The sequence below is a fragment of the Anaerolineales bacterium genome (assembly GCA_016928575.1).
Classification (GTDB): Bacteria; Chloroflexota; Anaerolineae; order Anaerolineales; family RBG-16-64-43; genus JAFGKK01.
The window spans coordinates 1-49,510 of sequence record JAFGKK010000061.1; the positions used below are offsets into that span (position 1 = coordinate 1).

General features: G+C 65.3%; 48 protein-coding genes and 1 tRNA gene. 23 read left to right on the forward strand and 26 right to left on the reverse strand.

What is annotated here, in order from left to right:
• Positions 1-42 precede the first annotated feature (42 nt).
• The 7 genes from JW929_07890 to rplS all read right to left on the reverse strand — a co-directional run bounded on the left by JW929_07890 (position 43) and on the right by rplS (position 4,860).
• Positions 43-1,038, reverse strand: a complete 996-nt coding sequence (locus JW929_07890) for a site-specific DNA-methyltransferase (protein MBN1439313.1) — start codon at positions 1,036-1,038, stop codon at positions 43-45.
• Positions 1,039-1,271: 233 nt separating this feature from the next.
• Positions 1,272-1,631, reverse strand: a complete 360-nt coding sequence (locus JW929_07895; protein ID MBN1439314.1) for a site-specific integrase — start codon at positions 1,629-1,631, stop codon at positions 1,272-1,274.
• 84 nt (positions 1,632-1,715) lie between these two features.
• The gene (locus JW929_07900; protein ID MBN1439315.1) at positions 1,716-2,393 is read right to left on the reverse strand and encodes a hypothetical protein; all 678 of its coding nucleotides are present in this window, start codon (positions 2,391-2,393) and stop codon (positions 1,716-1,718) included.
• Between the two features lie 225 nt (positions 2,394-2,618).
• Positions 2,619-2,690, reverse strand: a tRNA-Met gene (locus JW929_07905).
• 125 nt (positions 2,691-2,815) lie between these two features.
• Positions 2,816-3,277: a GNAT family N-acetyltransferase gene (locus tag JW929_07910; protein ID MBN1439316.1), complete on the reverse strand. Its 462-nt coding sequence runs from the start codon at positions 3,275-3,277 to the stop codon at positions 2,816-2,818.
• A 142-nt stretch (positions 3,278-3,419) separates the two neighbouring features.
• Positions 3,420-4,244 (reverse strand): glutamate racemase, encoded by an 825-nt coding sequence (gene murI, locus JW929_07915; protein ID MBN1439317.1) that lies wholly within the window; start codon positions 4,242-4,244, stop codon positions 3,420-3,422.
• Between the two features lie 262 nt (positions 4,245-4,506).
• Complete coding sequence (gene rplS / locus JW929_07920; GenBank protein ID MBN1439318.1) at positions 4,507-4,860, reverse strand: 50S ribosomal protein L19; 354 nt, start codon at positions 4,858-4,860, stop codon at positions 4,507-4,509.
• A gap of 274 nt (positions 4,861-5,134) precedes the next feature.
• Here rplS and JW929_07925 point away from each other — a divergent pair, with 274 nt between their 5' ends.
• The 4 genes from JW929_07925 (at position 5,135) to JW929_07940 (ending at position 11,186) form a co-directional block, all read left to right on the forward strand.
• Positions 5,135-6,349, forward strand: a complete 1,215-nt coding sequence (locus JW929_07925) for an LCP family protein (GenBank protein MBN1439319.1) — start codon at positions 5,135-5,137, stop codon at positions 6,347-6,349.
• 222 nt (positions 6,350-6,571) lie between these two features.
• Positions 6,572-7,609 carry a site-specific integrase gene (locus JW929_07930; protein MBN1439320.1) on the forward strand — a complete coding sequence of 346 codons (1,038 nt, stop codon included), beginning with the start codon at positions 6,572-6,574 and terminating at the stop codon, positions 7,607-7,609.
• Positions 7,606-10,239 carry a GAF domain-containing protein gene (locus JW929_07935; GenBank protein MBN1439321.1) on the forward strand — a complete coding sequence of 878 codons (2,634 nt, stop codon included), beginning with the start codon at positions 7,606-7,608 and terminating at the stop codon, positions 10,237-10,239. Before JW929_07930 ends, JW929_07935 begins: the two co-directional genes overlap by 4 nt.
• 74 nt (positions 10,240-10,313) lie before the next feature.
• A complete protein-coding gene (locus tag JW929_07940; GenBank protein ID MBN1439322.1) occupies positions 10,314-11,186 on the forward strand; it encodes a hypothetical protein in 873 nt (290 codons plus the stop codon).
• A 421-nt stretch (positions 11,187-11,607) separates the two neighbouring features.
• On the opposite strand, the gene JW929_07945 is transcribed toward JW929_07940, so the two are convergent.
• The 17 genes from JW929_07945 to JW929_08025 all read right to left on the reverse strand — a co-directional run bounded on the left by JW929_07945 (position 11,608) and on the right by JW929_08025 (position 31,594).
• Entirely contained in the window at positions 11,608-12,957 is a 1,350-nt protein-coding gene (locus tag JW929_07945) for a hypothetical protein (GenBank protein ID MBN1439323.1), read from the reverse strand.
• 358 nt (positions 12,958-13,315) lie between these two features.
• On the reverse strand, positions 13,316-14,692 hold the full coding sequence (locus JW929_07950) for a carboxypeptidase regulatory-like domain-containing protein (protein ID MBN1439324.1): 1,377 nt from the start codon (positions 14,690-14,692) through the stop codon (positions 13,316-13,318).
• A 61-nt stretch (positions 14,693-14,753) separates the two neighbouring features.
• Positions 14,754-15,818: a hypothetical protein gene (locus JW929_07955; protein MBN1439325.1), complete on the reverse strand. Its 1,065-nt coding sequence runs from the start codon at positions 15,816-15,818 to the stop codon at positions 14,754-14,756.
• Between the two features lie 302 nt (positions 15,819-16,120).
• On the reverse strand, positions 16,121-17,500 hold the full coding sequence (locus JW929_07960) for a peptidylprolyl isomerase (GenBank protein ID MBN1439326.1): 1,380 nt from the start codon (positions 17,498-17,500) through the stop codon (positions 16,121-16,123).
• An 8-nt stretch (positions 17,501-17,508) separates the two neighbouring features.
• Positions 17,509-19,074: a UDP-N-acetylmuramoyl-L-alanyl-D-glutamate--2,6-diaminopimelate ligase gene (locus JW929_07965; protein ID MBN1439327.1), complete on the reverse strand. Its 1,566-nt coding sequence runs from the start codon at positions 19,072-19,074 to the stop codon at positions 17,509-17,511.
• 275 nt (positions 19,075-19,349) lie between these two features.
• On the reverse strand, positions 19,350-20,093 hold the full coding sequence (gene atpF, locus JW929_07970; protein ID MBN1439328.1) for a F0F1 ATP synthase subunit B: 744 nt from the start codon (positions 20,091-20,093) through the stop codon (positions 19,350-19,352).
• A 261-nt stretch (positions 20,094-20,354) separates the two neighbouring features.
• Positions 20,355-20,612, reverse strand: a complete 258-nt coding sequence (locus JW929_07975) for a F0F1 ATP synthase subunit C (GenBank protein MBN1439329.1) — start codon at positions 20,610-20,612, stop codon at positions 20,355-20,357.
• 43 nt (positions 20,613-20,655) lie between these two features.
• On the reverse strand, positions 20,656-21,720 hold the full coding sequence (locus tag JW929_07980) for a F0F1 ATP synthase subunit A (GenBank protein ID MBN1439330.1): 1,065 nt from the start codon (positions 21,718-21,720) through the stop codon (positions 20,656-20,658).
• Positions 21,698-22,015, reverse strand: a complete 318-nt coding sequence (locus tag JW929_07985) for an AtpZ/AtpI family protein (GenBank protein MBN1439331.1) — start codon at positions 22,013-22,015, stop codon at positions 21,698-21,700. Before JW929_07985 ends, JW929_07980 begins: the two co-directional genes overlap by 23 nt.
• 23 nt (positions 22,016-22,038) lie before the next feature.
• Positions 22,039-23,448 (reverse strand): NADH-quinone oxidoreductase subunit N, encoded by a 1,410-nt coding sequence (locus JW929_07990; GenBank protein ID MBN1439332.1) that lies wholly within the window; start codon positions 23,446-23,448, stop codon positions 22,039-22,041.
• 97 nt (positions 23,449-23,545) lie between these two features.
• Positions 23,546-25,018: an NADH-quinone oxidoreductase subunit M gene (locus JW929_07995; protein MBN1439333.1), complete on the reverse strand. Its 1,473-nt coding sequence runs from the start codon at positions 25,016-25,018 to the stop codon at positions 23,546-23,548.
• Positions 25,019-25,099: 81 nt separating this feature from the next.
• Positions 25,100-26,605, reverse strand: a complete 1,506-nt coding sequence (locus JW929_08000) for an NADH-quinone oxidoreductase subunit M (protein ID MBN1439334.1) — start codon at positions 26,603-26,605, stop codon at positions 25,100-25,102.
• Between the two features lie 109 nt (positions 26,606-26,714).
• The gene (locus JW929_08005) at positions 26,715-28,901 is read right to left on the reverse strand and encodes an NADH-quinone oxidoreductase subunit L (protein ID MBN1439335.1); all 2,187 of its coding nucleotides are present in this window, start codon (positions 28,899-28,901) and stop codon (positions 26,715-26,717) included.
• A 105-nt stretch (positions 28,902-29,006) separates the two neighbouring features.
• Positions 29,007-29,312 (reverse strand): NADH-quinone oxidoreductase subunit NuoK, encoded by a 306-nt coding sequence (gene nuoK, locus JW929_08010; GenBank protein ID MBN1439336.1) that lies wholly within the window; start codon positions 29,310-29,312, stop codon positions 29,007-29,009.
• Between the two features lie 123 nt (positions 29,313-29,435).
• Positions 29,436-30,005: an NADH-quinone oxidoreductase subunit J gene (locus JW929_08015; GenBank protein MBN1439337.1), complete on the reverse strand. Its 570-nt coding sequence runs from the start codon at positions 30,003-30,005 to the stop codon at positions 29,436-29,438.
• Positions 30,002-31,219, reverse strand: a complete 1,218-nt coding sequence (gene nuoH, locus JW929_08020; GenBank protein MBN1439338.1) for an NADH-quinone oxidoreductase subunit NuoH — start codon at positions 31,217-31,219, stop codon at positions 30,002-30,004. The genes JW929_08015 and nuoH overlap by 4 nt, the downstream gene beginning before the upstream one ends.
• 18 nt (positions 31,220-31,237) lie before the next feature.
• Entirely contained in the window at positions 31,238-31,594 is a 357-nt protein-coding gene (locus tag JW929_08025) for an NADH-quinone oxidoreductase subunit A (protein ID MBN1439339.1), read from the reverse strand.
• A gap of 260 nt (positions 31,595-31,854) precedes the next feature.
• Between JW929_08025 and sppA the strand changes: the two genes are divergently transcribed.
• From sppA to JW929_08100, 15 genes are all read left to right on the forward strand, one after another.
• Positions 31,855-32,850: a signal peptide peptidase SppA gene (gene sppA / locus JW929_08030; GenBank protein ID MBN1439340.1), complete on the forward strand. Its 996-nt coding sequence runs from the start codon at positions 31,855-31,857 to the stop codon at positions 32,848-32,850.
• A gap of 224 nt (positions 32,851-33,074) precedes the next feature.
• Entirely contained in the window at positions 33,075-33,986 is a 912-nt protein-coding gene (locus tag JW929_08035) for a lysophospholipid acyltransferase family protein (GenBank protein ID MBN1439341.1), read from the forward strand.
• A gap of 34 nt (positions 33,987-34,020) precedes the next feature.
• A complete protein-coding gene (locus JW929_08040) occupies positions 34,021-34,704 on the forward strand; it encodes a CDP-alcohol phosphatidyltransferase family protein (protein MBN1439342.1) in 684 nt (227 codons plus the stop codon).
• 204 nt (positions 34,705-34,908) lie between these two features.
• Positions 34,909-35,193, forward strand: coding sequence for a hypothetical protein (locus tag JW929_08045; protein ID MBN1439343.1), 285 nt, complete (start codon positions 34,909-34,911; stop codon positions 35,191-35,193).
• Between the two features lie 329 nt (positions 35,194-35,522).
• Positions 35,523-35,996, forward strand: a complete 474-nt coding sequence (locus JW929_08050) for a hypothetical protein (protein MBN1439344.1) — start codon at positions 35,523-35,525, stop codon at positions 35,994-35,996.
• 211 nt (positions 35,997-36,207) lie between these two features.
• Complete coding sequence (locus tag JW929_08055) at positions 36,208-36,678, forward strand: NUDIX domain-containing protein (GenBank protein MBN1439345.1); 471 nt, start codon at positions 36,208-36,210, stop codon at positions 36,676-36,678.
• A gap of 79 nt (positions 36,679-36,757) precedes the next feature.
• Positions 36,758-37,279 carry a hypothetical protein gene (locus tag JW929_08060; protein ID MBN1439346.1) on the forward strand — a complete coding sequence of 174 codons (522 nt, stop codon included), beginning with the start codon at positions 36,758-36,760 and terminating at the stop codon, positions 37,277-37,279.
• Positions 37,276-37,443 carry a hypothetical protein gene (locus tag JW929_08065; protein MBN1439347.1) on the forward strand — a complete coding sequence of 56 codons (168 nt, stop codon included), beginning with the start codon at positions 37,276-37,278 and terminating at the stop codon, positions 37,441-37,443. Before JW929_08060 ends, JW929_08065 begins: the two co-directional genes overlap by 4 nt.
• Entirely contained in the window at positions 37,440-38,294 is an 855-nt protein-coding gene (locus JW929_08070) for a hypothetical protein (GenBank protein ID MBN1439348.1), read from the forward strand. The genes JW929_08065 and JW929_08070 overlap by 4 nt, the downstream gene beginning before the upstream one ends.
• Positions 38,295-38,943: 649 nt before the next feature.
• Positions 38,944-39,444 (forward strand): YcxB family protein, encoded by a 501-nt coding sequence (locus JW929_08075; GenBank protein MBN1439349.1) that lies wholly within the window; start codon positions 38,944-38,946, stop codon positions 39,442-39,444.
• 62 nt (positions 39,445-39,506) lie between these two features.
• A complete protein-coding gene (locus tag JW929_08080; GenBank protein ID MBN1439350.1) occupies positions 39,507-39,908 on the forward strand; it encodes a hypothetical protein in 402 nt (133 codons plus the stop codon).
• A 23-nt stretch (positions 39,909-39,931) separates the two neighbouring features.
• Entirely contained in the window at positions 39,932-40,297 is a 366-nt protein-coding gene (locus tag JW929_08085) for a hypothetical protein (protein MBN1439351.1), read from the forward strand.
• Between the two features lie 151 nt (positions 40,298-40,448).
• Complete coding sequence (locus JW929_08090) at positions 40,449-40,895, forward strand: GNAT family N-acetyltransferase (protein ID MBN1439352.1); 447 nt, start codon at positions 40,449-40,451, stop codon at positions 40,893-40,895.
• A 24-nt stretch (positions 40,896-40,919) separates the two neighbouring features.
• Entirely contained in the window at positions 40,920-41,618 is a 699-nt protein-coding gene (locus JW929_08095; GenBank protein ID MBN1439353.1) for an HAD family hydrolase, read from the forward strand.
• A gap of 358 nt (positions 41,619-41,976) precedes the next feature.
• A complete protein-coding gene (locus JW929_08100) occupies positions 41,977-42,921 on the forward strand; it encodes a PD40 domain-containing protein (protein ID MBN1439354.1) in 945 nt (314 codons plus the stop codon).
• A 203-nt stretch (positions 42,922-43,124) separates the two neighbouring features.
• Here JW929_08100 and JW929_08105 read toward each other — a convergent pair whose 3' ends face one another.
• Positions 43,125-44,462, reverse strand: coding sequence for an extracellular solute-binding protein (locus JW929_08105; protein ID MBN1439355.1), 1,338 nt, complete (start codon positions 44,460-44,462; stop codon positions 43,125-43,127).
• Positions 44,463-44,786: 324 nt separating this feature from the next.
• Positions 44,787-46,208, reverse strand: a complete 1,422-nt coding sequence (locus JW929_08110) for an extracellular solute-binding protein (GenBank protein ID MBN1439356.1) — start codon at positions 46,206-46,208, stop codon at positions 44,787-44,789.
• 20 nt (positions 46,209-46,228) lie between these two features.
• On the opposite strand from JW929_08110, the gene JW929_08115 reads away from it, so the two are divergent.
• From JW929_08115 to JW929_08130, 4 genes are all read left to right on the forward strand, one after another.
• Positions 46,229-46,537, forward strand: coding sequence for a hypothetical protein (locus JW929_08115; GenBank protein MBN1439357.1), 309 nt, complete (start codon positions 46,229-46,231; stop codon positions 46,535-46,537).
• Between the two features lie 108 nt (positions 46,538-46,645).
• Positions 46,646-47,059 (forward strand): succinate dehydrogenase, cytochrome b556 subunit, encoded by a 414-nt coding sequence (gene sdhC, locus JW929_08120; GenBank protein MBN1439358.1) that lies wholly within the window; start codon positions 46,646-46,648, stop codon positions 47,057-47,059.
• 9 nt (positions 47,060-47,068) lie between these two features.
• Positions 47,069-47,446, forward strand: a complete 378-nt coding sequence (locus JW929_08125) for a hypothetical protein (GenBank protein MBN1439359.1) — start codon at positions 47,069-47,071, stop codon at positions 47,444-47,446.
• On the forward strand, positions 47,443-49,254 hold the full coding sequence (locus JW929_08130; protein ID MBN1439360.1) for a succinate dehydrogenase flavoprotein subunit: 1,812 nt from the start codon (positions 47,443-47,445) through the stop codon (positions 49,252-49,254). The genes JW929_08125 and JW929_08130 overlap by 4 nt, the downstream gene beginning before the upstream one ends.
• Positions 49,255-49,510 lie beyond the last annotated feature (256 nt).

Sequence of the window (49,510 nt, forward strand, 5' to 3'; positions counted from 1 at the left end):
CCGCCCCTGTCCATCCATCATCCGACGAAAGGAGAATGTACCTTAATGGGGGTCTCTTTTTTGTCCGAATGATGGGGTCCACTTAAGTCCTTGAACCTGAAATACTATGTCGTTAGGTCCTGGGTTGCGTCCGTTCTTTTTCTTCCACTTATTCAAATATCGCATGAACCGGCTATCTTGAACCGGCATATTAGCTCCAGTAATGCAAAATTTCTCATCAAGATATGCATTCCATCTCTTGAAATCGATCGTATCATCAACTTCAGTATCAAAAATCTCGTGGTATGTATATTCAGAGCCCTTTCGAAACAATAATAGATTGTCATGTTTCTTTGCAAAGTAAGCATGTGTCTGCCCCTGAAAAGTTCGATAATGCCAAATTAAATCATTTACCAAATAAGGGCGACCAAATACTTCATCCATAACCAGCCGGACATATCCGTTTACCCTCCAATCACAATGTAAATAAATACTTCCGTTTTCCGCCAGCAAGTCCCGCATCAGGACCATTCGCTCGTAAATCATGGCGATGAAAGAATCCGCGCCCTGGCCCCAGGTGTCACGGTAGGCGATCTCCTCGAGGATGTTGGGCTTCTTTGTGAAGGTCTCATCGCCTATTTCAATATCCATCGAGAAATCCGCGCCCACATCGAAGGGCGGATCGATGTAAATAAGCTTCAACCCGCCTTGCTTTTCAATTTCTTCACGTAGCGGGCCGTTTTTCAGTGAGGAGAGGATTAGCTTGTTCTCGCCCCAGATGAGCTTGTTCGTCCACCCACTGAGCTGGCGGCCGCGGGTATCAAAAAGCCCCATTTGCAAAGCCGTATCCGCCGGTTTTTCAGCGCGCGGTTCGTCCACCTGCTCAATGACCTGGAAGGGTAAGACAATATTGCAGACCTCGCTAGTTTTACCGTTCCAAACCAGCTCAACTTCGCGCTTTTCATCGAACAGCAGGAAGCGGTATTTATCCGGAAGGGGCTTATCGGCTTCGAGGTAGCGGAGGATGTCCTGTCGTTCCTGTTCGGTGAGTCGTGGCATGAAGATCCCCTTCCAACTACTGAATCATCCTATTCGCAAGATGAAATGAGGAAATAAAGAATATTCTTAATCATACAGGTAAATATGTAAAAATCAAAGCATTATTGAGTGATGGATAGTCGCGCAAAGGAGGTAAACAATAATTATTCAGGTTATTGGCGCGGGCACCGACTAATTGGAATTGGACTGAATCACTACTATTACTCATAACTTGGATAATTATGACAAACAATTCACAACCTCCAATTATCCACCGGGCTCGCCCGCTTGTGCGCCGCGGCGATATCCACTTCGGCCAGACGGGCGTAATGGCGCACCATTTCCAGGCTGTGATGGCCGAGTAGATCCTGGAGGGTGAATACGTCCCCTCCATTGCGGAGGTAGTTTATCGCGAAGGTGTGGCGGAACTTGTGCGGGTGGGCCTTGATCCCCAGTTTCTTCCCGAGTTTCGTGATAAACAACCGCAGGCTGTTCCGGCAATACGGCTGCTGTTGGTTGTTCAGGAAAAGCGGCGCCTGCGGATCACGGGCGTCCGGCCTGTCCTTGAGATATTTCCATAAAGATCGCCGGATCTCATTCCCTACAAAGACGATCCGCCCACCTGCCCCGGATGCTCTGTCCGGGGTGCCCGCCCTTCGCCCCGCCCTCTTTTCCGGTGCGAATCATGACCCGGCCGGTCACCAGGCCTGCCCCGGCGCCTGTCCTCGCGAAGCATCGCCTCTCGATTCTGTTTTCTGAGAGGCGATGAATGCGCAGCGAGGGTGTACTAAGCCGGGGTCCACGTCGCCGATCCGCAAACTGGTGAATTCCGATGCGCGCAAGCCGGTATCCAGAAGAAACTTGATAACCGTCTGATCCCGGAGAGTGTATGGCCGGCGGGTTGTGAAAGCCTTGCGGTTGGAAGGCCGGCTTTCGCGTTTTTGGACACATCCCTTGACCATCGCCACGACCTCGTCCTTGGTGAAAGGCTCGATCGGTGGCGAGACGAATTTCGGGACTGGGATCCCCTTCATCGGGGTGGGAAATTCGAATTCCTCGCCGATCCACCGGAAGAAAGCTTGGAAGGTGACATAGATATTCCGTGTTGTTTTTGGTGAAAGCGGGTGTGTCTTTCCGTTCTTGCGGATGGGGACGTACTCGGTGGTTTTCCAGACCAGGTAGCGCTTCAGGTCTTGCGAGGTGATGCCGGGAACCTGGGTGTCGCCGCCGATGCGCGCCGCCCAATGCTCGAGGATATCCTTATAACTGCTGACTGTTCGCTGGCTTAACCCTTGCGCACCTGCCCCGCCGAAGGCGGGGTTCTTGTGAAGAATGAAGCCTTCGATCGCCTGGGAGACCGTTACCCCCCCTCGCATATTCGCTGCACCGGAAGAACTCCGGTTTCGCATGCTCCCCCGCTGCGGGATCGCGCAGGCTCCAAAATCAATTCGAGAGCCTGCGCCCTCCGCGGGGGCAGGCGGGGGGCAGGGGTTTTGCGGTCTGACGTTCATAGGAAAATCTCCTTCGAGAAGAAATTTTCCTATCTACAACCTCCGGGCTAATAAAAAACCACCGGCCTCGCGGTCGGTGGTTCCAAAAGGTAGCGGGGCTAGGATTCGAACCTAGGACCTCCGGGTTATGAGCCCGACGAGCTGCCACTGCTCTACCCCGCAGCGATGTCCCCCGGTCACGCGCCGGGATTGTAGCACTCCGCCGCCGTCCCGGTCAAGGTATCGGGGATTTTCCGCCAAACGGGTTTTCGAAAGGCTTATGTGTCTTTTGTGCTTTTTGTTGCCGATTACTTCCCCGTATTTCCCGGAATCTTCCGTGCTGGGATCTCCATCTCAATCGCGTACGGCGTAAACCCGATCGATTCGTAGAACGCGATCGCCGCCCGGTTCCCGCTCAACACGCCCACGGCGATCCGCTTATCCGCCGGCCAGATTTCTTCGCGCAGGATCCGCATCATCTCGCTCCCCACGCCGCGCCGCCGCATTCCCCGCTCGACGAAAATCTTCCGCAGGTGGACCGTGTCGGGATGCTCGCGGTGGATCGTGTGCAGCGCGTACCCCGCGGGCTTGCCCTCCGCCTCGAACAGCACCGTCCGGTAATCGCCCGCCAGGAACGCGCGCATCCGCTGTTCCAGCCAGGCGTCGGATTGAACGCGGTTGCGGTGCCCCTCGTCCTCCACCAGCGCGCGGTTCATCCGCGCCAGGAACGGGATATCCTCGGTGGTTGCGAAACGGTGTTGGATGATCATGAAGGATGAGAGGAAAACCTCTGGATGCCCGCTAAAAACATGCGGGTATGACGATCAAAACGTCACTCCCGCGTGCTTTACGCGGGGGTGGATGCCCGTTGCGTTTACCCCCGCTTGGCATGCGCGGGCGCCGACATGACGATCACTCGAGGTTCTGCTCCATGAGTCGATCATCGTCAGCCCATTTCACTCTCTGCACCGGAAAATCCTCCCCCAGCGCCAAACGGATGAAGCGCCGGAGAGAATCCGGATCGCCGCTGGTGAAGGCGCAGACCGACCCGGCCCCGCCGCCGCGCAATCCGCCTTCCGCCAGCAGCTGCTCCGTCTGCCGTGCGATCGCCGGCGAAGGATCCACGATGGTCACCCGCGGCCCCAGCACCTTCCGCAGGGCGCCCTCCACCAGCGGATAGTGCGTACAGCCGAGCACCAGCTCGTCGATCCCCTCATCCAGCAGCGGCTGCAGCCGCACGCGCAGGTACGTTTCGAGCTCCGGGCCTTCCGTCTCGCCGGCTTCGATCCGTTCCACCAGGCCGGGCAGGGTTTGGGGGATCACATGCACGCCCTTCCCGTAGCGGTCCACGGCGCTCGCGAACAGTTCGCCGTGGAAGGTGGCCTCCGTGGCGACCACGCCGATCACGCCGCTGTGGCTTTCCCGCGCCGCCGGCTTGACCGCCGGCTCCATCCCCACGAACGGAACTTCCGGATGCGCCGCCCGCAGCGGCTGCAGCGCCGCGGCCGAGATCGTGTTGCAGGCGACGACGATCAGCTTGGCGCCCCGCGCCAGCAGGAACGATGCGATCCCAAACCCGAGCCGGCGCACCTCCTCCATCGGGCGCGAGCCGTAGGGCGCGTGGGCTTGGTCCGCCGCGTAGAGAAAATCCTCGCCCGGCAGGCGCAGCCGCAGCTCGCGCAGGATCGTCAATCCGCCCACCCCCGTATCGAACACGCCGATGGGTGCCTTGTTCATGAAGGGGATTATACACGGGTGGTGAAAAAAAACAGACAGGCTGGACAGGTTTTTTCAGGATTTACAGGATGGGGATATAAAAATTACAGAGAGGAGATATGCAGAAATGAACGGTGAAGGGATCCTTAACCGGCTTATTTCACCAAAAGAGAAAATGAAATCCTGTCAATCCTCTTGGGTGTATCATCCTGCAAATCCTGTCCAGAAAAATAAAACGCGGCCCATCCGGACCGCGTCGTGGAAAAATCGCGATCGAACCCGCTTAGGCGTTGTCGCTCTTATCGTGCAGCCGCGCGCGCTTGCCCTTCAGGTTGCGCAGGAAGTAAAGCTGCGCCCGGCGCACTTTGGCGCCCTTCTGGACCACGATCTTATCCAGGCTGGGCGAGCGCAGCGGGAAGGTGCGCTCCACGCCGATCCCGTGCGTGGCGATGCGCCGCACGGTGATGCTCGATTGGCTTCCGCCCTTGCGCAGCCGGATGATCGTCCCGCGGAATTCCTGGATGCGTTCCTTCTCGCCTTCCTTGATCTTCACGTGGACGCTGACGGTATCGCCGGGATGCAGGTCCGGGACGTTTTTGTTGACGGGAAGTTCCAAAGCTTTTAATATTTCGCTCATTTCATCCGCCTGCCGGAACAGCAATTTGCCGCCAGAAACCTCCTGGACGGCATGCAGATTATACCACAGGCCCGGGAAGGTGCTGTCAAGCCCGATCCTCACCTCCTTCCCCCGTCCCCTTCCCTGTCTTCCGAGATGAGTCTGGAGAGGGGCAAGGGGCGCCCCGGCCGGGTGCGCTCCTCGCACGCCCGGATTCGGAGGGTTTTCGCAGATCATTCGCGCATTCCGGGAAGGCGCCGGGAGTCGTATAATTCACGGGATGTTCCAACGGACGATGGACTCGATCAACGCGCTGGTGGACCGGTTCCTGCATTGGGCCGGATCCCTGCCGGGGCGCCCGGCCGCCGGGGATACGCGGCCGGCCCGCGGACCCCGCAAATCCCTGAGGTCCCGCTACTTTCTACTGGCGGGGGCGATCGGGATCGTCTGCCTATGCTCCACCCTCGGGATCGGCGTGTGGTCGTACGCGCCGGTCGGCCCCCGGCCCGCCCTGGCCACCCTCACCCCCACCCCGTTCTATCCAGTGCGCGAAACCCTCACCCCCTTCGTCCCCGATCTCAGCGGTGGAGGCGAAATCCCCACTCCGGACGGCGCGGGCCTGCTCACGCCCACCCCCCCGATCGCCAACGTCCCTTGGGCTCCCTACGCCGGACCGATCTACCCCGCCCTGACCCAGATCCCCACCCCGCAGGAGGTCTTCGTCACCGGCGACGACATCATGAACGTGGCCGTGCTCGGCAGCGACCTGCGCCCCTCCGGCCTGGGCGGCTTCCGCACCGACACCATCATGATCCTGATCCTCAACAAAACCGCGAAGAAGGCCGCCCTGGTTTCCTTCCCGCGGGATCTCTACGTCTACATCCCGGCCTACGGCATGGAACGGATCAACATGGCCTTCCCCGGAGGATTCACCCTCAACTACCCCGGCGGCGGGTTCGGCCTGTTCCAGGATACGATGAAATACAACTTCGGCCTGACCATCCACCATTACGCGATGATGAACTTCTGGGGCTTCAAGGACCTGATCGACAAGCTGGGCGGGATCGACGTCTACTGCGCCTACGGCCTGCACGACACCCGCCAGGGCTATCCCAACGGCTACGGCGTCGCCGCCGGCTGGAACCACATGGACGGGGAAACCGCCCTGTGGTACGTCCGCTCGCGCTACACCTCCAGCGATTTCGACCGTGTCCGCCGCCAGCAGGAGGTCCTGCTCGGCATCTCACAGACCCTGCTGAACAAGAACGTCCTTTCCAACCTCCCGGGCTTCTTCGTCACCCTGGCCCAATACGTGGAAAGCGACCTGACTCTTGAGGCGATCCTGCCCTTCGCGGAAATGGCCGCTTCGGTCTCTCTCTCTTCCATCCAGCGGGCCAGCATCGTCCCCAAAGCTTATGCCACCGATTGGATCACACCCGACGGGAAGATGGTGGCGCTCCCCAATTACCCCGCCATTCACGATCTGCTGGCCGGCCTGCTGGCCGGCTGACCCTGTCCCTTCCCGTGTCATTCCGAGGCCGCGGGAGCGGCCGAGGAATCAGCCCTTCCGTCATGCGCCGCCGATTCCTCGCCGCCCTTCCAGGGCTCCTCGGAATGACACTGCGCCGGGGGTCGAAGTCCGCTTGACTCCCCGGCCCTCCCGGCATACATTGGATTCATCCGGCCGCTCCCGCCCGTGTGCGGCGGGATTACCGCCGGAACCTGGAGAGAAATGCCCGTCTTGCCGGAGAACCCGACGCCGAACCCGGACCGCATTTTGCAGTCCGGGGATTCCCTGAGCGCCGCCATCGCCGTGTGGGAACAATCCTTAAAGGAAGCCGGCAACACCCCCAACACGGTCAACGCCTTCACCGCCGATCTGCGGCTGATGATGCGCTACCTCGGCGGCGGCCGGGCGCTCTCCGGCGTTTCCACCCGCGACCTGCAGGATTTCTTCCATTGGATGGAAACCGAGCGCGGAGTCCCTTGCAGTCCGAAAACCTACTCGCGGCGGATCACCTCGGTCAAATCCTTCTTCCGGCGCATGCTGGAGACGGGGGTCCTCGCGGCCGATCCCGCCGTGCCGATCGTCCAACGCCTGGTGCAAAGCCCCCTGCCGGAGATCCTCACCTACGCCGAAGCCCGGCGGGTGCTGGCCGCCGCCCGCGCGATGCGCTCCGCTCCCGGGCCGGCCATTCTCCGCGGCCGCGGGGGTTCGAAAACCGATCCGAACCGGCGCCCGCCGCCGGGGAAGCCGCTTGCGGACGACCGGCCGTTCACCCTGGTCTCCCTGCTGCTGCAGACCGGAATCAAAAAAGGGGAATGCACCGGCTTGCGCATGAACCACATCGACTCCGGGGCCGGGGAGCCCTGCCTGTTCATCCGCTACGGAAATCCGCGCCAGCGCTTCAAGGAGCGCAAGATCGCGCTTTCGCGGGAGTGGGTGGAAAGCTACGCGCGCTACCTGGAGCAGTACGCGCCAACCGACCGCGTTTTCCCGTGGTCCCCGCGGCGCCTGGAATACCTGCTGGAGGAAATCGGCGCGCGGGCCGGGCTTGAAAAGCACCTTTCGTTTGACATGTGCCGCTGGACCTGCGCGGTGTTGGACCGCAAGCGCGGCCTGGAGCCCGATAAGGTCCGCCAAAAGCTGGGCCTCAGCCGGATGCAATGGCGCGAAGTGGGGAAGAAAATCGAACAGCTGACCTCCGCCGCCGGCGAAACGGCCGCTTCCGATGTGCTATACTCGCTGTCCATGGAGGACGGCGCGTGAACCTCGAAAGCGGCCGGGTCGGCCGGCACCTCGAAATCATCTACCACCTCAACCGCGAACTCGCCCGGCACCTCGATCTCTCCGAGGTCCTCAGCCGGACCCTCGAACTGCTCGTCCAATCCCTCAAAGCCTCCGGCGGCAGCATCGCGGTCATCGGCGAGGACGGAAACCTGCTGGACGCCTCGATGGCGGTCGGCGGATCGATCATCCCCAAAGCCGTCCAGCAGCTGGCCCCGGCTTTGCGCCAGGGCTTGGCCGGCTGGGTCCTCGGAAACGGCAAAGTCGCGCTGGTCGAGGACACCCAAAACGATCCGCGCTGGATCCCCACCGATCCGAAAGTCGCCCAGGCCCACACCCAAACTTCGCAGCCCACCCGCTCGGCGGTCAGCGCGCCCCTGCTTGGCCGCGAAGGCGTGGTCGGGGTGATCACCCTGGTGCACACCTCCACCAGCCACTTTTCCAGCGAGGACCTGCGGCTCCTGGCCGCCACGGCCGAGACGGTTGGTTTGGCGGTGGAAAACGCCCGGCTCTACACCTCGGAGCACCAGCGGCGGATGTTCGCCTCCACCCTCCAGGAGGTGGCGCATATCATCAACGCCACGCTGGAGCCGGAGAAGGTGTTCACGCTGATCCTCGACCAGCTTTCCCAGATCGTGACCTTCGATTCAGCCTCGCTCCTGCTGTTGGAGGGAGACCGGCTGAGGGTCGCCGCCTCGCGCGGATTCGCCGACCCCGCGGTGTTCGAAGATTTCTATTTCCCCTTCCAGCCGGAGAATCCCTCCTGGCGCACGATGAAGGACCGCAAAGCGAAAGTGATCGACGACGTCCAGCAGACCGCCGGCTGGCACGTCAACGAAGCAATCCCCGAATCCAAGAAGATCCGCGGCTGGCTCGGCGTGCCGCTGCTCGTGCACGACAAGCCGGTGGGGCTGATCTCGATCGACAGCCACAAGCCCGCGGCCTACACGCCCGGTGACGCCGGCCTGGCGACGGCCTTCGCCGACCAGGCCGCCACCGCGGTGGCCAACGCGCGGCTGTATTCCGAGAGCCAACAGCAGACTCGGACCATGGCGATGATGGCCGAAACGACGCGGATGATCGTTTCCAGCCTCGACCTGAACGAGGTGCTCAAGGAAGTGCTCAGCCGGGTGGTCGCCTTCCTCGGGGTGGAGGCGGGATCGATCGCGCTGATCGACGAGGCCAGCGGCGACCTGGTGTTCCGCAGCGCCACCGGACCCAAGGCCGCCGCCCTGCAGGGCCGCCGGCTGAAGCCCGGCCAGGGCTTGGCCGGGTGGGTGGTGCAGAACGGCCGGCCGCTCGTCGTCGCCGACGCCCGGCTCGACGAACGATTCGACGCCGCCTTCGACAACCAAACCGGGTTCGTCACCCGTTCGGTCGCCTGCGTGCCGATCCTCCTCCGCGAGCAAATCCTCGGCGCGGTCGAGGTGATCAATCCGCTCAGCGGGGCCTTCAGCGAGCAGTCGGTCCAGGTGTTGGAATACCTCACCGGGCTGGCGGCCTCGGCCATCTCGCACGCCCAGCTCTTCGCCCAAACCCGCGCGGCCGAACAGCGCTACCTGACCCTCTTCCAAGACAGCATCGATCCGATCCTGATCAGCGACCTCGACGGCAAGATCGTCGACGCCAACGCCCAAGCGGCGCAGTTCACCGGCTACTCCCGCGAGGAACTGCTCAAGCTGCGGATTCAGGCCCTCCATCCGGTCCACACCGCCAAACTCGGCCAGCGCTTCGGCGACATCAAACACGGCGAGGTGCGCAGCTACGAATCCCGCCTGCGCACGCACAGCGGCAAGCAGGCGCCGGTCGAGCTCTACGTCAAGCGCATCCCGGGGCCGGAGCCGGATCAGGATACGGTGCAGTGGATCGTCCGCGACATCGCCCAGCGCGCCGACCTCGACGAACTGCGCTCCGACCTGACCTCGATGCTCTTCCACGACATGCGCTCGCCCCTCGGCAACGTCATCTCCAGCTTGCAGCTGCTCAACGATCCGCCGCCGGCTGACGAAACCGTTCGCTCCCTGCTGACCATCTCGCTGCGCTCGGCGCGCCGGCTTTCGCGGATGATTGATTCGCTCCTGGACCTGCGTCGCCTGGAGGAAGGCCGCGCGGTGATCAAGCGCACAAAGGTCTCTCTGGCCGCGCTGGCGGCTGAGGCCGTTGAGGAGGCCCAGCCGGTGGCGGAGGGCAAGGGCATTATCCTGCAGATGGGCATCCCGCTTTCGCTGCCGAGCGTGGAGGCCGATTCCGACATGATCCGCCGGGTGATCAGCAACCTGCTCGACAACGCGGTGAAATACACCCCCGGCGGCGGAAGCATCCGCCTGACGGCCGAACCGGACGGGTCGAACGTGTGGTTCTCGGTGAGCGACACCGGGCCGGGAATCCCGGCCGAGGAGCGCCACCGAATCTTCGACAAATACAGCCGGATCGAGCGCATCGGCGCGCCCAAAGGGCTCGGCCTCGGCCTGGCCTTCTGCCGCCTGGCGGTCAAAGCCCACGGCGGACGGATTTGGATCGATTCGCCGGCGGAGGGCGGAGCCGCCTTTCGCTTCAGCCTGCCGCAGACGGCGGCCGCCGAAGAGGCATCCCCGCCCGCCGCCGCAGACTGAACGGCCGCTCGACCGGCGCCGGCTGTAGATCATCCCGCGCAAGCGGAACCATTCCATCCTTTTCCGGAGGCCGCATGCCCCGACTTCCCGCACACGTGCTTTTTGAATCCGGCTGCCACGGCCATGGCGTGGCGGCGGTGGTCGGCTCGCAGAATATCCTGTGCATCGACACCCCCATTCTGCCGATGGAGGCGGAAGCCTGGCGCAAGCGGCTGCTCGAGAAGGGCCGCCCGATCGCCTTCATCGTCCAAATGGATTCTTCCCCGGACCGGGCCTTCGCCGCCGCCCACCTGGCTTCGCTCTACGAAGGCCAGCCCCCCACTCTGCTGGCGCACCAGCAGACGACCGACGCGGTCAAGACCCTCCAGGATTCCCTGAAGAACAATCCCCTGCTCGGCGCGCTGGAAGCTTCCTCCCTGAACCTGGATCCGCTGTCTCTGCGTTGGCCCCGTCCGGCGATGGCCTTCAACCGGTCGATGACGCTCCATTGGTCGCCGTCGGAGATCGTCCTGCACCACGCGCCGTCGACCGTGCCCGGCGCGTGCTGGGTCCACCTGCCGAAGGAAGAGATCCTCTTTGTCGGGGATTCCCTCTCCTCCGCGCTTCCCCCGCTGCTGCACGAAGCCCGGTTTGAATCCTGGCTGGAGACCCTGACCGCACTGCGGCGCGCGCCGTTCAAGGGTTGCCGCCTGATCTGCTCGCACGGCGGCTGGATCGACTCGGACGGCGTCGCCAAGTTCTCCAATTTCCTGCGCGCCGCCCAACGCAAAGCCGCCGCGATCCGCGAGAAGCCCGATCCGCAGAAGGAGATCGCCCAGGCCGCCCTGTCCCTGCTGGAGTTCTTCACCTTTCCGTCTGAGCGCAAGGAATGTCTCCTGCGCCGCCTGCAGACCGGCCTGCGCCTGCTCTGGGAACGCGAACACACGCCCGCTGCCACCCAGCCTTAGCCCCCCGAGAGAATAACTCGGCATTTCTTTACTCGAGAAGCTTCTCTCCTCGCCCTTGATCCTCGAGCGTCAAGGACCTGACGGGTGTAATGGATCTGTCAGGTGCCGGATTTTCGAGATCCGGGCGGGGATTATCAAGCCTCTCTCCCAATGAACTGATAACTACCGGGCTCTGGCGGAGGTAAAGGATCCGCGCCGGAGGATTCTCCGACGCGGTTTTGCTCCAAGTTGAGATCCCTGAAAAGTCGGAACAAATACCCCTTTTCGTGGATGGTGGGCTCTGCTTGAAAATATGGGGGCGTTTTCGGTTGTTTTCGCCCGGCTGCCTGTCCTGAGCGGTCTTGCGAAGGAATGCCGGGCATAATATCCGCGCCCGGGGCTGAAGCCCCGGGCGTCTTTTTTTCTTGGATACCATGATCCTTTACGCCGGCGGCGTGACCCAATTGACTCCGAAGTTGACCGTTTCCACCTCGCCCGCGGTCAGCGTGACCGTCACCGGATTAGGCGAAGTGATGTAGAAATCGATGCCCCCGCCGAGGTAGCGCACGCAATACGTCCCGACCGGAATGTTCTCGAATGCATACGCCCCCGAGGCGCCGATCGCGGCGGATTGATAGCCGGCGGAGGGACAGGCCCCCTGACCGAGCTGCACCTCGCCGTGCGGGTAGATCGGTTCGTTGGCGTCCCGCACCCCGTTGTCGGTCATGGCGGGCGGATTGGCATGGTAGTAATCGCGGAAGATCACGCCGTTGATGGTTCCGAAATACATACACAATCCCGCTTCCGTACCGGTCGGCGTGAAGCCGAAGGCGTCCCGGCAGGTGTTATCCAATCCCCAAATTTCTTTCAATGGATACAAGGTTGTCTGGACCGGAAGCGGCGAGCCGGCCTCCTTTTGGGTGAAATGATCGTTGTAGTCCATCCAAGCCGGGTTCCGGATCCCCAGATCCGCCAGTCCGTTCCACAGGAACTGCGATGCGTTGTTTACCACCGAGTACTTGAAAGCCAATTGCACCTTCTTGCCCCCCTCGATCTGTCGGATCCAGGCCAAGTCCGGATCGGCCCCCTGCCCGGCGGCGAACAGGTTTTCATCGTACCCGTCGGCCTGGTCCCAAGGGGCGTTGGAAACCTGCGCCGTCGGCCCGCCCACGTCGTAATTCGTGTCCCTCCAAACCTCCACCCCGTCGGTGGTCCACTCGCCGCTTGGCGGAGACGCCCCCCAGATCAGGTAATCCCCGCGGTCGTCCTTGTTGAGGTCGAACTCCGCGCCGTACATCGTCTGCCGGATTCCCTCCGCGCGCGGTTCGAGGAATTCGAAGGTGACGTACACCCACGGCGACGCGATCTTCAGATCCACCCGTTTCAGATCCACATCCGAAAGGTATTCCATCTCCTCGGCGGTGAACGGCCGCTCCCAGCGGTTGTTGTGGTATTCGTCCCCGCCGATCGCCTTCTTCTGCGGGGCGTAGGGCTTGGTGTCGAAGTCGGTGATGTAGCGGGTGGTTCCGGAGGGATTCTGCGGCGTAACCAAGTGGACGATCGTGTAGGTGGAAGTGGGTGTGGGCGTCGCTGTATCGGCGGGTTCGGGAATATCCGCGGGGCTCTCGGCGGTTTCCCCGGACGGGCTTCCGCCGGTCTCGGCGGTCGGGGTGGCCTTTGGCTCGGGCGATCCCGCGCCGGCCGCATTCTCGGTCAGATTGCATGCCAGCATCATCAGCAGGAGAAGAGGAAGCAACACACAGAATCGATTCGGCGTTTTCGATTTACACATCTCCTCCTCCTTTGGAATAGCCTCAAATCCGCCCCTGCGGTCGAGGATCAACCAAGTGTTTGGAACCCCTCCGCCCATGTTTCTTTCAGTGTAGTACAAACCTCCGGCATCCACAAATTCCGGCCTCCCGGCGCACTTTCCGCCGGGTCCGCTCGCGCCCATCCGCAGATTGCATCGCCGCGTCCGCGCATTCCGGAAGGCATCTGCCCCCGGGGTCCGCCTTTGCGCTCGAGATCCGGAGCACAGCCTGCCCACGGGCCGCGCAAGGAGCCGTCGCGGAATCCCACCGTCCCCCCGCGGATGCCGAACCACCCACGGCGCGCCTATGGAAAATCGCGGCCGCGCCCGCCGCGGCTGCTTAAAAGCCCCCCGGCGGGCACCCGAGTTCCACGTAGATGCCGATGTTCACCACCTCGCTCTCGCCCGCGGCCAATTCCACCGTCACCGGATGCGGCGTGGTGTATTCGATCCACCCGGCGTATTCGTGGCTGACGCAATAGGTCCCGGCCGGAACCTCCGTGAAGGAGAACCGCCCGTCGGCGCCGGGCGCCGTGCTGCGGTATCCGGAAGAGGGGCAGGCCCCCTGGCCGAGCGTGATCTGCCCGGCGTCGGATCCCGGCTCGCCGTCGTCGATCACCCCGTTGTGCCAGCCGGCAAGGTTGTCGCAGGTCCCATCGAGCCAAAGCCTACCGGAGATGGTGCCGTTGTACATGCACAGCCCCGGTTCGGTGCCGGACGGCGTGAAGCCGTAGGCGTCGCGGCAGGTGTTGTCCAGTCCCCAGATCCCTTTCAGCGGGTACAGGTCGGCTTGCGCCGGAAACGGCGACCCGGCCTCGGCCGCGGTGAAGTGATCGTTGTAATCGAACCAGTCCGAGCGCCGGATCCCCGCGTCCGCCAAACCGTTCCAGAGGAACGCTGACGCGTTCCCCAGCGCGGAATATTTGAACGCCAGCTGAACCTTCGCCCCGCCCTCGGTCTGCCGGATCCACGCCAAGTCCGGATCCGCCCCCTGCCCGTCGGCGAACAGCTTACGCTCGTATCCGTCCGCGTTCGAAGCCGGCGGATCGCCCGCCTGCGGGTGCGCGCCGCCCACGTCGTTGTTCCCGTCTTCCCACGCCTCCACCCCCTGCACGGTCCAATCGGCGCCGGAAGGGGAAATCCCCCACACCAGAACGTCCCCGCGGCCGTCCCGGTCCAGGTCGAATTCGCCCCCGTACACCGTCTGCCCCACCCCCGCCGCGCGCGGGGCGATGAAGAAGAAGGTCAGGTAGATCCACGGTTCCACGATCCGCAATTCCACCCGCTCCAGGTCCACGTCGGAAAGGTACTCCATCGCTTCCGCCGTGTACGGCCGCTCCCAGCGGTTCCCGGCGAAGATGTCCGATCCGGAAGGCGCCCGCTTCTGCGGCGCGTAGTCGCGGGTGACGGGGTCGGTGACGTAACGCGTCGTACCGCCCGCGCCCGGCGGCGTGTTCAGGTGGGCGACGGTGAAGGTCGGGGAGGGCTCCACCGGGCCGGATTCCGCCGTCCCGGAAGATGGGGGGCCGGCCTGCTCCGTTTCCGATCCGCCTCCCCCGCCCGATTCCGGCGTCGCCGTCACGTAGACCACCTCCCCGGTCGCGTCGCCGGAAACGACGCACGCCCCACCCGCGATCGCGAGCAGGAACCCCAGCGCCGCCAACGACCGCCACGGGGGTGCGGCGGACTTCGTCTTGCCTGCAGTGTATTCGATCATGCAACCTCCAGAGGGGGACAAGATTAGGTTTTCGGTTCTTTGCGTGGGAGACTCCGGGACGTCAACATAATCCCACTTCCGCGCCCGTCGGGGCATACCCGTAGGCGTCGCGGCAGGTGTTGTCGATTCCGAACAGCGCCGCCAGCGGGTAATAATCCGGCTGGATCGGCAGCGGCGAACCGGCTTCGCCCTGGGTGAAGCGGTCGTTGTAATCCATCCAATCCGGCCGGCGCACGCCGAAATCGGCCAGGCCGTTCCACAGAAAATGGGCCGCGTTCTTGATCGCGAGAGACTTGAACCCCAGCTGGACCTTCGCCCCCCCTTCCACGCGGCGGATCCACGCCAGGTCCGGATCGGCCCCCTGCCCGCCGCGGAACAGGTTCTGATCATACCCGGTCCCGCCCGTCCAAGGGGCGTTGGTCATCTGCGGCGAGGGGCCGCCCACGTCCCCGTCGAAATCCGTCCACACCTCCACGCCTTCCACCGTCCACTCCACCCCGGAAGGCGACGCCCCCCAGATCAGGTAATCCCCGCGCCCGTCCAGGTCGGTGTCGAATTCGGCGCCGTACATCGTCCGGCCGATACCCTCCGCCCGCGTTCCGGAGGCGAAGAACGTCACGACGATCCACGGCGGGTCGATCCGCAGTTCCGCCCGGACCAGGTCCACGTCCGGGAGATAGTCCATCGTCCCGGAGGTGTAGGGCCGTTCCCAGCGGTTGTGTTGATACTCGTCCGAACCGGAGGCGACCCTTTGCTGCGGCGCGTAATCCCGCGTATCGGGGTCGACGATGTAGCGCGTGGCGCCGCTCCCGGCGGGCGGCGTGGTCGTGTGCGCGTGGGTGGGGGTCGGGGACGGCGACGGCGTTCCGCTCGGCGCCGCCGTCTCCGCCGGAGGGAGGGAGAGGCTCTCCGTCGGCGTGTCCGCGCGGATATCCGGGGAAGCGGCTGTCGCCGACAGGAACCTGCCCCCGGCGGATGTAGAGTATTGGAAGATGGAGTGCGCCAGCGCGGTCTGAGTCGCCGGAAGGGAATCCCCGGCGGCGGCCGCGGCCCGGCAGCCCAGCAGGCACGCCAGGACCGGGATCAGCCAAAGCCTGCGGCGGCGGTGACGGCGGGGGATGAACATCGGCGCAAGCATCCGGCGGAAAGTCCGCCCATTGTATGTCCCATCCGTCCGCGGTGCAACCGGCGCGCAAGGAGCGCAGGGCCGCCCAGCCGCTCCGTCTTCCCCCCCCACCCGGCCGCCGGATCGGAAAAATCCACAAAACGGGAGGACCCTGAACAACTGCGCGGCATCAAGGACCGCAATCCCGGCCCCGCACAGCGGGGGAAGGCGCGGGGCATCCCGCATCCCGCCAAAGCCGGATAAAAACGAAGCGGCCGAGACCGGCCGCTCCGTGATCTGCGGAGAACGTATGCCGCCCGCGCCTATGCCGTCGGCGTCGGCGTGGCGGTCGAGGTATCGGTCGCGGTCGCGCTGGCCGTCGCGTACGGATCCGCTGTCGACGTTTTGGTCGGGGTGGCCGTGCGCGTCGGCGTGGCGGTGCGGGTCGGGCCGGGGGTCCGGGTTTCGGTCGGGGTCGGCGCCACTCCCAGATCGTCGATCCGGATCGTGACGATCCGGTCGTTGGTGGTGATCTTGTTCGCGTTGTCCAACGCCTCTTTGTTCGCCAGCCGGCCGAAGGCGGTGTTCTTCCCGTCCAGGACCTTGTTGGTCACCAGCAGGATGTAGAGCTGGCTGGCGCTGGAATCCTCGCCGTCCTCGGCCAGCCAGTAGCCGAGGGCTCCGGCCTCGTTGGGACAGCCGGCTTCGTGCGGGATGGTGTAGCCGATGTCGCTTTCCGCCAAGCCGGCGGGCTGGCCGGTGAGCAGGAACTTGTGCCGTTCGACGTAGTTGAAGGGGAAGCTGTCCCAATAGCCCATCCGCGCCAGGACCACGAAGTTGTTCACGCTTTGCGGCGCTTCGGCGGCGCACAGATCGAAGACCAGCAGGCCTTGGGTGGTGTAGACCGAGGCCTGGTAGGCGTGGGTCGGATCGATGGCCATGTTCGGCGGGCCGGTGAACAGGTCGCCGCGGGCGGTCACTTCAAGGGTCGCCAGCGACCTCACGTCCGTCGTCGGCCGAGGGTATTTCAGCGTGGCGGTCGCCGTCGGGGGCGGCAGCAGGCTGAAGGGGCTTTCCTCGATCGTCACCGAATACAGCGCATCCCCGGGCGTGGTCGGATTGGCCGAGGGATCCCGGAGCGTGATCGAAAGCACCACGTCCATGCCGGAAACCACCTGGCCGAAGATCGTGTAGCGGCCGTCCAATTCCGGATACTCCTTGAAGGTGATGAAGAATTGGCTGCCGTTGGTGTTGGATCCGTAGTTGGCCATCGCCAGCACGCCCGGCTTGTCGAACTTCAGGTCCTCGCTGATCTCGTCGTCGAACGTGTAGCCGGGCCCGCCGCTCCCGGTCCCGCTCGGATCGCCGCCCTGGGCCATGAAATCCGCCAGCACGCGGTGGAAGGTGGTGTTGTTGTAGTATCCCTGGCGGGCCAGGAACACGAAATTGTTCACCGCGAAGGGCGCCTGTTCCGCAAAGAGCTGGATCCGGAAATCGCCCTTAACCGTTTTGAAATTGGCGATATAGATCTTCGTTTTGTCGATGAGCATCGGCGGAGGATTGGCCCACTTCATCTGGGTGGTGAGCGGGGTCCCCAATCCGCGCAGGTCCGCCGGCGTGGGGGTGGTGGTGGCGGTTTGGCAGGCCGCCAGCGCCGCTGCGGCCGCCAGCGCCGCGAGGACGGTCCGGGAATTGCAAAGCATGCGTTGGATCAACTTTCCTCCTTCATCGAATCGGACGTCGGCAACGCCGGCAGCGCCGGTCCGGGCTTGCCCAGAAGCTGCGCCAGAACTGCGCGCATCGCCTGCCGGTCGTCCCAGGGATATTCTACCTCTCCGAAACACATCGATTGTTCGTGGCCCTTCCCGCAGGCAACGACCACGTCGCCCTTGCGGGCCGCGCGCACGGCTTCGCGCAGGGCGCGGCCGCGGTCCGGGACGCGCAGAAAATTCACGCCTTCCACCCCGCCGCGGGAGCGCGCGCCGGCGGCCATCTCCTCGAGGATTTCCCCGAGGCTCTCGGTGCGCGGATCCTCGGCCGTCAAAATCGTCAGATCGGCGAGCTCGATACCGGCGGCGGCCATCTGCCGCCGCTTTTCGCGGTCGCGCAGGCCGGCCGCACCGAACACGGCGATCACGCGCGCCCCCTCCGGCGCGGCCGCGCGCGCGCCCCCCAAAACCTGGCGCAGTGAATTCGGCGTATGCGCGAAATCCACCACCGCCAGAAAATCCTGCCCCTCGGCGATCACTTCCCAGCGGCCGGGCACTCCGGGCGCCTCCGCCAGCGCGGCCGCCGCGGCCTCCAGGCCGATCCCGAGGCCGCCCGACGCCGCCGCCAGCGCGGCCAGGATGTTGTCGGCATTATAAACGCCGTGCAAGCCGGACCGGACCGGGACGGTCGACCCGCCCGCCTCGACGGTCATCCGCAATCCCTCCAAATCCGAACGGACGTCCGCCGCCGTGAGGTCGGCCTTAGCCCGCCGCCCGTAGCTGAAGACCCTCGCCTTCGTCCGCCCGCGCAGATAGTCGAACGAAGGATCGTCCGCGTTCAGCACCGCCAGCCGCTCCGGCGATCCGCCTTTGGGCGGAGCGGCCCCCAGATCGGCGAACAATCCGGCTTTCACCGCCCGGTAGGTTTCAAAGGTGCCGTGGTAATCCAGGTGCTCATGGGTGATGTTGGTCACCGCGGCGATGTCGAACTCGCACCCGGCCGTCCGGTGCTGGGCCAGGCCGTGCGAGGTGACTTCCATCACGCAATGGGTCAGCCGGGCGTCCGCCATCCGCGCCAGATATTCCTGCAGCGCGGGCGCTTCCGGCGTGGTGACGTGGAACCCGGTGTCCACCTCGCGCCCGGCGATGACCGCGCCGACCGTCGTGATCATCCCCGCCCGCAACCCCGCCCGGCGCAGGATGTGGAAGATCAGGTTGACCGTGGTGGTCTTGCCGTCGGTGCCGGTCACGCCGATCAGCACCAGCTTGCGGGAGGGATTCCCGAACCAGGCCGCCGAGATCAGTCCAAGCGCCCGGCGGCTGTCCGGAACCCGGACAAAAGGGACTCCGGCCGCCTCCTCCCCCCGCTCCCCGACCACGGCCGCCGCGCCGGCCGCCACCGCCTGGCGGATGAACTGATGGCCGTCGACCGTTCCCCCCGTGCACGCCACGAACAATTCCCCGGGGCTGATTCTCCGCGAATCCCGCTCCACGCCTGCGATTTCCGGATCCCCCTCCGGGGGCAAAACGGCGTGCGGGACGTCGGACATCAACTGGGAAAGACGCATCGAGGCGCAATCCAAGAGGTGATTATACCCGCGGAGGATTCGCCCCCCGCCCCGGCCGGCGCGTCTGCTCTTCTGCAGCGACGCGGAGGCGGTCCTTCGTAAGAACCTCCGGCCGAACCGGAGGTTCAAAAAACCGCTTTTTCCTTGAGGATTTATTATATCGAAAGCGGGATTAGCGCCGGATTAACAACCCCGCGGCCGCGATCGGCTTTTTTTGGCTGGAAGGGGGGAGTAAGCCGCCGTCCTGCGGTCCCGCGCGGCGGATTCCGGACGCTCTATAACAGGGTTTTTCGCAGATTTTCGATCTGACCCGCCACCGAGCCGTCAATCACGCGGTCTCCGACCCGGATTTTCAGCCCGCCTAGCAGGTTCGGATCCACTCCAAAGGCGACCGGAATATCCACGCCCGCCTTCCGGCCCATTTCTTTGCGGATGGAGTTTTGCTCGGTCTCGCTGAGCGGCAGGGCGCTGACCACCTCGGCGCCGGAAGCCGGCAGCCGTTCGGTGCCTTCCTCGAGCAGGACGACCTTGCCGTCGCGCACGCCGCTGAAAAACTCGTCCACCAACGCGCGCTGGCGCTTCTCGTCCAGCGATTCGCCGATCAGCTTATGGGCGGCGGCGATCGCCAGGGCGGCCACCTTGGGCCGCACCTCCGCCAGAATCCGGTCGCGTTCCGCCAGCGCCTCCTTGCGGGCCGCGTCCCGTATCGCGGCGGTCTCCTTCTCCGCCGCCGCCTGGGTTTCCCGGCTCGCCCGCTCGGCATTGTCGGCGGCTTCGCGGAGTTTCCGCGCGGTTTCCTGCTGGGCTTGGTTGATGATGTGCTGGGCTTCGGATTCCGCCTTGGCCCGGGCGGCGGCCGCCACCTCGGCGTTGTATAGGCCGTCGGCGATCTTCTTTTGCCTCTCCTCCAAAGCCTTGATCGCCGGTTTAAACACCCACGCCCGGAGGATGATCACCAGGACGGCGAAGTTGAGAGTATAGAGCAGCAATGTCCCGAGGTTTAATCCAAGCTTTTCCATTTCCATACCTCCAACCGGCCGTCCGGCGGCTTCGCGCGCCGACCGGCCCGCTCCGTCCGTTCCCGATCCGCCGCCCTCGGGTCTGAGCAAAGGGTCGAGAAATCAGGCTTTGCCTTTCCGATCCCCGCCCCGGCCAGGTCATGGGATATCCGGGAAAGTGGAGCGGCAAAGGATTCTCCTTGAGCCGCAGAAGAATGAAGACCGTTTTGCTTTCTCCGCCCGCCCGCCGAAAAACCTCCCCAGGCTTTTTTCCGCAACCCCTCATACGAAGACGATGATCAGCGCCACCGCCAGGGCGTAAATGGCGATCGCCTCGGCAAAGACAATCCCGAGGATCATGCTCGTTTGGAGCATCCCGCCCGCGTCGGGATTGCGGCCCATCGCCTGCATGCCGCCCAGGGCCGCCATGCCGACTCCCAATCCGGCGCCGATCGTGCTGAGCATGGCCAACCCCGCGGCGATGTAGCGCGTGCCCTGGACGAAGGCTTCGGTGATTAACACCCATTGATCCTGAGTCATCGTTCTCTCCTCCATGATGCTGTCCCGCTGGAGATCGTCGATCTTAATGCTTGCTTTCCCGACCGTCGCCGTGGCCGCCCATCGCGATTTGGATGAAGATCACGGTCAACAGCGCGAACACGTAGGCTTGGATCGTGCCGACGAAGAACTCGAAGCCTTCCAGGAACGCCGGGACGCCGACCACCGTCAGCGATCCGACGATCATCAACAGCAGGCCGCCGGCGAAGATGTTGCCGAACAGGCGAAGGGTGAGCGAGATGATCTTTACGAATTCGAGGATGAATTCCAGCACGCCCACCAGGAGATTGCTGAATCCGAGGATCATTTCCATCGGCGAAGAAAAGGTGATGTGGAGCGGCAGATACTTGCCGAGGAACGCCCCCTTCTGCGCCCAGAACCCGAAGACAAAGATGCATCCCACCGTGAACACCGCCATCGAAGCCGGAAAGTTGATGTCGGTGGCCGCACCGCGGAGGAAAGGAACCAGCTCGTACCTCGGCCCGGCTTCGCCGGCGCCTTCGGCCGCCGATCCATCCAGGGCGTAGAACCCCCCGGCCAGCGGCACCGCCGGGTGGGCTTTGTCGCCGTGCTCCCCCTCCACCGGCTTCAACCACCCCACCACCTCGTAGCCGGGGATCATCTTGATCCAGTTCGCGCACAGGATCAGCAGAAAAATCGTCATCGCGATCGGAAAGACGCGTCCCGCCCAGCGAACGCCGACGGAATTCTTCACCAAATTCCAGAAGTATTCCAACAGCATTTCGAAAGCGAGGTAAAGTTTGGAGGGAAGGGGATTGCCCCCGCGTACGTACGGGAGGACGAGGAACAGTCCGATTCCCACCAACACCAGGTCGCCCAGCAGTACGGAGAGGACCGTATTGGTGAAGGGGATGCCGGGGAAATGGAAGGAGCCGAGATCGAAAGCCGGGATGATTTTCGCCCCCGGCCAGATCTCCTCGCTGGCGAGAGTCACCGTCGGAATGACCGGCTTCAGCGGCCCGTACCACCGCGGGCCGACGAACGCCGCTCCCGCGGCCAGGGCCAGAAGCCCCAGCACGATCCAGCGCTTGAAGCCGTATTTCCCCCTATGCTTGGGGATCGAAATCATTCCGTCCCTTCCCGTTCGGCATGGCGTCTTTCCCCTTCCGGCCCATCACCCGCATGGCGATCCGGAACATCAGGAAGAGCGATACCGGCATGCTTCCCAGAACCAGCGCGAGGGTCAGCGTCGGCCGGGTTCCCAGAATCCGGTCCAGCCAGATCCCGGCCACGAGCGCCGCCAGGACGATGCCGACCACCAGGCATCCGCTTTGGGCGGTCAGACCCGCGATTTGCGATTCGTCCAACAAACGAAGAGGGTTGCCCTTGCCGGAGTTTTGCGCCACGGCTGCGAATTCTAACATACATAACCGCCGGCGCCGGCCTCTCAGCCTGCGAACAGCGGCCGGACCGCCTCGAGCGCCGCCTCGAACCACGGCGACGCGGCCACACCCATCCAGAGGATGCCCGCCACGGCGGCGGCCAGGACGGCGGCGGTCGCAGGCGGAACGGAAAGGGGAAGAGGTTCGTCCGCGGCGCGGGAAAGGAACATCACCTTCAGAATCCCGAGGTAATACGAAAGCGCCAGCACCGAATTCAGCGCCCCGACCGCGGCCAGCCAGGTCAACCCGGCCTGCGCGGCGGAGGCGAACAAAAACCACTTGGCCGCAAATCCGGCGAAGGGCGGCATCCCCGCCAGCGAGAGCAGCGCCGCCGACATCGCCCAGGCGGCGGCCGGCGAGCGGCGGCCGAGCCCGGCCAGCGCCGCCAGGTCGCCGCTTCCCGCCGCGCGCTCCGCCAGCGCCGCCACCGCGAAGGCCGCCAGGTTGGCAAGCGCATACGTCAGCAGGTAGAAGGCGGCCGCCGCCGATCCTTGCGGGGTGAGCGCGGCCAGGCCGATCAGGGCATAGCCGGCGTGGGCGATGGAGGAATAGGCCAACAGCCGCTTTAAGTTCTTCTGCGCCAAGGCCAGCAGGTTTCCAAGAGTCATCCCGGCCGCGGCCATGACGGAAATCAGCGCCCCGCCATAAGCCTCGGCCGGCGCGGGGAACACGGCCGCCAACAGCCGCAGCAGGACGGCGAAGCCCGCGGCCTTGACGGCGGTGGAAAGGAACGCGGCCACGGGCGTCGGCGCGCCCTCGTAGACGTCCGGCGCCCAGAAGTGGAACGGCACCGCGGCGACCTTGACTCCCAGCCCGGCGAGAATCGGCAGCAGCGCGGCCAACAGCACCGGCAAACCGGCGGATTTCAACGCGGCCGCCGCGGCCTGCAGGTCCGTCGCGCCGGTGAGGCCGTACACCAGCGAGAACCCGTACAGCATCGCCGCCGAGGCCGTCGCGCCGAAGAGGAAATATTTCAATCCGGCCTCGGCGGAGCGCGGGTCGCGCCGGAGGATCCCCGCCAGGATGTACAGCGGAACCGCCGCCATTTCCACCGCCAGCGCCAGCATTACCAGATCCGAGGCCGAGACCATCAGGCACAATCCGATCGTCGCGAACAGCAAGAGCGCGTAGTATTCGCCGCGATCCCTCACACCTTCGCAGTCGAGGGAGATCAGCGCGGCGGCCGCCGCACCGGCCAGGAACAGGCCGCGGAAGAAGAGCGCCAGCGCGTCGGCGTTCAGCGTGGCGACGCCCTCCGCCGCGCCGCCGCCCAACAGCGCAACCGCAAGAATCCCGGCCGTCCCCAGCGCGGTGAGTGCGCCCAGGGCGGCGCGGCGCCGCTCGGGCAGGATCAGATCCAGCCCGAGGACGATCAGCGCGAGAAACAGCAAAAGCAGTTCGGGGAGCAGGGACATTTTTCTCCTCCCCACCCCTTCCCCCGGCCCCTTTCCCCTCTCCCGGTGTATGCCGGGAGAGGGGAAAGGGGCCGGTGGATTGGGGCGAGGACGACTGTCAGTTTCCGATGATCCTCATCAACGATTGCACGCCGCTCTCCGCCAGCGGCGCGATCCACGCCGGATACACCCCCATCCCCACCAGGAAGAGCATCAGCAGGATGAGCGCCATGGATTCTTTTGCGGTCAGGCGCGTTGCGCCGCGTTCCTGTTCGGCGGGCAGGCGGCCGAAGAACACGCGGCGCGCGACCGTCAGGATGTACGCCGCCGTCACCACGATCCCCAGCGCGGCCGCGACCGCCGCCGCCGGGGAGGCCCGCCACAAACCGAGGAACACCGGAAGCTCGGCGATGAACCCCGAAAACCCGGGCATGCCCATCGAGGCCAGGCCGCCGACGAGGAAGGCCGCCGCCGCCAGCGGCATCCTGCCCGCCAATCCGCCCAGGGCGGGGATCTCGCGCGCATGGGTCCGGTCGTACACCATCCCGACCACGGCGAAGAACAGGGCTGTCATCACGCCGTGTGAAAACATCTGCAGCGAGGCGCCGAGCAGGCCCTCGGGGTTGAGCGCGGCGAAGCCGAGCATCACCAGCCCCATGTGCGAGACCGAGGAGAAGGCAATGACGTACTTGAAATCGGTCTGGGCCAAGGCGATCAGCGCGCCGTAGAGCACGTTGACCAGCGCCAGAACCAGGATCCACGGCATGTGAAACGCGGCCCCTTCGGGCATCAGCAGGATGCCCGCCCGCAGGGCGGCGAACGCGCCCAGCTTCATCAGCACCCCGGCGTGCAGCATCGAAACGGCGGTCGGCGCGGCGGCGTGCCCGTCCGGGCTCCAATTGTGGAACGGGAACAGGCCGCCCAGCACCGCAAAGCCGAGGAAGACGAACGGGAACACCGCCCGCTGCAGGTCCGGCGGAAAGTCCGCCGCCTCCAGCGCCGGAAGGTCGAAGGTCGGGGACGCCAGGGAAAACACCAGAACCAGCGCGCCGATCAGCGCGACCATCGACCCGAGGAACAGGTACAGGGTCAGCTTCATCGCCGCATACTCGCGGATCTTCGGCCAACCCCACAGCGCGATCAACAGGTACATCGGGAAAACGGCGATCTCGTAAAAGAAGAACAGCAGGAAGAGGTCTTGGGCGACGAAAACGCCGAACACGCCGCTGGCGAGGAAGAACAGCAGGGCGAAGAATTCCCGCGGCCGTTCGTCGATCCCCAGCGAGACGAGCGTGCCGGTGAAGACCGCGATTCCATTCAGCAGGACCAGCGGCAGGCTGATCCCGTTGACGCCGACGTGATAGCCGATCCCCCAGCGCGGGATCCAGGCGGCGGCTTCTTCCAGTTGGTATCCCCCCGCCCGCAGGTCGTAGGAAAGGTACGCGGCGGCGGAAAGCGCCAAGGCCGCCGCGCCCACGGTCAGCGCGAATCCGCGGACGGCGCGCACCCGCCCGGCCGGAATAAGCAACAGGACCAAGGCGGAGCCCATGGGCAGGAAGACGAGCAGGGAGAGCAGAGGAAAGGAGGTCATCGTGTGTCTGGCCTCACCATCGATCCACGGCTGGAGGGGCGTAGCGACGCTGCGCCCTTACGATCGGGGATCCTGGCGAGGTCATCGTATCGCCGTTCCGATCATTCCCAGTATCCATCCCGGCCACAGGCCGACCGCCAGCGAGAGAATCATCAACGGCGCCATCGCCGCCTGCTCGCGTGCGCCGATTTCGAGCGCCGCATCCTTCCAGCGTTCGGGCAGGGCCCCGTGCAGGATCCCGCCGATCGCCTTCAACGCGTAAGCGCCGGTGAAGAACAATCCGCCCGCCGCCGCGCCGACCGCGAGCGGAAACGCCGGAAACGCTCCAAGGATCACCATCAGCTCCGAGACGAACCCGCCCAGCCCCGGCAAGCCGAGCGAGGCCATCGCGGTGAAGGTCAGGATCCCGCCGAATACAGGCGCGCGCGCGAAGAGGCCGCCCAGGTCCTCGAGCCGGCGGGTGCGGGTCCGCTCGTAGAGCACGCCCACCAGCAGGAACATTCCGGCCGCGCTCAGCCCGTGGGTGAACATCTGCAGCGCCGCGCCCCGCAAAGCCAGCCCGGCGGAGGCGCCCTCCGCGCCGCGGGCCGCCGCAGCGGCAACGCCCAGCACCACGAAGCCCATATGGTTGACCGAGGAATAGGCGACCAGGCGCTTGAGGTCGGCCTGCGCCCAGGCCGCCAGCGCGCCGAGGACGATCGCCGCCGCGGCCAGGGCGGCGAGCAATGGGGCGGTCCGCGCGGTTTCCTCCGGAAACAGCGGCAGCAGCACGCGCAGGAAACCGTACCCGCCCATCTTCAAAAGGACCCCCGCCAGGATCATCGAACCGGCGGTCGGCGCCTCGGTGTGCGCGTCCGGCAGCCAGGTGTGGAACGGCCAAAGCGGCAGCTTCACCGCGAAGGCGGCCGCCATCCCCCAAAACGCCAGGCCCTTCACCGCGGCGAGGGGCGCGCCGAACAGCATCCCTTGCGAAAGCGCGGGCCAGCTCTCGACCAGGGCCGTCAGGTCGAAGGTCCCGGCGGCGATCCGCATCGCCTGGACCGCCAACAGCAGGCCCAGCGAGCCGCCCATCGTGTACAGCAGGAACTTCAGCGCCGCGGCGTCGCGCCTCTCCCCGCCCCACAAATGGATCAGGAAATACATCGGGACCAGGCTGAACTCCCAGAAGAGGAAGAACATCAGCAGGTCCAGGGAGAGGAACACGCCCAAAACCGCGCTTTCCAGGATCAGCAAGAGGGCCAGAAAGGCGCGCACGTTCTCCCGCACGCCGGCCGCCGCGAGGAGCGCCGCGGAGGTCAGCAGGGCGGTGAGCAGGACGAGCGGGATCGAGAGGCCGTCCGCCGCCAGAAAATATTCCGCCCCGACCGCTGGATACCAGGCCGTCCGCTCTTGGAATTGGTAGCCGCCCGCCGCCCCGTCGTAGCCGAGCCAGAGCGCGGCGGCCAGCCCGAGGGGGATCAAGCTGGCGGCGAAGGCGAACGCCTTCAGCATCTTTCCGCGGCCGGGCAGCAGGAACAACAGCCCCGCCCCCAGCGCGGGGCTGAAGAGGAGAAGCGAGAGGATGTGGCGCGAGAGAAAGTCGGTCACGGTATTCCTTCCTCATCTTTTCCCCCCGCCCCCCTTTCTTCTCCCGGCATAAGCCGGGAGAAGAAAGGGGGGATTTGGGGGTTTGGATGAGGTAATAGAAGGCGCGAGATTATGGGACTTTCAACATTCCCCACGCCAGCGCCGCGGCCAGGGCCGAGAAAACAAAAAATGCGATCAGCAGGTATTCCTGCACCCGCCCGCTCTGCAGCGCGCGCAACCCGCCGGCCGCGCGCCGGCTTGCGCGTCCGATTCCGTCGGCCGCGCCGTTGATCAGCGCAAGATCGACCGCGCCGCGCAGCACCCGGCCTGCGGAGCCCGCAGCTTTCCACGCGGCACGCAGGATTCCGCCGAGGATCCGTCCGTCGATCCATTCGGACACCAACACCCGCGCCGCCCAGCGGGCCGGCTCGGCGAAAACCTTGCGGTACAGGTTGTCGAACCGGCAGCCCGCCTGCAAAAATCCGTACGCGCCCCCGAACAGCGCCTCGAGCGGATCCTTCCGCCCGGCGCCGTAACGGCGGTGCAGGAGCCAGCCGAGGAGCAATCCGCCGGTGCCGGCCAGGAGCGAAACCGCCAGGACCACGGGGGCGAACGCGTCGGCCTCGGCCGCCGGACCGCTTTGAATCCAGCGCTGCGGCGATAAAGGCGTCGCGGTTTGGGCGGTCAGGCGCCCGATCCAATCCGGCAGGATCCCGCCCAGGACGGGAAAATCCTCCGGGATGCCGGCCCAACCGGCGGCGACGGCCGGGACAACCAGGAAGGCGATCGGGGCAAGCATCCAGCGCGACGGCTCGGCGGCCTGCGCCGCCGCCCGGCTGCGCGGCCGGCCGAGGAAAACCAGCGCCAGCAGGCGCGCGACGTAGACGGCGGTGATCAGCGCCGCGGCCGCCAGGACGAGGAAAACGCCCGGCGAGGAATGGAAGGCGCGGGTCAGAATGCCGTCCTTGGACCAGAATCCCGAGGTGACCAGCGGAAGCCCCGCCAACGAGAAGCCCCCGGCGAGGAACGCCGCAAAGGTCAGCGGCATCCGCGCCGCCAGGCCGCCCATCGCGCGCATATCCTGCGGATCCTCCGCGCCCGCCCCCGCCTGCATCGCCCCGTGTTCGATGCCGTGGGCGACCGACCCGGCCCCGAGGAACAGCAGGGCCTTGAAGCAGGCGTGCACCGCCAGGTGGAAGGCCGCGGCCGCGGAGGCGCCGATTCCCGCCGCGGCGACCATGTACCCGAGTTGGGAGACGGTCGAATAGGCCAGCAGGCGCTTGAGGTCGGTCTGGGTCAGCGCGCACGCGGCCGCGAACAGCGCGCTGGAGGCGCCGAGCAAGGCGGCCGCGCCGCTCGCCGGCGAGCCCGCAACCCAAAGCAGGGGCGCCGTCCGCAGCAGCAGGTACACGCCGGCTGAGACCATCGTCGCGGCGTGGATCAGCGCCGAGACCGGCGTCGGGCCTTCCATCGCGTCCGGCAGCCAGACGTGCAGCGGCCACTGCGCGCTTTTGCCGATCGTCCCCGCCAGGAACAGCAGGCCCGCCAATCCGGCGGCGCTCAAACCGGGGACGGCCGAGGGGGCGGCGGCCATCGAAGTCAGATTGTCGGGCGAAAGGATCTCGCGCAGGGAGAGAGTCCCGCTGAAATTCCAGCACACGGCCATCCCGATCAGCATCAGCACGTCGCCGATCCGGGTGACAAGGAATGCTTTCACCGCCGCCCGGCGGGCGCGCTCGCGCCCGTACCAAAACCCGATCAGCAGGTACGAGCACAGCCCCATCACCTCCCAGCCGACGAAGAACGACGCCAGGTTGTCGGCCAGGACGAGCAGCAGCATTCCGAAGGCAAACAGCGAGAGGAGCGCGAAGAACCGGCCGTAGAGCGGCTCCACGGTCGGAACACGCCGGATGCGCCCGCCGTCCCGGACCTCCATTCCGCGCGGCGGAAATCCGGGCGCGTCCGCCGGACCCGGGTTCCGGCCGAAATGGTGGTAGCCGATGCTGTAGACGAATATCGCAAGCAGCGTGACCATCACAAAAGCCAGCATCAGCACCGTCAGGCCGTCGACCAACACGCCGACCCGCACTGCCGCCGGCCCGGGTATCCAGACGACCGATTGCGAGACCGGATTCTGCGCCAGATTCCCGCCCTGCAATGCGCCGATTATTAAAGGAAATGCGCCGGCGGCGGAGAGCAACAGGCTCCCCACGGCGGCCGCGGTGCTCAGCGCGCGGTTCCGGCGTGTGAACAGCAGGATCACGGCGAAAGCCGCGAGCGGAGGAAGAGGGATCAGGAATGCGGTCGTGGCAAGCATGTGCGCTTCGCCCCTCATCCAACCCCCTGCCCCCCTTCCTTCTCCCACCATGCGTTGGGAGAAGGAAAGGGGGATTGGGGGGAATGGATGAGGCGGAGAGTAAGGTCAGCCTTTCATCAGATCCGTCTCTTCCGGAAGGACGGTTTTCCGCAGGCGGTACACCGAAAGGATCAACGCCAGGCCGACCGCGGTTTCCGCCGCCGCGACCGCCAGCAGGACCGCCGCAAACACCTGCCCGTTCATCTGGCCCGGCGCCGAGTAGCGCCAGCACGCCAGCAGGTTGACGGTCGCCGCGTTGAGCATCAGCTCGATGCCCATCAGCGCCGCAATGGCGTTGCGCCGGGCGATCGCGCCGTAGAGCCCGACGGCGAACAGCGCGGCGGCGAACACCAGGTACCAGCTGAGGGGGATCATGATTCGGCGGATCCTTTCCTTTACTGTGTCATCCCAAGGGACCTTCGATCCCCGAGGAATCGGCCTTCCACGTTGTCATCCTGAGGGGCTTTTAGGCCCCGAAGGATCGGCGACTCCTTATCAACCCTCCCCATCCCCAATTCCACCCGCCGCCGATTCCTCGCGGCCTGGCGGCCGCTCGGAAGGCCGGGTCCCGCCGGCCGCGAGGGCCGCGCCGATCAGCGCCGAGAGCAGCAGCACCGATACGGCTTCGAAAGGTGCAAGAAAGCGGGCGGGATCGGTCAGCGCCTCCCCCAACTCCGCCACCGCATCCATGGCCGGGAGGGGCGCGGGGGTCAGGTTAAAGTGAACGAACCGGGAAAGTCCGGCGGCGGTCCCCGCAAAGACCGCCGCGGCGAGGACCGCCGCCAGCGGCGCGTAGCGGTGGGCCTGCGGCGCGTGATCCTGCAGCTCGCGCCGGGTCAGCATCACCGCCAGCGCGATCAGCACGGCGATCGCTCCGGCGTAGACGGCCGCTTGGGCGGCGGCGAACAGCGACGCCTCGAGCAGCGCGTACACCGCCGCCACGGCGAACAAACAGCCGATCAGCGCGAACGCGGAGCGGACCAGGTTGCGCAGCAGGACCGAGGCGAGGGCCAGTCCGAGCCCGAGGGCGGCGAATCCCAGAAAGACGATTTGGTCGGCGGTCATGCGGACCCCTCCCGCGCCTCGCCCCCGCCCCTGCCCTGCCCCGTTTGGCGGAGTGCGCCACACGCATGAGGGTCGCGGCGGGGGCGCGGCCGGCGGCCGAGTAAAGCGGCGGCGGCTCCCGCAATGAGCAGGTTGGCCCCGCACAGCGCGGCGGTCCGGACCCATCCGGGATTTTCCGCCAGGGCGCGGCCGACGACGGCGACGGTCCCGACCAGGACGATCATCGCCGGCGTGAGGACTTTCCAGCAAAAATCGAGCATCCGGTCGATGCGGACGCGCGGCAAAGTCCCGCGGGCCCAGACCAGCAGAGAGTAGACGCCGAAGGCCTTGAGGACAAAGTACAACGCCCCCAGGGTGGGATGCTCCTCCGCCCCCGGCCCCTGCCACCCGCCGAGGAACAGCACTGCAAACAGCGCCCCGGCCGTGAAGGCGTGCAGGAATTCGGCGGCGTAAAACATGCCGAAGCGGATGCCGGAATACTCCACGTGGAAGCCGCCCACGATCTCCGACTCGGCCTCGAGCAGATCGAACGGGGCGCGGGCCGTTTCGGCCAGCGCGGCGACAAGGTACGCCAGCGCGGCCAGCGGAGCCGCCGCCGCGAACCAGATCTCCCGCTGGGCGGCGACGACGCCCTGCAGGCGCATTGTGCCGCTGAGCATCACCGGAACGAGGGCCGCCAGCAGGGCCGGCACCCCGTAGGAGACGAGCTGGGCCACCGCGCGGAACGCCCCCAGCAGGGCGAACGGATTGTTCGAGGACCACCCCGCCAGGAGGACCGCGAGCGTCCCGAGGGACGCAGCCGCCGCCAGGAACAGCACCCCCACGTCGAGGTCCGCCCCCTGGGCTCCGGCCGCGATCGGGATCACCGCCCAAAAACCGACCGCCCCCATCACCGCGAGGATCGGCGCCAGTTGGAAGAGCGGCCGGTCGGCCCGCGGCGGAATAAAATCCTCTTTCAACACAAGCTTAAGCAGATCGGCGAAGGGCTGGAACAAGCCGAAGGGGCCCACGCGGTTGGGGCCGATCCGGTCCTGCATCCGGGCGACGGCTTTGCGCTCGAACCAAATGAGAAACACGACGAATAACAGGCCCGAAAGCCCGAGCAAAAAGGCCCGCGCGACGGCGAAGATCCAGGCGGTCGCAGCGGCGGGAACGCCCCAGCCGGCCAGGATGCCGCTGAGCCAATTGGTGATCGTGGTGAAGAGGTCGCCCATCGGATCGCGCGGCCCGGATTACTGCCAGGCCAGCCCCCCCTTGCGCGCGAGATAAGCCAGGCCCGCGCCGAGCAGGAGCAAAAACGCAGCCCCCTCTACGGCCGCATAGAGCGGCAGCCGGTTGCAGGCGGCCGCCCAGGGGAACAGAAAGACCGCCTCGACGTCGAAGATCAGGAAGGCCAGCGCGTACAAATAAAAGGAAGCGCGGAATTGGATGCGGATCGGACCGCGGGCGCGGATGCCGCATTCGTACGGTTCGGCCTTCACGCGGCCGGGACGGCGCGGACCCAGCCACGCGCCGGCCAGAATCGGCAACAGGGGAAAGAAAACCGCCAGCAGGAAAAAAACGCCGATAAACGCCCAGTCGGATACCATTGTCGATTGTTCCGGGAGGAATGGAGGGGAATGGTAGCAGGTGCGGGAGGAAAAGTCAAAGGAGAAGGGACGCCGAAAAAAGCCGCTATAATGGAATCCGCGTTCCCGCCGGAGTGCATCATTTCGAGGAGCCCCGAGACCTTCCGGGGCGGCGGGGAATCGGCGGCGGATGGAATGGGGGACCGGAACGCAGAATAAGCAATCATCGATCCCTCGGAGTCTAAAGGCCCCTCGGGATGACCCAGCAAATGGAGGCGACCATGCAGACCAATCGATCCCCGTGGTGGGCGCTGGGCGGCGCGGGATTCGGCTTCCTCCTGCCCTTCGTCGGATTCGCCTGCATCGCCATGGTGTGCATGGCCAGCATGGCGGGCATGAGCATGATGAGCGGAACGGGCGCGGCGCCCACCAGCGCGGCCCACCTCTCCGGCCCCCTGCGCGGACCGGCGGTCGCGGTCATCGACATCGTCGGCGAAATCGTCAGCGGCCCCGCGGCGTCGCTCGGGGTCAGCTCGCTGGCCTCCTCGGACGACATCGTCCCGCTCGTCCATCAGGCGGCGGCCGATTCCGAAATCCGGGCGATCCTTCTGCGGATCAACAGCCCGGGCGGATCGGTGGTGGCCTCCGACGAGATCTACCACGCGCTCAAGGAATGCGGCAAGCCGATCGTCGTCCTGATGGGCGAGACGGCCGCCTCCGGCGGATACTACGTCAGCATGGCGGCCGAGCACCTGATCGCCAACCCCGCCACGCTGACCGGCTCGATCGGGGTGATCAGCTCCTTCCCGGAAGCGTCGGAGTTGTTGAAGAACCTGGGCGTGACGGTCTCGGTGATCAAATCCGGCGAGGTCAAGGACCTCGGCAGCCTCTACCGGCCGATGACCGAGGCGGAGAAAGCCGAATGGCAGAAGATCGTGAACGAGATCTACGAGAGCTTCGTCCGGATCGTCGCCGAGGGCCGGAACATGCCGCTCGAGAAAGTGCGCGACCTCGCCGACGGCAGCGTCTACACCGGCACCCAGGCGCTCGAGCTCGGGTTGATCGACGCCCTCGGATACCAAGAGGATGCGGTCGCCAAGGCGGCCGAACTGGGCGGCATCACGGGCGCTCCGCGGGTGATCCTCCTCGCTCCGCCGCAGGCGTCGCTGCTTTCGTCCCTGCTCTCCGGCCGCTTCCTGCCAAACTTGAATCCGGAGAATTACCTCGGCGGCCTGCTGGCGCCCAAGTTGGAATACCGCTGGACGGGCCAGCCTTAGCGGCGCGCGCAGCCGACAGCCGCGGCCGGGCGGCGCGGATCCTCCATCGCCCGAGGGCGGGCTGAATCCTCGCGGCGCCAGTCGCTTAAACCGGTGATTGTTGCCGACGGGGTGTTGAATAAAAAAAAGCCACGGCGGTCGAGCCCGGTTCAAACAGCCCGCCGGGCAAGTCGGCGGCAAATCCCCGCACGTCCGGATTTTGATCCGGGCACAGGCAACCGATCATGACCTATAATCTCCAAGGGCTCGTTACCGGAAAAATCGCCATCGGCTTGGCGGCGCTCCTGGCACGGGTGCTTCCCCCGCGGCTGGGATACGCCGCCGCCGATTTCATCGCCGACCGGATCGCCGCCTTGCGGACCCTCCCGACGGTCCGTGCAATCCGCGCCAACCAATGGGTCGCGCGCGGCGAATCGCTTGCCGGAGGGGACCTGGACCGGGCCGTCCGCGAAACCCTCCGGAATTCGGCGCGATCGATCTTCGACTTGTACCGCTTCCTCCAGAATCCGCGGGCGGCCCGCCGGTCGATCGAGATGGATCCCGCCGCCCGCAGGCTGATCCGGCGGCCGGAGTTCGGCGAGCGCGGATTGGTGGTGGTCAGCCTGCACCTCGGCAACTTCGACCTGATCCTGCACGCCCTTTCGATGGAGGGGGTGCGGCCCCTGATCCTGACCATCCCGGATCCGCAAGGCGGAAGGCGCTTGGAGTTCGACTCCCGCCGGAAAGCCGGCGCGAACATCCTGCCCATGTCCTTCGCCTCCCTGCGGCAGGCGGTCCATCACCTGGAACAGGGGGGCTTCGTTGCAACCGGGATCGACCGGCCCGTTCCCGATCCGCAAGTCCGCCCGCTGTTCTTCGGCCGCCCCGCCGCGCTCCCCGTGCACCACATCTTCCTCGCGCTGAAGGCCAAAGTCCCGCTGACGGTCCTGGCGACCGTCCGCCGTCCGGACGGGAAGCACTACATCCATTCCTCCGGCCTGGTGGAAATGGATCCGCATCCGGACCGGGAAACGGAGACCCTGCGCAACGCCGAGAAGGTCCTGCGCGCGGCGGAAGGATTCATCCGCCGGGCACCCGGGCAATGGTCGGTGTCGCTGCCGGTGTGGCCGGAGGCGTTGGAGCTCGCCCCCGCGTGATTGCGGGACGCGGTACAATGGCTTCCGACAGCCGATGAACGACATCCGCAATCATCAAAGGGTGAACGATATCCTCCTCGGTCCGCTGGAACGGCCGGTGCTGCATTGGCTGGCGGTCCACCTGCCGGCCTGGGTGACCCCCGATTTCTGCACCTTCGTCGGCACGTGCGGCGCGTTGGTGATCTTGGTCAGCTACGTGCTGAGCAACCTGCATCCCGCCTTCCTGTGGCTGGCTTCGCTGGGGTTCGTCGTCAACTGGCTGGGCGACAGCCTGGACGGCACGCTCGCCAGGCACCGGAACATCGAACGCCCGGTGTTCGGTTTTTTCGTGGACCACACCAACGACGCGGCCTGCCAGATCGTCATCTTTCTGGGACTCGGTCTCTCCCCCTATGTTGGGTTCCATGTCGCCAGCCTCACCCTGGTCGCCTATATGCTGTTGTCGGTGCTGGTGTACGTGCGCACCTGCGCCTCGGGCGAGTTCAAGATCTCCTACGGGAAACTCGGCCCGACGGAAATCCGCGCTCTGGCGATCGGATTGAACGCCGCGATGTTTTTCGGCGGCAGACAGGCGATTCCGCTCCCGGCCGGCGCCTTCGGCACCATTCTAATAAATCCGTACGACCTGATCGTCGCCGGGATCGCCGTCCTCCTGCTGGTTTTCTTCCTCGTCACCGCGGTGCGGGAATCCATCCGGATGGGAAAGACCAACCGCTAGCCGCCCTCCGCTTTCGGCTTCCCCTCCCTCCTCGACCGGTCAAATACGGACCTTCGCCCCAAGCGGGTCAGCGCGGAGGCCGGGCGTCCCCGGCGCGGGCGGGCTTTGCGGATCGGGGATACAATCCGCGGCACGGGCCGCCGGACGGCGGCCTTCGTCCGCGGATCCCGCAGTCCGGGATCCGTTCCCCCAGAGGAGGATCTCATGGATATCGTCGGTTTGATCATCGCGCTGGTCAGCGGAGCCGTCGGCGGAAACGTCGCCGGCGCGCTGATGAAGGACAAGAACCTCGGCCTGCTGTGGAACTCCGTCGCCGGGATTGTGGGCGGCGGCCTGGGCGGCTGGCTGCTCAACCTGATCGTCCCCGGCCTGGCGGGCGGGGGCGGACTCGATATCGGCTCGATCCTGGGCCAGATCGCCAGCGGCGGCGTCGGCGGCGGGATCATCATGGTCGTCGTCGCGCTGATTAAGCAAGCGATCAAGAAGTAGCCGGGCGCCGGCCGGAAAGAGAACCCAACCGAATATGCCAAGCGTGAGACGCGCAGGGATTTCCTGCGCGTTCTCTTTCGCCCCCGTCCTTGAACCGGTATATACTCGACCGAACCGAATCAGCTTCCGGCTCACCGGGGAGGAGCAAATATGGATTCCAATTCCATCGTCAGCATGAACGTCGGTCCGGCCGAGAGAACCCGGTTTCTTCTGGCCGGGATCCTGATCATCATTTCGCCCTGATCGTCGCCTCCCTCCTTTGCGGGTCGGTCATTCTCATCCTCACCGTGCTCGGGTCCATCCGGCATGCTTGGGAGACAGTCCCGATATTGCACAACGCAGACCCCTGGGAAATCCTCACCCGGCCGGACAACCCGCTTTCCCCATTGGCGCCTGGGGCGCTGATTGGTATCCTGCTCGGCGCGGCGATGTTGATCCTCGAGGGTTTCGCGGCGTTGTGGTTATTCCTCACGGGATGCCTGACCATCCAGTTGGTCCGAAAAACGCGCATGGATCTTTCCGCCGACGGATTGACCTTCCGTTTTCCGGGAGCCGTCATGACCACCGGCTGGGAGAACGTCCAAGGAGTGAAGGCGAAAAAGTATTTCTTCGGCTTGAGGGAGTATGAAGCGCTGGTTCTGGCCGAGCCCACCCGGCAAACCCTGGCATGGTGGTTTCCCTTTTGGTCCCGACAACCGGTCCGCGAGATCCCGCTTTCCATGTTCCCCGATTGGCGGGAGCGGGAACTCGGGGCGGCGGCCAGGCGATACGCGCCGGGGATCCTGGAAAACGGGAAAGGTTGAAACCCGGACGCCGTCCGGACCGGATCGATACTACCCGGAGGATGGGTGAGCAAGAATTGCGCGCATCCGGAGAAACGCCTGCGCATTTATGCACGGCGCACAACAAGATACAAGCGCCGGAGGACGGCCGACGGCGCCGGCCTCTCCATAGCCTATCGGCGCTCCGAACCACAGCCGCCGCTGTCAATCGAATGATCCAATGGGAGCAGCCATGCCGGGTGATCCGTGGATACTCGCTTCGCTTGCCGTAATCGAAGAGGATAAAAAAATCCTCCTGGTCCGGGAATCCGCCGCGCCCTGCCGGGGGAAGTGGTCGCTTCCCGGCGGGCGCGCCTTGCCGGGCGAATCGATCCTGCAAACCGCGGTCCGGGAGATCCGCGAGGAGACGGGGATCGCGGCCGAGCTGACCGGATTGCTGTACATCGACCAGATGTTCGACGAGGGCGGCGGACGAATCCGTTTCGTCTTCGCCGGAAGAGCCGCCGGCGGCGGGCTGAAGCAAATCGAAGACGAGCATTCCCTGCGCGCCGGATGGTTCGACGACGAGGAAGCCGGCCGTTTGGATCTGCGCAGCCCGTTCATGCGCAAGATCATCGGATTGCGCCGCGCGAATCCGGCGGGGTTGCCAATCGGCCGAATCCATGTGTTCACCCCGGAGGATTACCGATCGGAGCGGCCCTGAACCCCCCGGCGCCGGCCGGCGCGAGTGGCGTCCCCGGACCTATGCTATCCTTGGATGGATCCCGTCCAGGAAAATTCCGGTGTTCACCCTCCCCATTTTTCCGATCTACATCCCCTTTCTGCGGAGCCTGTTCCCCTACGGGGCCAATATCTGGCTGGGCGGCGTGGTCCTACTGTGGCTGACGCGCTATACGCGTCCGTTGGGAACGCGCTGGGGACGGCCATATTGCATCCTGTCGGCGGTCCTCCGCCTGCTGGGGGCGATCGCCATCGCCGCCGGATGGCTGGCCCCGTTCACGCCCTACGCCGCCGGCGATGAACCGCGGATCACCTGGCCGGTCTCCCATTCCGCGGTGGAATGGGTGACCTGGATCGCGATCCTGCTCTGCTTCGGCTTCGGCCTGTGGAGCGTCGCCGTCCTCGGCCTGCGGCGTTCGTTCCTGTTCCGCCGCCTCGACGACGCGCCGGTCGTCCGCGGGCCGTACGCGCCCGTCCGCCGTCCGAAATTTCTCTCCGCGATCGGCATCACCCTGTTCAACCCGTTGACCACACCGGATATCGCACCGCCCGGCCCTCGCCGGAGTATTCCAATCCGCTGTTGAACTGGTCGCTGTTCACCCTCGCCCTGTGGGTGCCGGCGCTGCTCGAGGAACGGGAGCTTGTCGGCCATTTCGGCGGTGCGTACCGCGATTACCAGGGCAGCGTGCCCTGCCTATTCCCAAATTGGGCGCCGCCCCGCCGCCCGGAGCGCAAGGAGGAACGATGAACATCCCCAGATACTGGGCTAGAAGCGAAACGCCGGCCGCCGGTCCGGCAAAGGAATATGCCATCAGCAGCTGGGCGGGGTCCGACGTCAGCCTGGAGGACGCGCGCGCCAAGGCCGCGGCCCGAGCGGCGCAAATCGCGCAGAAGGTCGCCCGCGGAGAACCGCTGGGCCGCTACGGATACGCCGACCGGCCCCTGCGCGAGGAAATCAAGACGACCGTGCAAAACCGTTCCCGCGAGGAGGTCGGCATCGTCACCCGCAACCCCTACGGCGCGCTGGTGCTCAACGCCGTCGGCGCCATGTTCATCGACATCGACATCCCGGGGATGGACAAGCCGAAGAAGGCCGGACTCTTCGGCGGGAAAAAGGCTACCTTCCACCCGGATCCCTACCTGCCGGCGGTTCGCGACGTGGAAGCCTGGGCCGGGCGGCATCCGGAATACGGGCTCCGGATTTACGCCACCTTCGCCGGATTGCGCTGCCTGATTGTGAACACGGTGGTGGATCCGAAAAGCGGCCAAGCCTCCGAGATCATGCGGGAGTTGAAATCCGACCCGCTGTACCAGAAGCTGTGCCTCGCCCAGGAATGCTTCCGCGCGCGCCTGACGCCGAAGCCCTGGCGCTGCGGCATGACTGGACCGTCCGCCTTGCTGCGCTATCCGCGGGAGAATCCTCGGCGCGAGGAGGAATTCCGCCGCTGGGAGAAACAATACGAAACCGCCGCGTCTCAATTCGCCACCTGCTCCCTCGTAAAGCAGATCGGCGCCCTGCACGTGCATACCGACGTCGAACCGATTCTGGAACTCCACGACCGGGCGACCCGGGTCGAAAGCGGATTGCCGCTGGCCTGATCCTTTTCCATCCTCACCTCTATCCCCGGTTCCTCCCCTCGCTCCGCTCGAGGACAGGCTTTCCCCCTCTCCTGGCATACCCCCGCTTCCCTCGCTTCGCGCGGGCAGGCGTCAGGAAAGGAGGAAGAGATGAAGGGGTAAGGCAGTTAGGATGGGACGATGACGGGATTTTGAGCAATTACAAGGTATTTATATTTACCGATTCCGCGCGGGCGGGGCTGACGCGCTTGCCGCCTGCCTCCGCCCGCCAGTCTGCGGCTTCGCCGCCATCCCCGTCACTCCACCGTCATCCAACCCGTTGCGCCGCCCACCGAAAAAACCCGCGCCCGCCGACCGTTTCCCGGTCCCCGCCTCGGCGATCCCGCTGAGGGGACCGTTCCGCGGGCGCGGAACGATGGGCGCGAATTTCGGATCGTCAAGGTCTTTCAAATCCCCCGTCGGATTGGCAGAGAGGATGCGGCGTTTGGGTTGGACGGCGGAGAGGCGGGGAAACATCCGATCCGATCTGTTCCGCCCGCCTCCGATTTCCGCCGGAAGATGCCGCCCGCGGCCTTCCCCGCCGCCATCGGGTAGAATATCCCCGCATCCGGTCCTCCCGCCTTCTTTCCCGGCAACCGGAGGCCATCATCCGGAAAGGCAGGTCGCGTCGATGGTGGAAATCACATTTGCACTCACGGGATGGGAATATTTCGAGGGTCTGCTGGTCAGCTCCCTGAAGCGGATATTCCCGCGGGTCGGGTTTCTCGCTTTTCCGGTGATCATGCTGATCGGCCTGTTCGGAGTTTTGCGCATCTCCGACGATCCGCTGTCGTTGGCGGCTTATGCGCTTGCCGCATGCGCCCTGCTATTCGTCCTGCTCGCCGTCGTGCCGGCCGTGCGGGCCGTCCAATACGCCCGAAGCAAGGACCGGGCGCAACCGGCGACCTGGCGCTTCGGCGAGGGGCGGATCGAGATCCGCATCGGAGGCAACGGAAAGAAAACGGACTGGAAGGCCTTCGCGCGTCCGGCCGAGACCTGGCACCTGTTCCTGCTCTATTCGGCCGCCGACGGGCGGACCATCTACATCCTGCCGAAGCGCGCCTTCCGCGATAAACCGCGGCAGGACCGGTTCCGGGAAATGGCGGTGAAGGCGCTCGGCAAGATGCGGTGAACCGATCATCGCCGGTCGGCGATCGACCTTAAAAAATCCGCCGCCGCCGGGCAAGGAGTAGCATGGCCGGCATACTGGACCCCCTCACCTTTCCGACCGTCAACCTTCCCGCCGTCTGGTGCCCGAAAAAAGAGAAATTATCGGGGAAGAGGCTGGCGCTGTCGATCGAGGAACAAGCCAAGGGCAGCCTGCTCCAATGCGCGGATCCGGTCGAGGCGGCGCTTCGATTGATCTACGGCGAGACCGAAATCGAGCGGACGTTCACTCCGCCGGAGGGATACGACGAGGCGGTTCAAGGAGCCTGGGACGATTCCCAGGTTACTTTCGCCTTCCGGCGGCGGGTGTGGAGAGAAACCGAAGAGCGGGAAACGGATTGCCTGCGGATGGTGTACCGCATGGACGGCGCCGGCCGCTTTCAGACAGAGATCACTCCCGAACGCTTCACCATCGCCCGGGAAGGCTGAGTTGTTCCGGATCGGAGGCGGACATGGGCAATTACGGCGGATCGGACGTGGGCGCCTGCCCGGCTTGCGGCGCGTTTCTTCCCGTGGACGCGGAAAAATGCCCGGCCTGCGGGAAGGTTTTCCGGGAAATGGAGGAACGGGAGGACGAAACCGAGGGCGCGGACTTTTCCTGGGCCGACCACCGCACTTGCCAGAGATGCGGCGGAGTCCTGGAGCGGGGGTTTCTCGAAGATCAATCCGCCAAAAACGACGTCCTCGACCTTTCCTGGGCGGCCGGCGACCCGGACGAAGCGGGCCGGGCGGGATTCACCCGGAAGCGGTTTTCGGTCACCGCCCTGCGCTGCACGCGCTGCGGGAACCTGGAACTGAAGGCGTTGGACCGGGCGTAGGAAAACCGACCATGGTTAGTGGACGACGAACGTCGGCTGGTTTCGAACGGGAAAATCATCGATCTCCAAAGAACCATCTTGAATCGTGACCGGCCATGGTCCATCGTCCATGGTCGATGGTCCATGGCTACTTACATAGTGGAGAAAACCCTTGCAGGCCGATCCCGCATCCGCTGTCATAATCCGAAACGCCACGGAGTCCGACGCGCCGGCTATCGCCCGCTTGGTGGGGCAATTGGGGTATCCTTCGAGCGACGCCCAAATCGCGGATCGAATCTCGAGAATGCGCGGGAGCCCGGAATACGCCGTCTGGGTCGCGGAGACGGAAGGACGCGTGGTCGGGCTGGTCGGCGTCTTTCTCCATAGTGCGCTTGAATACGACGGATTGCACGGCCGCCTGCTGGGGCTGGTGGTGGACGAGCCATACCGCGGCCGGGGCATCGGAGAACGGATGATGGCATGGACGGAGGGCCGGCTCAAGCAACGCGGGATCGACAAATTGACCCTCACTAGCGGACGCCAGCGGATTGAAGCCCACGAGCTCTACCGGCGGCTCGGGTACGAACAACCCGGACTGCGCTTCGGCAAGGATTTATAGGCGCTGGGGAGAAAATGCCGGCGGATGAGCCCCGGCAAAACCCGCTGGATCGTGTTCGACGCGATGGGCGTGATCTTTGACGAAGCCGACGACGTCTCCAACCGGCTCGTCCCGTTTCTCCGCCGGCGGGGCTGCTCCGCCGACGGGGAAACCGTGCACGCCGCGTACCGGCAGGCCAGCTTGGGGCGGATCGCTCCCCGTGAATTACGGAACGGCTTCGGGCTGGGGCGGGAATATCCCGCCGTCGAACGCGAATATCTCGACAACTGCCTGCAGCTGGATCCGCACCTGCTGGAAACCGCGGAAGCGCTGGCGGGGAAATATTCCCTGGCGATCCTCTCCAACGACGTCGCCGAGTGGTCGGCCTATCTGCGAAAACGGCACGGGTTGGAAAAGCTGTTTCGAATTACGGTGACCAGCGGCGAGGCCGGTTTCCGCAAACCGGATCCGGCGATCTACCGCATTCTGCTCGAGCGCCTGCGCGCCGACGGGAAGGATTGCCTATTCATCGACGACCGGAGGGAAAACCTTCCGCCGGCGGCCGCGCTGGGGATCTTTTCGGTGTGGCTGGCGAAGGAGGGAAGCGGCGACCAGGACGCGGCCTATCCACGGATCGGCAGCCTCGCGGAACTGCCGGGGCTGGCGGATGAATATTTCTCAAACAGCCCGTCATCCTCACCCGGCAATCCCCCATTTTCCAAAGGATACCATCGCGTGTTGTAGGATCGCGCAGTCCGGGAGATGGCCATAGGGGGATGGAGGGAATGGATCGGGAGGCGCGATGTGCAATGAACTTTTTTTATTATCCGCCCCCTCCCCTGCCCTCCCCCGCCAAGCAGCCCGCTTGTCGGGGGAGGATTTCGCGCAGGAATCCTCCCCCGCCAGGCGGATGATGCCTGACGGATCAGAACCCACGACGCAGGAATCCTCCCCCGCCAGGCGGATGATGCCTGACGGATCAGAACCCACGACGCGGGAATCCTCCCCCGGTAGGCGGGTTATGCCTAACGGGGGAGGACAGAGGAGGGGGATCCTTCTGGCTGGGATTGCATCAGCGGCATGCGCATGCGGTTTCTTTACGGTGCGCCCGTCGCCGGCACCCACTCCCTCCGCGGCGCCCACGGAATGCTCCACGCCGAATCCTTCGACCCTGCCGGTTGCCGCCGGGCAGGTTGCCATCCCCGTGGAAGGAAGCCTCCAGAATCCGGCCTGGTCTCCGGAAGGCGTCCGGCTGATGTTCACCCGGTTTTCCGGCGGATACAACCGCGGTCCGGCGGACATCCTGATCTACGACCTGAGGGATCACTCCCTAAGGGTTCTCGTTTCCGACGGCAGCGACAATGTCAACCTTCCCGGATCAGCGTGGAATGCCGCCACAAGCCGGATCGTCTTTTCCTCCTCCCGCGAACCGCACGACGAAATTTATTGGATCGCCGAGGACGGCGGACCTGGTGAGGAGATCCGAATCACCGACCGCGCCGACCGGATGGCCTACGAACCTTCGCTTTCCCCCGACGGCGTCCGGGTGGTTTTCGAATCGCACCGGCTGGACGCGGAGGACAACGGCGTGATCACCGTGTTCGCGGTGGATGGATCGGACCCGTATCGGGCGCTGACGGATCCGCAGGAGGATTGCCGCCAGCCGAACTGGTCGCCCGCCGGCGGACGCATCGTCTATCAGAGGTTCGACGGAACGCAATGGGATTTGTGGGTGGTCAACGCGGACGGATCGGACCGCAGGCGGATCACCGGCGGCGACGGCGACAAGACCGACGCTTCCTTCTCTCCAGACGGGGAATGGATCGTGTTCAGCGTGGAAGAGCCGGACGGCGGATCCGTGAACCTGTTTGTCATCTCCGTTTCCGGCGGTGATCCGATCCAAACCACGCGGGTGTCCGGGTACGCGGGAGCCCCTTCCTGGTCGCCGGACGGCAAATACCTTGCCTTCGAATATTCCCCCGCAGATCCGGACAGATCGCCCGGAACGGCGATCTGGATCGTCGCGGCGCCGACGTTGCCGGTTTGAGCATGGCTTGCTCCCCTGGGAGCTGTTCAGACAGCCGGAGCGCGCTACTGAATCGACTTCCTTGAATTCGTGTGACCGTCATCCCCGCGCCGGCCGCAGTGGTCGGAGGCGTGGTGCGGGCTTGACGCTCGAAAGCCGCCGGACGGCGCTTTCGAGGCAGACGCTCCTCCACGCTCCGTTGGTGGAAATTCCGCGCCGTATTCCTATCCCAGCTCCTGCTGCGCGCAGTCTTCGATCGTCTGGGCGGCCTGTTCCGGCGTCACCCTCCCGGCCAAGAGGTCCCAGACGCTGTCGTAGACGACTTGGCCCAAATACGGACCCAGGTACTGGTCATAGTACAGCTGCAGGTATTTCGCCTTGGCAAGCTGGCGTTGGACGGCGAGCAGGAGGGGATCCGTCAAGCCCGCTTCGCCGCCCTTGACCACCGGGATGCATAAGTTTTCTTCCGCGCATCGGATTTGAGCCTCCACCCGGGTCAGGTACTTCGCGAAATCGACGGCCTCGGCCGGGGCGTTCTTGCCGACGGCGAAGCCGTTGCCGCCGCCGAACACGTCGTCCGGGTCGCCCGCCCCGCCCTCGACCGCCGGGAAGGGAAACCAGCCGAGGTTTTCGAGGAAATCCTGCGGGTCTCCGCTATTGTCCCGATCCACCATCGGGGCCCATTGACCCATCAGCTCCATCGCGGCATCGCCGTAGCCCATGGCGGTTGCTTCGTCGATGTAGGACGCGGTCAGAAAGTCTTCCTGAAACGCCGAATTCGCAACCAGCTTCTGGAGCTCCCGGCCGGCCTCGACGAACGCCGGATCGGCGAAGGATCCCGTGCGGTCGTAGGCCGATTCGAACGCGGCTTGGCCGCCGATGCGGGTGGCCAGGTACGCGTACCAGAACATGCCCGGCCATCTGTCGCCTTCGCCGAGGGCCACCGGGATGATCCCGGCCGCCTGGAGCTTCATGATGTCGATGAAGAAGTCGCTCCATGTCGCGGGCGGATTGGGGATTCCGGCGGATGCGAAGAGCTGCTTGTTGTACCAGAAACCCACCAAGCCCATATCCCACGGCACGCCGTAATTCCTGCCGCCGTACGAATATACGCCGAGCGCCCCCGGGCTGAAGGTGCCGCGCCAGGCTCCCCCGTCCGAGTCGAGGTAGGCGGTGATGTCCTTGAGCAATCCGGCCTCGGCATATTCGTTCAGCGTCCGGCCGCCCCAGCTCTGAAAAAGGTCGGGCGGATCGCCGGATTGCATCACCGTGGTGAGTTTGGTTGTAAAGGGCTCGTTTTCAAGCACGGTGACGTGGATGGTCACGTTGGGATGGACGGCCATGTACTCATCCGCCAGGGTCTGCCAGTAATCCCGCCCTTCGTTGGAGGAATTTATATGCCACCAGGTGAAGGTCACCGGGGACGTGCCGGTCGGCTCGACGGTCGGGACGGGCGGCTCCGCCGTGCCGGTCGGTTCCGCGGGCTCGTCCGGCGCGGAGGCCGCGGCCGCGGTGGCGGCGCCCGTGGCGGCCGCCGGCGGCGAATCGGTTCCGCGGGTCATCAGGTAAACGCCGCCGATCGCCGCAGAAGCAAGAAAACCGCACATACAACAAACGAGCGCCGCCAATCCCGCGGCGACGATGTATCGGATTGCGTTGTTGGATTTCCGAACGGTCATATTCCCTCCATTAAGAAGATCTGAACAGTTCGATAGAACCAATAGATTATCCCCGAATCGGTCGACGCGCGCAATCTCCGCCGGCGAAGTCCGTTCGCCGTCTTTTCCGAACGGCGGCGAGCGCCGGTGGAAACGGATATTCGAGGGCGGCCGGGCGGTCCGGATGAAACTTGATCGGCTTCCCCGTTCATTCGCCGGACGGGGGGATCACCCCAAATCCGCTTCGGCCGCGTCTTCGATCCCCCGGGCGGCTTGTTCCGGCGAGAGCGTCCCGGCGAAGATTCCCCAGACGCCGTCGTTTATTGCGCTCTCCATCGTCCTGGGCAGAGCTGAGTCATAGTACAGCTGCACGTATCCGGCCTTCCAAACCGCCTGCTGAATGACGACCATCAAGGGATACGTCAATCCCGCTGCGCCGCCTCGGACCGGCGGGAGGGATGAACCGAAAGCAGCCGCCGCATACCGGGCAAGCGATTCCGCGCGGGTAAGATACTTGAGGAAATCGACGGCTTCCGGCGGGGCGTTCCTGCCGACCATAAAGCCTTTTCCACCGCCGAGGACATCGTCCGGATCGCCCCTTCCGCCTTCGACCGCCGGGAAGGGGAACCAACCCAGCGCATCCCCAAGCCCTTGCTTGTCGGCGCTGGCGAAATTATACGCGGTCGGACTCCACTCGCCCATCAGCTCCATCGCAGCCCGGCCGTCGCCGATCAGGGCGGCCACGTCTTCGTAAGCCGTGTCCAGGAATCCCTCCTGGAAGGGCGAGCGCGTCACGAGATCCCTGAGCAGTTCTCCGGCTTCCAGGAACGGCGGATCGGCGAAGGACCCCGTGCGGCTGCAGGCGGCCTCGAAGGCGGCCTGGCCGCCGAGGCGGGTGGCGAGGTATTCCCACCACAGTGCGGCCGGCCACCGATCGCCGGCGCCGACGGCGATCGGCGTGATCCCGGCAGCCGCGAGCGCGTCGACGGCGTGGAGGAATTCCGCCCAGGTCGCGGGCGGAGCGGTTATCCCGGCCCGCGCGAAGAGCGTCTTGTTGTACCAGATCCCGGCCATTCCCATCTCCCACGGCGCGCCGTAGTTCCTGCCTGCGAAGGAAAAAACGCCCAGGGCGCCCGGACCGAACGTCTCGCGCCAGGCGCCGCCGTCGGCGTCGAGGTACCCGGTGATATCCAACAGGAAACCGGCTTTGGCGTACGCGGTTAACTCGGATCCGCCCCAGCTGAGGAAAATATCGGGCGGATCGCCGGCCCGCATGGCGTTATCCACGGCGGTTTTGTGGGATCCGCCGCCTTCCGGCGTGGTGATTTCGATCGTCACGTTGGGATGCGCGGCCGTGTATTCGTCGGCCAGCTTCCGCCAGACTTCTCGGGTATTCGTCACATCATCGGTATGCCACCAACGAATGGTCACCGGTCCGGCGCGGGTCGGCCCGACGGTGGGGAGGGAGGATGCGGCCGCGTCCGGAGGGGAAGCCGCCGCCTCGGCGGACGGGGAACGGCTTTCCCGCCCCGGCAGGGGGACGCCGCCGCGGTGGACCGCAAAAACAATCACTACGGTTGAAACGAGGCAGACCGATAATCCGATCGGCAACCCGGCTGCCAGCGAGCTTTTGGATTTCCCCTTTTGCATTAGCCCTCCCGATCCACGGCTTGACCGTCCCGAAGGACATTCTATCAGCGGGTGAAAAAAACGCCGCCGGCGCTGCGGAGTTGCGCCGGGCGATCGGCGCGCTCGGACTCGATCCGGCGGGTCGGATCCTCCCCTTCGCGGTGTTCTCGCTCCCGGCCGGTCCCGGCGCGAAGGTCACCGACCGCGGCATCTGGGCCGGGAGGAACGGGAAGCTGGTAACGCTGGTCGTGTGCCCCCCCTCCTCCATCCTCCCCCAGTTGCGTCGGCAGACTCTTAAAAGAAGCACAAAGGTCCTGACGCAAATGGGGGAGGTTCGGAGGGGGATATAATTCCCCCTTGCCGCCTAAACATCTGAGCGTGACGAACCGCCGGGGTCGGGTGTTACTATAGTGCCCGGTCCCGCCGCGCGCAACGCCGTGCTGGAACGGAGCCCTGGCATGCAATCGTTTGTCCGATTCACCCGCGCCTCCCTGCATTACCGCCCGCGGGAGGGAATGGTCGCCTTTGTGCTTCACCGCATCAGCGGGCTGGCGGTGCTGCTGTTCCTTTCGATTCACATCGTCGACACGTCGATGGTGTACCTTCACCCGCAGGGGTATGAGCAGTTCATGGCCGTGTACCGCTCCCCCTTCTTCATGCTGGCCGAGATCGCGCTAATGGCCGGGGTGGTCTACCACGGGCTGAACGGCTTCCGCATCGCGCTGTTCGACTTGGTCCTGCCGCAGGCCTGGACGATCGACCGGGAACGGTTGTCGGTCCGGCTCACGATCCTGCTCGCTTTCCTGTGCTGGTTGCCCGCCGGAATCATCATGGGCGGCAACTTCGTCGGCTACACCTTTCTCGGCTGGTAGGAGTTTGCGATGACCGCCCTGTCTACCCGCCTCTCCGCCGGCCGTCCTTCCTGGATGACCGCCGCCTGGATCCTGATGCGGCTGAGCGGGATCCTGCTCCTGCCGCTGGTCTGGATCCACGTGGTGATCCAGGACATGCTGGTCGGCGTGCATCACATCAACCTGGATTACGTGGCGATGCGCTGGGCCAGCTTCGGCTGGCGCGCGTACGACGCGTTCCTGCTTTGCTTCGCCTTCGCGCACGGCGTAAACGGCCTGCGCCAAGTGCTGGAAGATTACATCCACGGCCGGCGGACGCGGCGCGTGATCCGAATCCTGCTGTTTCTGTTTTGGCTGTTCGTCACGCTGCTCGGGGCCGCCGCCGTGATCGGAGGAGTCCGTTCATGACCGCAGAGCACACGTTCGACGCGGTGATCGTCGGAGCCGGCGGAGCCGGCCTGATGGCCGCGCTGCACGCATCGCCGGGAACGAAGGTGGCGGTGCTTTCCAAGATGCACCCCGTCCGCTCGCACACCGGGACGGCGCAGGGCGGCGTGGCCGCGCCTCTGGGAAACATGGAGGAAGACCGCTGGGATTGGTACATGTACGACACCGTCAAGGGCGGCGATTACCTGGTCGACCAGGACGCGGCCGAGATCCTCGCCCGCGAATCGGCCGAGACGGTGCTCGAGCTCGAGCACCTCGGACTGCCCTTCGACCGCACGCCCGACGGCCGGATCGAACAGCGCCGCTTCGGCGGCCACACCCGCGAGTTCGGCAAGGCGCCCATCATGCGCGCCTGCAAGAGCGCCGACCGCACCGGCTTGATGATCCTGCAGACCCTGTACCAGAATTGCCTCCGCCGCGCGGTGCGCTTCTTCGACGAATTCTTCGTCCTCGACCTGATCCTGGAGGACGGCGCGGTCCGCGGCGTGGCGGCGGTGGAGATCAAGACCGGTGAAATGCACCTCTTCCACGCCAAGGCCGTGCTGCTCGCCAGCGGCGGCTTCGGGCGGATGTTCGCCGTCACCTCCAACGCCCACTCGCTCACCGGCGAACCCGTGGCGGCCGTCTACCGCCGCGGCCTGCCGCTGGAGGACATGGAATTCTTCCAATTCCACCCGACCGGCATTTACAAAATGGGAATCCTGCTTTCGGAGGCGGCGCGGGCCGAGGGCGGGATCCTGCTCAACGGCGCGGGCGAACGCTTCCTCGAAAAGTACGCGCCGCATCTCAAAGACCTCGCCCCGCGCGACATGATCTCGCGCTTTATGTACCAGGAGATCCGCGCCGGACGGGGCGTGGAGGGGAAGGATTACCTGCACCTCGACCTGCGGCCGGAGACGATCAACCGCTTCGGCAGCGCGCCGGGCGGCCGGACCGTCGCCGCGGCCGACCTCGAGGCTTCGCTGCCCGACATCATCGAGTTGATGCGGGTCTATCAAGGGATCGATCCGATGAAGGCGCCGGTGCCCGTCCAGCCGACCGCGCATTACTCCATGGGCGGCATCCCGACCGATTGCAACGGGCGCGTGCTGCGCTCCGCCGCCGCGCCGGGCGGGAATCCCGACACGGTGCCGGGTCTGTTTGCCGCGGGCGAATGCGCCTGCGTCTCGGTTCACGGCGCCAACCGCTTGGGGACCAATTCGCTCGTCGACCTGCTGGTGTTCGGCCGGCGCAGCGGGCTCGCGATCTCGGAATACTGCGCCGTCCGCACGCTGGGTGCGCTTCCGGCCGACGCCGGGAAGGACGCGGAGCGCGAACTGATCCGCCTCAAGGAAAGCCGCGGGTCCGAACGGGTCGGCGCACTGCGCGCCGCGATGCAGCGCTGCATGACCGAACACGTCGGAGTCCAGCGCATCGCCCGCGGGCTGGAGAAGGCCCTGCAGATCCTGCGCGATCTGAAATCCCGCTACCGACGAATCGGTCTGGCGGACCTCGGGCGCCGGTGGAACACCGAGATCCTCGAAGCCTTCGAACTCGGCGGTCTGCTCGACCTAGCCGAAGTGACCGCCGCCTGCGCCCTGCACCGCACCGAAAGCCGCGGGGCTCATTTCCGCGAGGATTTTTCCAGCCGCGACGATTCCAACTGGCTCCATCACACGCTCGCCCGGCGCAGCGGCGGAGCGGGCGCGGCCCCGGTCTTCGAAGGCGTCCGCTTCGAGCAACGCCCGGTGGTCATCACCCGTTTCGCGCCGGAGGCGCGTGATTATTAAGCCCTCCCTCACCCCCATCCCCTCTCCCAGCTGATCCCTCGCTTCGCTCGGGACAGACGCTGGGAGAGATGTGTCCGGATGAGGTTTGCGAGAACGTCGCTGGATGTCCGCTTCTTGGGCGCGGGCGTGACGATCAGGATGTCATCCCCGCGTGGTTTTGGCGGGGATCCATGGACTTTTTTTCTGCGGATACAGAATTCCAAAGCCGCTGGATTCCCGCTAAGTACCCGCGGGCATGACGGGACTTGCCAGCCGC

What these genes read in the sequence shown, in the direction of transcription:
- JW929_07890 (MBN1439313.1), bottom strand. Translation starts at nt 1,038, where the DNA reads ATGCCACGACTCACCGAACAGGAACGACAGGACATCCTCCGCTACCTC.
- JW929_07900 (MBN1439315.1), bottom strand. Translation starts at nt 2,393, where the DNA reads ATGCGAGGGGGGGTAACGGTCTCCCAGGCGATCGAAGGCTTCATTCTT.
- JW929_07910 (MBN1439316.1), bottom strand. Translation starts at nt 3,277, where the DNA reads ATGATCATCCAACACCGTTTCGCAACCACCGAGGATATCCCGTTCCTG.
- murI (MBN1439317.1), bottom strand. Translation starts at nt 4,244, where the DNA reads ATGAACAAGGCACCCATCGGCGTGTTCGATACGGGGGTGGGCGGATTG.
- rplS (MBN1439318.1), bottom strand. Translation starts at nt 4,860, where the DNA reads ATGAGCGAAATATTAAAAGCTTTGGAACTTCCCGTCAACAAAAACGTC.
- JW929_07925 (MBN1439319.1), top strand. Translation starts at nt 5,135, where the DNA reads ATGGACTCGATCAACGCGCTGGTGGACCGGTTCCTGCATTGGGCCGGA.
- JW929_07930 (MBN1439320.1), top strand. Translation starts at nt 6,572, where the DNA reads ATGCCCGTCTTGCCGGAGAACCCGACGCCGAACCCGGACCGCATTTTG.
- JW929_07940 (MBN1439322.1), top strand. Translation starts at nt 10,314, where the DNA reads ATGCCCCGACTTCCCGCACACGTGCTTTTTGAATCCGGCTGCCACGGC.
- JW929_07945 (MBN1439323.1), bottom strand. Translation starts at nt 12,957, where the DNA reads ATGTGTAAATCGAAAACGCCGAATCGATTCTGTGTGTTGCTTCCTCTT.
- JW929_07950 (MBN1439324.1), bottom strand. Translation starts at nt 14,692, where the DNA reads ATGATCGAATACACTGCAGGCAAGACGAAGTCCGCCGCACCCCCGTGG.
- JW929_07955 (MBN1439325.1), bottom strand. Translation starts at nt 15,818, where the DNA reads ATGTTCATCCCCCGCCGTCACCGCCGCCGCAGGCTTTGGCTGATCCCG.
- JW929_07960 (MBN1439326.1), bottom strand. Translation starts at nt 17,500, where the DNA reads ATGCTTTGCAATTCCCGGACCGTCCTCGCGGCGCTGGCGGCCGCAGCG.
- JW929_07965 (MBN1439327.1), bottom strand. Translation starts at nt 19,074, where the DNA reads ATGCGTCTTTCCCAGTTGATGTCCGACGTCCCGCACGCCGTTTTGCCC.
- atpF (MBN1439328.1), bottom strand. Translation starts at nt 20,093, where the DNA reads ATGGAAAAGCTTGGATTAAACCTCGGGACATTGCTGCTCTATACTCTC.
- JW929_07975 (MBN1439329.1), bottom strand. Translation starts at nt 20,612, where the DNA reads ATGACTCAGGATCAATGGGTGTTAATCACCGAAGCCTTCGTCCAGGGC.
- JW929_07980 (MBN1439330.1), bottom strand. Translation starts at nt 21,720, where the DNA reads ATGATTTCGATCCCCAAGCATAGGGGGAAATACGGCTTCAAGCGCTGG.
- JW929_07985 (MBN1439331.1), bottom strand. Translation starts at nt 22,015, where the DNA reads ATGTTAGAATTCGCAGCCGTGGCGCAAAACTCCGGCAAGGGCAACCCT.
- JW929_07990 (MBN1439332.1), bottom strand. Translation starts at nt 23,448, where the DNA reads ATGTCCCTGCTCCCCGAACTGCTTTTGCTGTTTCTCGCGCTGATCGTC.
- JW929_07995 (MBN1439333.1), bottom strand. Translation starts at nt 25,018, where the DNA reads ATGACCTCCTTTCCTCTGCTCTCCCTGCTCGTCTTCCTGCCCATGGGC.
- JW929_08005 (MBN1439335.1), bottom strand. Translation starts at nt 28,901, where the DNA reads ATGCTTGCCACGACCGCATTCCTGATCCCTCTTCCTCCGCTCGCGGCT.
- JW929_08015 (MBN1439337.1), bottom strand. Translation starts at nt 30,005, where the DNA reads ATGACCGCCGACCAAATCGTCTTTCTGGGATTCGCCGCCCTCGGGCTC.
- nuoH (MBN1439338.1), bottom strand. Translation starts at nt 31,219, where the DNA reads ATGGGCGACCTCTTCACCACGATCACCAATTGGCTCAGCGGCATCCTG.
- JW929_08025 (MBN1439339.1), bottom strand. Translation starts at nt 31,594, where the DNA reads ATGGTATCCGACTGGGCGTTTATCGGCGTTTTTTTCCTGCTGGCGGTT.
- sppA (MBN1439340.1), top strand. Translation starts at nt 31,855, where the DNA reads ATGCAGACCAATCGATCCCCGTGGTGGGCGCTGGGCGGCGCGGGATTC.
- JW929_08035 (MBN1439341.1), top strand. Translation starts at nt 33,075, where the DNA reads ATGACCTATAATCTCCAAGGGCTCGTTACCGGAAAAATCGCCATCGGC.
- JW929_08040 (MBN1439342.1), top strand. Translation starts at nt 34,021, where the DNA reads ATGAACGACATCCGCAATCATCAAAGGGTGAACGATATCCTCCTCGGT.
- JW929_08045 (MBN1439343.1), top strand. Translation starts at nt 34,909, where the DNA reads ATGGATATCGTCGGTTTGATCATCGCGCTGGTCAGCGGAGCCGTCGGC.
- JW929_08055 (MBN1439345.1), top strand. Translation starts at nt 36,208, where the DNA reads ATGCCGGGTGATCCGTGGATACTCGCTTCGCTTGCCGTAATCGAAGAG.
- JW929_08070 (MBN1439348.1), top strand. Translation starts at nt 37,440, where the DNA reads ATGAACATCCCCAGATACTGGGCTAGAAGCGAAACGCCGGCCGCCGGT.
- JW929_08075 (MBN1439349.1), top strand. Translation starts at nt 38,944, where the DNA reads ATGGTGGAAATCACATTTGCACTCACGGGATGGGAATATTTCGAGGGT.
- JW929_08080 (MBN1439350.1), top strand. Translation starts at nt 39,507, where the DNA reads ATGGCCGGCATACTGGACCCCCTCACCTTTCCGACCGTCAACCTTCCC.
- JW929_08085 (MBN1439351.1), top strand. Translation starts at nt 39,932, where the DNA reads ATGGGCAATTACGGCGGATCGGACGTGGGCGCCTGCCCGGCTTGCGGC.
- JW929_08095 (MBN1439353.1), top strand. Translation starts at nt 40,920, where the DNA reads ATGAGCCCCGGCAAAACCCGCTGGATCGTGTTCGACGCGATGGGCGTG.
- JW929_08105 (MBN1439355.1), bottom strand. Translation starts at nt 44,462, where the DNA reads ATGACCCGCGGAACCGATTCGCCGCCGGCGGCCGCCACGGGCGCCGCC.
- JW929_08110 (MBN1439356.1), bottom strand. Translation starts at nt 46,208, where the DNA reads ATGCAAAAGGGGAAATCCAAAAGCTCGCTGGCAGCCGGGTTGCCGATC.
- sdhC (MBN1439358.1), top strand. Translation starts at nt 46,646, where the DNA reads ATGCAATCGTTTGTCCGATTCACCCGCGCCTCCCTGCATTACCGCCCG.
- JW929_08125 (MBN1439359.1), top strand. Translation starts at nt 47,069, where the DNA reads ATGACCGCCCTGTCTACCCGCCTCTCCGCCGGCCGTCCTTCCTGGATG.
- JW929_08130 (MBN1439360.1), top strand. Translation starts at nt 47,443, where the DNA reads ATGACCGCAGAGCACACGTTCGACGCGGTGATCGTCGGAGCCGGCGGA.